This window comes from Alkalimonas delamerensis (assembly GCF_030717955.1).
GTDB classification, from domain to species: domain Bacteria; phylum Pseudomonadota; class Gammaproteobacteria; order Enterobacterales; family Alteromonadaceae; genus Alkalimonas; species Alkalimonas delamerensis.
The window spans coordinates 229558-287228 of sequence record NZ_JAUZVY010000002.1 but is presented as its reverse complement, the minus strand read 5'-3'; the positions used below and the strand labels follow the sequence as shown (position 1 = coordinate 287228).

The 57671-nt window shown below is 52.6% G+C and carries 45 protein-coding genes and 1 tRNA gene (2 of these 46 only partly in view); 15 read left to right on the top strand and 31 right to left on the bottom strand.

The genetic code is table 11. From position 1 onward, the window contains the following. Window positions 1-287, bottom strand: the 5' portion of a protein-coding gene (locus Q3O59_RS05805) for a YgiQ family radical SAM protein (protein WP_305945113.1). 1915 nt of this gene lie to the left of the window's left edge; the window shows 287 of its 2202 coding nt (coding positions 1-287); it begins with the start codon at window positions 285-287; the stop codon falls past the left edge of the window. Between the two features lie 203 nt (window positions 288-490). On the opposite strand from Q3O59_RS05805, the gene Q3O59_RS05800 reads away from it, so the two are divergent. Beyond that, entirely contained in the window at window positions 491-1045 is a 555-nt protein-coding gene (locus Q3O59_RS05800; RefSeq protein ID WP_305944675.1) for a hypothetical protein, read from the top strand. A gap of 6 nt (window positions 1046-1051) precedes the next feature. Here the strand turns inward: Q3O59_RS05800 and Q3O59_RS05795 are convergent, their stop codons facing one another. After that, window positions 1052-1324, bottom strand: a complete 273-nt coding sequence (locus tag Q3O59_RS05795; protein ID WP_305944674.1) for a DUF3081 family protein — start codon at window positions 1322-1324, stop codon at window positions 1052-1054. A 390-nt stretch (window positions 1325-1714) separates the two neighbouring features. Here Q3O59_RS05795 and Q3O59_RS05790 point away from each other — a divergent pair, with 390 nt between their 5' ends. After that, the gene (locus Q3O59_RS05790; RefSeq protein ID WP_305944673.1) at window positions 1715-2323 is read left to right on the top strand and encodes a hypothetical protein; all 609 of its coding nucleotides are present in this window, start codon (window positions 1715-1717) and stop codon (window positions 2321-2323) included. Between the two features lie 120 nt (window positions 2324-2443). Next, window positions 2444-4132, top strand: coding sequence for a M28 family metallopeptidase (locus Q3O59_RS05785; protein WP_305944672.1), 1689 nt, complete (start codon window positions 2444-2446; stop codon window positions 4130-4132). 132 nt (window positions 4133-4264) lie between these two features. On the opposite strand, the gene rplT is transcribed toward Q3O59_RS05785, so the two are convergent. From rplT to thrS, 4 genes are all read right to left on the bottom strand, one after another. After that, window positions 4265-4624, bottom strand: coding sequence for a 50S ribosomal protein L20 (gene rplT, locus Q3O59_RS05780; protein ID WP_091340064.1), 360 nt, complete (start codon window positions 4622-4624; stop codon window positions 4265-4267). A 16-nt stretch (window positions 4625-4640) separates the two neighbouring features. Beyond that, window positions 4641-4838 (bottom strand): 50S ribosomal protein L35, encoded by a 198-nt coding sequence (gene rpmI / locus Q3O59_RS05775; protein WP_091341054.1) that lies wholly within the window; start codon window positions 4836-4838, stop codon window positions 4641-4643. Between the two features lie 86 nt (window positions 4839-4924). Further along, window positions 4925-5482 carry a translation initiation factor IF-3 gene (gene infC / locus Q3O59_RS05770; protein WP_305944671.1) on the bottom strand — a complete coding sequence of 186 codons (558 nt, stop codon included), beginning with the start codon at window positions 5480-5482 and terminating at the stop codon, window positions 4925-4927. An 11-nt stretch (window positions 5483-5493) separates the two neighbouring features. Further along, window positions 5494-7407, bottom strand: coding sequence for a threonine--tRNA ligase (gene thrS / locus Q3O59_RS05765; RefSeq protein WP_305944670.1), 1914 nt, complete (start codon window positions 7405-7407; stop codon window positions 5494-5496). Between the two features lie 285 nt (window positions 7408-7692). On the opposite strand from thrS, the gene Q3O59_RS05760 reads away from it, so the two are divergent. From Q3O59_RS05760 to Q3O59_RS05750, 3 genes are read left to right on the top strand one after another with little or no spacing between them, the layout of a single operon-like run. Continuing rightward, entirely contained in the window at window positions 7693-8553 is an 861-nt protein-coding gene (locus Q3O59_RS05760; protein ID WP_305944669.1) for a fructosamine kinase family protein, read from the top strand. Window positions 8554-8607: 54 nt separating this feature from the next. Beyond that, complete coding sequence (locus tag Q3O59_RS05755; protein WP_305944668.1) at window positions 8608-9363, top strand: pteridine reductase; 756 nt, start codon at window positions 8608-8610, stop codon at window positions 9361-9363. A gap of 9 nt (window positions 9364-9372) precedes the next feature. After that, window positions 9373-9573, top strand: a complete 201-nt coding sequence (locus Q3O59_RS05750; RefSeq protein ID WP_228591749.1) for a CPXCG motif-containing cysteine-rich protein — start codon at window positions 9373-9375, stop codon at window positions 9571-9573. Here Q3O59_RS05750 and Q3O59_RS05745 read toward each other — a convergent pair. Beyond that, window positions 9567-10187, bottom strand: coding sequence for a riboflavin synthase subunit alpha (locus Q3O59_RS05745; RefSeq protein ID WP_305944667.1), 621 nt, complete (start codon window positions 10185-10187; stop codon window positions 9567-9569). The genes Q3O59_RS05750 and Q3O59_RS05745 overlap by 7 nt on opposite strands. 58 nt (window positions 10188-10245) lie before the next feature. Here Q3O59_RS05745 and Q3O59_RS05740 point away from each other — a divergent pair, with 58 nt between their 5' ends. The 3 genes from Q3O59_RS05740 to Q3O59_RS05730 all read left to right on the top strand — a co-directional run bounded on the left by Q3O59_RS05740 (window position 10246) and on the right by Q3O59_RS05730 (window position 13927). Beyond that, window positions 10246-11661: an MATE family efflux transporter gene (locus tag Q3O59_RS05740; protein WP_305944666.1), complete on the top strand. Its 1416-nt coding sequence runs from the start codon at window positions 10246-10248 to the stop codon at window positions 11659-11661. After that, window positions 11594-12607 carry a DUF3080 family protein gene (locus Q3O59_RS05735; protein ID WP_305944665.1) on the top strand — a complete coding sequence of 338 codons (1014 nt, stop codon included), beginning with the start codon at window positions 11594-11596 and terminating at the stop codon, window positions 12605-12607. Before Q3O59_RS05740 ends, Q3O59_RS05735 begins: the two co-directional genes overlap by 68 nt. Window positions 12608-12700: 93 nt before the next feature. Beyond that, complete coding sequence (locus Q3O59_RS05730) at window positions 12701-13927, top strand: FIST signal transduction protein (RefSeq protein ID WP_305944664.1); 1227 nt, start codon at window positions 12701-12703, stop codon at window positions 13925-13927. On the opposite strand, the gene Q3O59_RS05725 is transcribed toward Q3O59_RS05730, so the two are convergent. Next, entirely contained in the window at window positions 13924-16746 is a 2823-nt protein-coding gene (locus Q3O59_RS05725; RefSeq protein WP_305944663.1) for an alpha/beta hydrolase family protein, read from the bottom strand. The genes Q3O59_RS05730 and Q3O59_RS05725 overlap by 4 nt on opposite strands. A gap of 223 nt (window positions 16747-16969) precedes the next feature. On the opposite strand from Q3O59_RS05725, the gene Q3O59_RS05720 reads away from it, so the two are divergent. Further along, window positions 16970-17046 (top strand) — tRNA-Val (locus tag Q3O59_RS05720). Window positions 17047-17150: 104 nt separating this feature from the next. On the opposite strand, the gene Q3O59_RS05715 is transcribed toward Q3O59_RS05720, so the two are convergent. From Q3O59_RS05715 to Q3O59_RS05695, 5 genes are all read right to left on the bottom strand, one after another. Beyond that, complete coding sequence (locus tag Q3O59_RS05715) at window positions 17151-18308, bottom strand: Fic family protein (protein WP_305944662.1); 1158 nt, start codon at window positions 18306-18308, stop codon at window positions 17151-17153. 150 nt (window positions 18309-18458) lie between these two features. Next, entirely contained in the window at window positions 18459-19652 is a 1194-nt protein-coding gene (locus Q3O59_RS05710) for a CaiB/BaiF CoA transferase family protein (protein ID WP_305944661.1), read from the bottom strand. A 117-nt stretch (window positions 19653-19769) separates the two neighbouring features. Beyond that, the gene (locus tag Q3O59_RS05705) at window positions 19770-20954 is read right to left on the bottom strand and encodes an acyl-CoA dehydrogenase (protein ID WP_305944660.1); all 1185 of its coding nucleotides are present in this window, start codon (window positions 20952-20954) and stop codon (window positions 19770-19772) included. Between the two features lie 167 nt (window positions 20955-21121). Next, window positions 21122-21634 carry a DUF4124 domain-containing protein gene (locus tag Q3O59_RS05700; protein WP_305944659.1) on the bottom strand — a complete coding sequence of 171 codons (513 nt, stop codon included), beginning with the start codon at window positions 21632-21634 and terminating at the stop codon, window positions 21122-21124. Between the two features lie 122 nt (window positions 21635-21756). Then, window positions 21757-22455, bottom strand: a complete 699-nt coding sequence (locus tag Q3O59_RS05695; protein ID WP_305944658.1) for a PEP-CTERM sorting domain-containing protein — start codon at window positions 22453-22455, stop codon at window positions 21757-21759. Between the two features lie 291 nt (window positions 22456-22746). Between Q3O59_RS05695 and Q3O59_RS05690 the strand changes: the two genes are divergently transcribed. Together Q3O59_RS05690 and Q3O59_RS05685 are read left to right on the top strand one after the other, a co-directional pair. Continuing rightward, window positions 22747-25443, top strand: coding sequence for a cation-transporting P-type ATPase (locus tag Q3O59_RS05690; protein ID WP_305944657.1), 2697 nt, complete (start codon window positions 22747-22749; stop codon window positions 25441-25443). 79 nt (window positions 25444-25522) lie between these two features. After that, window positions 25523-25699 (top strand): DUF6435 family protein, encoded by a 177-nt coding sequence (locus tag Q3O59_RS05685; RefSeq protein WP_305944656.1) that lies wholly within the window; start codon window positions 25523-25525, stop codon window positions 25697-25699. Window positions 25700-25745: 46 nt separating this feature from the next. Here Q3O59_RS05685 and Q3O59_RS05680 read toward each other — a convergent pair whose 3' ends face one another. Then, window positions 25746-27530, bottom strand: a complete 1785-nt coding sequence (locus tag Q3O59_RS05680) for an ABC transporter transmembrane domain-containing protein (RefSeq protein WP_369812356.1) — start codon at window positions 27528-27530, stop codon at window positions 25746-25748. 98 nt (window positions 27531-27628) lie between these two features. Here Q3O59_RS05680 and Q3O59_RS05675 point away from each other — a divergent pair, with 98 nt between their 5' ends. Beyond that, on the top strand, window positions 27629-28333 hold the full coding sequence (locus Q3O59_RS05675) for a YebC/PmpR family DNA-binding transcriptional regulator (RefSeq protein WP_305944654.1): 705 nt from the start codon (window positions 27629-27631) through the stop codon (window positions 28331-28333). A 29-nt stretch (window positions 28334-28362) separates the two neighbouring features. Here Q3O59_RS05675 and Q3O59_RS05670 read toward each other — a convergent pair whose 3' ends face one another. The 3 genes from Q3O59_RS05670 to Q3O59_RS05660 are packed head-to-tail and all read right to left on the bottom strand — an operon-like array spanning window position 28363 to window position 31202. Beyond that, the gene (locus Q3O59_RS05670) at window positions 28363-29631 is read right to left on the bottom strand and encodes a glycosyltransferase (RefSeq protein ID WP_305944653.1); all 1269 of its coding nucleotides are present in this window, start codon (window positions 29629-29631) and stop codon (window positions 28363-28365) included. Beyond that, on the bottom strand, window positions 29628-30416 hold the full coding sequence (locus Q3O59_RS05665; RefSeq protein WP_305944652.1) for a substrate-binding periplasmic protein: 789 nt from the start codon (window positions 30414-30416) through the stop codon (window positions 29628-29630). The genes Q3O59_RS05670 and Q3O59_RS05665 overlap by 4 nt, the downstream gene beginning before the upstream one ends. A gap of 48 nt (window positions 30417-30464) precedes the next feature. Continuing rightward, window positions 30465-31202, bottom strand: a complete 738-nt coding sequence (locus tag Q3O59_RS05660) for a substrate-binding periplasmic protein (protein ID WP_305944651.1) — start codon at window positions 31200-31202, stop codon at window positions 30465-30467. A 152-nt stretch (window positions 31203-31354) separates the two neighbouring features. On the opposite strand from Q3O59_RS05660, the gene Q3O59_RS05655 reads away from it, so the two are divergent. Both Q3O59_RS05655 and Q3O59_RS05650 read left to right on the top strand, forming a co-directional pair. After that, entirely contained in the window at window positions 31355-31900 is a 546-nt protein-coding gene (locus tag Q3O59_RS05655) for a DUF2058 domain-containing protein (protein WP_305944650.1), read from the top strand. A 98-nt stretch (window positions 31901-31998) separates the two neighbouring features. After that, window positions 31999-36108 carry an EAL domain-containing protein gene (locus Q3O59_RS05650; RefSeq protein WP_305944649.1) on the top strand — a complete coding sequence of 1370 codons (4110 nt, stop codon included), beginning with the start codon at window positions 31999-32001 and terminating at the stop codon, window positions 36106-36108. A gap of 27 nt (window positions 36109-36135) precedes the next feature. On the opposite strand, the gene Q3O59_RS05645 is transcribed toward Q3O59_RS05650, so the two are convergent. The 14 genes from Q3O59_RS05645 to Q3O59_RS05580 form a co-directional block, all read right to left on the bottom strand. After that, a complete protein-coding gene (locus Q3O59_RS05645) occupies window positions 36136-37281 on the bottom strand; it encodes a response regulator (protein ID WP_305944648.1) in 1146 nt (381 codons plus the stop codon). Continuing rightward, entirely contained in the window at window positions 37282-38493 is a 1212-nt protein-coding gene (locus Q3O59_RS05640) for an EAL domain-containing response regulator (protein WP_305944647.1), read from the bottom strand. Further along, on the bottom strand, window positions 38490-41891 hold the full coding sequence (locus Q3O59_RS05635; RefSeq protein ID WP_305944646.1) for a hybrid sensor histidine kinase/response regulator: 3402 nt from the start codon (window positions 41889-41891) through the stop codon (window positions 38490-38492). The genes Q3O59_RS05640 and Q3O59_RS05635 overlap by 4 nt, the downstream gene beginning before the upstream one ends. A 299-nt stretch (window positions 41892-42190) precedes the next feature. Continuing rightward, a complete protein-coding gene (locus Q3O59_RS05630; protein WP_369812355.1) occupies window positions 42191-44569 on the bottom strand; it encodes an ATP-binding protein in 2379 nt (792 codons plus the stop codon). Window positions 44570-44619: 50 nt separating this feature from the next. After that, window positions 44620-46854: an ABC transporter substrate-binding protein gene (locus Q3O59_RS05625; protein ID WP_305944644.1), complete on the bottom strand. Its 2235-nt coding sequence runs from the start codon at window positions 46852-46854 to the stop codon at window positions 44620-44622. Then, on the bottom strand, window positions 46851-48119 hold the full coding sequence (locus tag Q3O59_RS05620; RefSeq protein ID WP_305945112.1) for a sensor histidine kinase: 1269 nt from the start codon (window positions 48117-48119) through the stop codon (window positions 46851-46853). Before Q3O59_RS05620 ends, Q3O59_RS05625 begins: the two co-directional genes overlap by 4 nt. Before the next feature lie 487 nt (window positions 48120-48606). Then, window positions 48607-50625, bottom strand: coding sequence for an ATP-binding protein (locus Q3O59_RS05615; protein ID WP_305944643.1), 2019 nt, complete (start codon window positions 50623-50625; stop codon window positions 48607-48609). A gap of 53 nt (window positions 50626-50678) precedes the next feature. After that, entirely contained in the window at window positions 50679-51725 is a 1047-nt protein-coding gene (locus tag Q3O59_RS05610; RefSeq protein ID WP_305944642.1) for a protein-glutamate methylesterase/protein-glutamine glutaminase, read from the bottom strand. Then, window positions 51715-52344, bottom strand: coding sequence for a chemoreceptor glutamine deamidase CheD (cheD, locus tag Q3O59_RS05605; RefSeq protein WP_305944641.1), 630 nt, complete (start codon window positions 52342-52344; stop codon window positions 51715-51717). Before cheD ends, Q3O59_RS05610 begins: the two co-directional genes overlap by 11 nt. Further along, on the bottom strand, window positions 52337-53173 hold the full coding sequence (locus Q3O59_RS05600; protein WP_305944640.1) for a CheR family methyltransferase: 837 nt from the start codon (window positions 53171-53173) through the stop codon (window positions 52337-52339). Before Q3O59_RS05600 ends, cheD begins: the two co-directional genes overlap by 8 nt. Continuing rightward, complete coding sequence (locus Q3O59_RS05595; RefSeq protein ID WP_369812354.1) at window positions 53173-55185, bottom strand: methyl-accepting chemotaxis protein; 2013 nt, start codon at window positions 55183-55185, stop codon at window positions 53173-53175. The genes Q3O59_RS05600 and Q3O59_RS05595 overlap by 1 nt, the downstream gene beginning before the upstream one ends. Before the next feature lie 31 nt (window positions 55186-55216). Further along, complete coding sequence (locus Q3O59_RS05590; RefSeq protein ID WP_305944639.1) at window positions 55217-55660, bottom strand: BLUF domain-containing protein; 444 nt, start codon at window positions 55658-55660, stop codon at window positions 55217-55219. 25 nt (window positions 55661-55685) lie between these two features. Next, on the bottom strand, window positions 55686-56177 hold the full coding sequence (locus Q3O59_RS05585; protein WP_305944638.1) for a chemotaxis protein CheW: 492 nt from the start codon (window positions 56175-56177) through the stop codon (window positions 55686-55688). Then, window positions 56174-57671: the 3' portion of a chemotaxis protein CheA gene (locus Q3O59_RS05580; RefSeq protein ID WP_305944637.1), read on the bottom strand. Its footprint extends 437 nt past the window's final position; 1498 of the gene's 1935 nt are visible here — the last part of the coding sequence; its start codon lies beyond the right edge, outside the window; its stop codon occupies window positions 56174-56176. Before Q3O59_RS05580 ends, Q3O59_RS05585 begins: the two co-directional genes overlap by 4 nt.

The following is a 57671-nucleotide window of genomic DNA, read 5'->3' as shown; positions in this document are numbered from 1 at the left end:
CCAAAAAACAGGTTTGGCTTGCCAAGGCGCATAAAATCGTCTTTGCTGTGCCAGTCTGGCTGGGCAATGATCCCCACCCGAAAGCCCTGCTGCTCCAGCATCCGACCGACCACCGCCATGCCAAAGCTGGGATGATCGACATAGGCATCGCCCACCACCAGAATAATATCGCAGCTGTCCCAGCCCAGTTGCTCCATCTCTTTGCGCGACATCGGCAAAAAAGGCGCGGTACCGTAACACTCCGCCCAATACTTCGGATAGGAAAACAGATCACGTTCAGGCGCCATCCGGGGAACGGGGGCGCGGGTACGAAGTAATTTTGCGGGCTGCGACATGAAAACGGCCTGATAAAAAACAAAGGCGGATTATACCGCTTTCCCCCGGTAAATTACAGCCTGCAGCATCCTGCTTCAGTGCTGCAGCTTGAAAATTTCTGCTCAAAAAGTATACTAAAGGTATTCTTTCGGCAAACAGCCACTGGAGGTTTCCTATGGCCACAGTAGAAAGTACCAATCCAGCCGCCTTCGAGGCCAGCCAACTGCTGTCCAACGCCCGGCAGCCCCGGCCCGAGACGACTGAGCAGCCGGAAACACAGACCACACCGGGTAACAATCAGCCGACGGCTACCACGCAGGATGTCTCTTCGGTGGACATCAGCCCACAGGCCCGGGCGGCTTTTGAACAAGACAATGCCGACTTTCAGCAAGCGCTGCAGGATTTTCGTGAGCAAAATAGTCAGCAGCAAGCCCAGTTGGTGGCCAACTTATTTGACGATGCATCCGGTCAGGGCAATCAATCCTTAACCGATGCGTTAGCCCGTTTAAACAGCCTGGCCGAGCGTTTGAATGATAACCGCCAGGCGCAACTGAGTGAGCCCGTTGAGCGTGCTGATGCCGCAGAGCCTGAAGCAGCTACAGCTCCCGAAAGTGAAGCGCCAGTAGCAACGACAGCCTCCGTGCAGCAAGAAGCCCTTGCGGCTGAGCCCGAGCCTGAAACTGTCAATGTGAGTCAGCGCAACCCGCAGGATGAAACGGGGCTGAATTAGAACCATCTAGTCGTAGTTCTTCTGTATCTTCTCAAGCTGCTGGATAAACTCATCCAGCAGCTTTTCGCTGTCGGCATTGCTGTGCCAGGTGTTGTGAAAACCCAGAGTCAGCTGCACCCGGCTGTTGTCAAAAAACAAATCATAGCCATCAAAGCCTGCGCACACCTGAACCCCATCAAGCAAGTAGCCCTCGCCCCATTCCGTGGTGGTTGCTTTGCCATGCTTTTCAATTTTGGCATAAACATCCATTAAAAATTTGCTGGTCAGTTTGTGCTCCATAGCATCCTCTTTGTCTGTTTGTGGCACCGCTTCATATACCTAAGTAACCTCAAGATGCAGGATTCAGCGGGAGATAAAAGCACTTTAGGCAAGGCGGCTATTTGAAGCTTTGGTGGTTCCAAAGCAAGAACAGCGAACGCGGCATAAAGTGCTTTTAGCCCCGCCCTGCGGGAGCCGCTGGGCGCTTCCACTGCGGTGTTACCCTGGCTAGCAAGGTGGTCGACATTGCGTCGCCAGGGTGCCTTGCATTGAAAGCGCCCAGCGACTCTGAAACTCGCATCTTGAGGTTACTTAGGTATAAATACGTCTTACCAGTGTAGTCGGATTTGAACCCTGGTGCTGTTCTGGGTATAGTGCCAGCGGACCCACAACTCAATGGACTCTCCATCGATGAAAAAAATAACGAAAACTTTCGCACTTTCCGCCGCGGCTTTGGCCGTGTCTTTTGCCAGTTCGGCCAACATCGTTGCCCCGGCTCCTCTGGTTTCCATCCCGACCCACGATGCATTTTTTGATCATTTGCGTGAACATTGTGGCAAAGCCTACGAAGGCAAGGTAACGGTCAATAACCCACCGGCTTCAGGTTTTGAAGGTCGGCTGGTGATGCACGTCCGGGTGTGTGAAGATCATCAGATTCAGATCCCTTTCCATGTCGGGGACAACCATTCGCGTACCTGGATCCTGACCAAGACAGGCTCAGGTATTAGTCTGAAACACGATCACCGCTTAGAAGATGGCAGCAATGATCCGATGACCATGTACGGCGGCCACACCGTCGATGCCGGCTTTGATCGGGTGCAGTCCTTCCCGGTTGACCAATACTCCATCGAAGAGTTTGTCAAAGATGGCATTCCGGCGTCCAACACCAACGTCTGGCAAATGTTTATTTACCCCGAGCAGTTTACCTACCGCTTGACGCGCGAAGGCCGCGAATTCCGGGTTGATTTTGATCTGACCAAGCCGGTTGACTTGCCGCCAACCCCTTGGGGCTATCAGTAAGTTTATCCACTGCAGCCAGCAACTCGATCGGAGTTGTTGGCACCTCTTTTCGCTTCAGGTTAGTATAGTCCCGCAGTACCATCCTACGATAATGATAACGATATCCACTGGAGTTAATTTATGAAACCATTGCATTGGTTTTCAGGAACCCTGGCAGCAAGCTGCCTTGCACTGACCGGTTGCAGCCAGCCGGAGCAGCACACCGCCGTTGAAACCGAAGCCGACAGCAGTCTGGCCTGGTATCAACGCGATACCGAGATGAATCCACGTTTGGCTGAGTACATCAAAACCTTGTCTTCGGACGAGTTTCAAGGCCGGGCACCGGCAACGGCCGGTGAAACCAAAACCGTCGCCTACCTGGAAGATCATTTCCGCCGTATTGGCTTAAAGCCAATCGATGGTGACAGCTACAAACAACCGGTGTCCCTGGTGCAGATCGATCCGGTTCAGGTATCGGGCATGGCCCTGAACGGCGCGTTGGAAACCACCCTGACCTACCGTGACGACGTCATGGCCTGGACCACCCGGGTAGTCGATGGCGTCGAGCTCAAAGACAGCGAGATGGTCTTTGTCGGCTATGGCATAGTGGCACCGGAATACGACTGGAACGACTACGAAGGTCTGGATGTGACCGGCAAAACCGTGGTGATGTTGGTCAATGATCCTGGCTACGCCACCCAGAACCCAGAGCTGTTTAACGGCAATGCCATGACCTACTATGGCCGCTGGACCTACAAGTTTGAAGAAGCCGCCCGCCAAGGTGCAGCCGCTGCCCTGATTATCCACGAAACCGAGCCGGCCAGCTATGGCTGGGGAGTTGTGGCACATGGTTCCCCAATCAAGTTTGACTTGATCAGTGACAACAAAAACATGGACCGCTCTAAAATTGAAGGCTGGATCACGGCCGAAACCGCCGGTCGCTTGTTTGCAGCCAACGACACCGACATTGAAACCTTGCGGGCTCAAGCCTTGTCAGGTGCCTTCAAACCGGTTCCGCTGAACACCACCGCCTCTGTCTCGGTGAAGAATAACCTGCGTGAGCTGGTGTCCAGCAACGTCATTGGCTACATCGAAGGCAGCATGTACCCGGATGAAACCATCATCTACATGGCGCACTGGGATCACCTGGGCATGGATTTCTCCAACCCCAGCAACCCGGTCTTTAATGGCGCTCAGGACAATGCCAGCGGCACCGGTGCCGTGATGGCACTGGCCGAGTACTTTGTGCAGCAGCCGCAGCCAGAGCGCAGCATTGCCTTTATTCTGGTCACAGCCGAAGAGCGTGGTTTGCTGGGCTCGGCCTGGTACGCCGAACATCCGGTGTTTCCGCTGGAGAAAACCGTGGCCGCCATCAATATGGATGTGATGAATGTCTATGGACCGATGGAAGACATGGTGATAGTGGGGCTGGGTAATACGGATGTGGAAGAAATTCTGGTGAAGTACACCAAGCAGCAAGGCCGTTATGCCGTGGCAGAGCCAAACCCGGAAGCCGGCATTGCCTACCGCTCCGATCACTTCAGTCTGTCCAAGAAAGGTGTGCCAATTCTGTACGCCAGTGGTGGCAATGATCACTACCAGCATGGTGCCGAATGGGGTGCAGCCCAGCGCGCTGAATTTAACCGTTGCTGCTACCACAAAGTCACCGACCAGTGGCGCGACGACTTTGATCTGCGCGGTACCCAGCAAGACATGTTCTTGTATTTCCGTGTCGGCAACGAGCTGGCCAACAGCCGTCATTGGCCAAACTGGTACCCTGGCAACGAGTTCCGAGCCATCCGTGATGCCAGTGCCGATGCTCGTCAGTAAACCATCGGCTAGCTAACCAGGGCAGCTTCGGCTGCCCTTTTTTATCCCTACCACAGCCCTTTTTATCTGCGGCGAATAGCAAGCAGGCATAAAAAAAGCACCCGAAGGTGCTTTTTTTATGAAGATAGCAACTTAGGCTGCCAGACCTTCTTTCGCTTTGTTGACCAGAGCGGTGAAAGCCGCCTTGTCGTACACAGCGATGTCCGCCAGGATCTTACGGTCGATTTCTACTGAGGCTTTTTTCAGGCCTGCAATGAAACGGCTGTAAGACAGACCATTCTGACGGGAAGCCGCGTTGATACGGGCAATCCACAGTTGACGGAATTGACGCTTACGCTGACGACGGTCACGGTAGGCGTATTGGCCTGCCTTAATTACCGCCTGGAAAGCAACACGATAAACACGACTGCGGGCACCGTAGTAACCTTTCGCCTGGTTTAACACCTTCTTATGACGCGCGCGCGCCGTTACACCACGTTTTACTCTTGGCATGTCAAGCTCCTATTCGTTATGCGTATGGCATGCAGCGGTCAAGACCGGCAATATCAACTTTAGCAACCAGGGTTTTAGGACCCAGTTGACGCTTACGCTTAGAGCTTTTCTTCGTCAGGATGTGGCGAAGGTGTGATTGCTTGCGTTTAAAGCTACCAGAAGCTGTTTTTTTGAAACGCTTCGCGGCACCTTTGTTGGTTTTCATCTTTGGCATAGTATAAAACTCGCATTGTAGTTAACAACGAATAATAAGGCGTCAGCCACTGACTAAAAGCCAGCGGCATGCGCTTGAAAGCCTTATTACTTCTTAATTGGGGCCAGCATCATGGTCATTTGGCGACCTTCCACCCGATGGGGGAAAGATTCGCACACGGCAATGTCTTCCAGATCGGCTTTAATCCGATTCAGCATCTCAATGCCAATTTCCTGATGCGCCATTTCACGACCGCGATAACGCAGTGTGACTTTGGCTTTGTCACCCTCTTCAATAAAGCGACGCAGGTTGCGTAGTTTGACCTGGTAATCGCCTTCATCAGTTCCAGGCCGGAATTTTACTTCCTTAATCTGGATCTGCTTTTGCTTTTTCTTCTGCTCTTTCAGAGCCTTACTTTTTTCAAACAGGAACTTACCATAATCCATCAGCTTACAGACCGGAGGTTCCGCATTTGGGCTAACTTCAACCAGATCGACTCCGGCGTCCTCAGCCATACTCAGAGCTTCCGCAGTTGGGATAACACCCAGCTGCTCTCCTTCGACACCGACCAAACGTACTTCACGTACGTTGATCTCTTCATTTAGGCGGTTTGCCCGTGGTGCTGCCTGATTCTTTTTTCCGACTTTAATGGTTCGTTCCTCCAAGAAAAGAATAATTAAGACTTGGCTGCCACTTCCGCCTGCAGCTTGGCTACAAAGCTGTCGATGGACATTTTACCCAGGTCTTCCCCTTTGCGGGTGCGCACTGCTACATCACCGGCTTCCATTTCTTTATCGCCGACAACCAGCAGGTACGGGATCCGCTTTAAGGTATGCTCGCGGATTTTAAAGCCTATTTTCTCATTTCTCAAGTCACTTATCACTCGAATGCCCTGAGATTTGAAAGTTTTCACCAATTTTTGCACATATTCGGCCTGATGGTCGGTAATATTCATCACCACCACCTGAGTTGGCGCCAGCCAGGCCGGGAACAAACCGGCGTACTCTTCGATCAAAATACCGATAAAACGCTCCAGCGAGCCTAAAATAGCGCGGTGAATCATCACCGGTGGTTTGCGCTCGCCATCTTCAGCCACGTATTGCGCGCCCAGACGGGCTGGCATCGAGAAATCGAGCTGAATGGTACCACACTGCCAGGCCCGGCCAATGGAGTCGTACAAGGTAAATTCAATCTTGGGACCATAGAAGGCCCCTTCGCCCGGCTGGTACTGAAACTCCAGCTCATTGCGCTGCAAGGCCTCGGCCAGTGCTTGCTCGGATTTATCCCAGCTTTCATCGCTGCCAATGCGCTTTTCGGGACGGGTCGACAACTTAATGTCAATGTTGTCGCTAAAGCCAAAGTCTTTGTAGACGTCGTACACCATTTTGATGCAGCTGGTCACTTCGTCCAGAATTTGCTCTTCGGTACAGAACACATGGGCATCATCCTGAGTAAAGGAGCGCACCCGCATCAGGCCATGCAAAGCGCCCGATGGCTCATTGCGGTGCACAATGCCAAACTCGGCCATGCGGTATGGCAGGTCGCGGTAGCTTTTTAAGCCCTGATTAAAAATCTGCACATGGCCCGGGCAGTTCATCGGCTTCACCGCATAAGTGCGCTTTTCCGACTCGGTGGCAAAGATGTTGTCGTGGTATTTGTCCCAGTGGCCAGATTTCTCCCACATCGACACATCCATGATCATCGGCGCCCGAACTTCCTCGTAATCGTACTCGACCAGTTTGTCGCGCATGTAACTTTCGATGGCTTTGTAGATTTTCCAGCCATCGTCGTGCCAGAACACCATACCCGGCGCTTCTTCCTGCCAATGGAACAGATTCAGTGCCTTGCCAATTTTGCGGTGATCGCGTTTCTCCGCTTCTTCCAATTGTTTCAGGTAGGCGGCCAGCTGCTTTTTATCGGCCCAGGCAGTGCCATAAATCCGTTGCAGCATCTTGTTGTTGGAGTCGCCACGCCAGTAGGCACCGGCCACTTTCATAATTTTAAAGTGCTGACAGAACTTCATGTTCGGCACGTGCGGACCACGGCACATGTCGAGGTATTCTTCGTGATGGTACAGGCCAGGCTGGTCGTCTTTGCTGACGTTTTCCTGCAAAATCTGCAGCTTGTAATTCTCGCCTCGGGCTTTAAAGGCATCGAAGGCTTCTTGCCAGCTGACTTTTTTCTTGATGACGTCGTATTCGGTTTTCGCCAGCTCCAGCATACGCTGCTCCAGCCGCTGCAAATCGTCCTGGCTGAGCGAGTGCTCCATATCCACGTCGTAGTAAAACCCTTTGTCGATCACAGGACCGATGGCCATTTTGACATTGGGCCAGAGTTGCTTGATGGCATGCCCCAGCAAATGCGCACAGGAATGGCGGATAATCTCCAGACCTTCCTCGTTTTTGGCGGTGATGATTTGCAGCTCTGCATCCTGCTCAATCGGATCGCAGGCATCAACCAACTGACCATTGACACGACCAGCGATGGTGGCTTTCGCCAAACCAGGGCCAATGTCTTTGGCGACATCCATCACAGAAACTGAGTGCTCGAAGACGCGCTGACTGCCGTCAGGCAAAGTAATTACAGGCATGACTTGTCCTTTTCCAGTGGTGGCCCATACCAAGGGTCACATATGAGTATAAAAAGTGTTTACCCGGCAACCGATAGGTGCCAGGGCTGAGACGGTATGCCTTGCAGACCAGTGGATGACCCCTACAAAGAGCCATTTGGTACACAACGCGGAATACCCTGTGCGTCAGCGCCGCTATCATAGCATTCAGCAGCACAAGCCACCATAGAAACTGCCCTTGCAGCAGGAATTTTCTGCCAGATACGCCATACTCAATGTCTTACCGGTAAAATTGGAGCAGCAGCAATGTGGCAAGCCATTGCAGAGCATATCAACAGTGAGCTGGACAGTGACTTTAAAGTTGTCTCTAAACAACAACTGAGCGGAGGCGATATCAACCTTGCCTACCACATCTTTGATGATCAGCACGACTTTTTTATCAAGTTGAATGAAAAAGAAGAGCTGGAACAATTCATTGCTGAAGCCATGAGCCTGCAAACCATCGAGCATCGCCACGCGATTCGGGTTCCCAAGGTCATATGCTACGGCCAAACGCTGGACAAAGCCTTTTTGGTGCTGGAGTACATTCCACTGATAGAAGAGCACGATGCCGGCTGGGACGCCTTAGGGCAAGCCATGGCCCGAATGCATGCAGACAGTGGTCAGGCCATGTATGGCTTTGACTGGGACACCTGCGTTGGCCGTACCAGTCAGCCAAATAAGTGGCATGGCAACTGGAGCAGTTTTTTCTCGGAGCAACGCTTTGGTTGGTTGCTGCAATTGCTGCAAGAGCAAGGCTTTGGTTTTGGGAAAATTGATGCGCTGGTGGAGCAATGCCGGCAACGGCTGAATCATCACCAGCCTACTCCCAGCCTGGTGCATGGCGACTTTTGGCGCGGTAATGTGGGTTTTACCGCCGATGAACCGGTGGTGTTTGACCCGGCCAGTTACTATGGCGATCGCGAAGTCGACATTGCCTTCAGCGAGTTGTTTGGCCGCTTTCCAGAGCACTTTTATCACCAGTACCAGCAAGCAGCGCCGTTGGATGCCAACTACCAGGAGCGCAAGCCTTTGTACAATCTGTACCATGTGCTGAATCACGCCTACCTGTTCCGTGGCAGTTACCTGGTGCAGGCGCAAGACATGGTGAAACAGCTGTTTTATTGATCCAAAGCCGCTTGCTGCTGGTAAGATAGCTTCTTTTCCTGTGGCGAATGAACTATGACTACCTCATCCTCCCGTCCGGTCGCTTTGGTCACCGGCAGTGCCAAGCGGCTGGGCCGCGCCATCATTGAACGGCTGCATCAACAACAATACCGGGTCATCATCCATTACCAGCACTCCGCCGAAGAAGCGCAGGCCCTGGCAGCACAACTGAATCAGCAACGCCCCGAGAGTGCCGCTTTGGTGCAAGGCGATCTGAGCTGCAACCACAGCCTGACGCAGGTTGCCACCGCCGCACAGCAGGCGTTCAACCGGCTGGATGTCCTGGTAAACAACGCATCGGCGTTTTACCCAACCCCAGTTGGTAAGGCCAGCTTCGAACAATGGGAGCAGTTGATGGGCTCCAATGCCAAGGCGCCTTTTTTCTTAAGCCAGGCACTGGCCCCGATGTTGTCACAGCAACAGGGCTGCATCATCAACATGGTGGATATTCACGCCGAGCGCCCCTTGCTGGAGCACCCGATCTACTGCATGGCCAAAGCAGCACTTTTGATGCTGACAAAGTCGCTGGCACGCGAATTAGCGCCTACAATTAGGGTGAACGGGATAGCACCAGGTGCCATTCTCTGGCCCAGTCCGGATATTGACGAGGCGGACAAGCAAATGATCCTGCAGCAAATCCCGCTGGAAACCTTGGGTACTCCGGACGATATCGCCGATACCGCTCTGTTTCTCATCCAGTCTGGCTATGTGAATGGACAGATTATTGCAGTGGATGGCGGCCGAAGTCTGGGAGGAGCAAAAAAAGCTTAAGGAGCCGCTATGTCGCTCAAACGTCAAACCATTGAATGCCCTTTTTGCGGTCACCACCTGCATATCAGCTTTGAAGTGACCGATGACGATCAGGATTACACCGAGGATTGCAGCAATTGCTGCAATCCAATTCATTTACGGGTGCATAAAGACGACTTGCATCACAGTGTGCAACTCTTTGTCGATGCCGATGACGAGCAGTATTACTGAGCGAAACGCTGTGCCAGCACCCGCTCAACGGTTTTGACGATGGTCAGGGTTTGCTGATCCAGCTCAATGTTCAGCCGATCACCGACCATCCGCTGACCAAGGGTGGTGATGCTCAATGTTTCCGGGATCAAATGCAGCTCAAAGCCATCGGCATGCACAGCCCCAACTGTCAGGCTGGCGCCATCGACGGTAATAAAGCCTTTTTCCAAAATGTAAGGCAGCTGGGCGCTATCCAGTGTCAGCCGCATCCGGCAGTTGTCGGCACTTTGTGTCAGCTCAGCAAGTGTCGCTGTGCATTGCACATGGCCGGAGACTAGATGGCCCCCCAGCTCATCACCAAATTTCAATGAGCGCTCAAAGTTCACCTGGCTGCCAACCTCAAGCTCGCCCAGATTGGTCCTTGCCAGGGTTTCATCAATCACATCAAACTCCACCCGACCGGCAGTGACATCGAAGGCGGTGACCGTTAAACAAACACCATTGATGGCAATACTGGCCCCCAGTGCGACTGATTGCAGATGCGACGGTGGCACAGACAGCATCAGGTGCCGGAAGTTTTCACCCTTGGTAATGGCGCTGATTTCTGCTTTGGTCTGAACAATTCCTGTAAACATAACCCCTCTGTTGTGCTAAAGTAACGGCCCGTTTTTGCTGGGCTACGCCTTGGTCACTATGCTACCTTTTTCCCGCTTTGAAGCCAGAACAATTTTAAAGTTATCCGGCCCCATCGTGCTGGCACAGCTCACCCAGACGCTGATGTATTTTGTCGATACCGTGATGGCCGGCCGGGTGAGTGCCACCGACATGGCGGCCATTGCGGTCGCATCCGGTCTCTGGCTGCCGGTGATGCTCACCCTGCAAGGCTTGCTGCTGGCACTGACGCCCATCATTGCCCAGTATTTTGGCAGCAAAAAAACCGAGCCGGTGTCGCATTATACGCTGCAAGGCCTCTATTTGGGTCTGGCATTGGCCGCCAGTTTGTTCCTGGTGATGCAGTTTGCCGATCATTTGCTCGACTTGCTCAGTATGGAGCAAGAGCTGCGGGACAAAACCAGCCTCTACCTCACCTTTGTCAGCTACGGCCTCTTTCCGGCGGCCGGCTACATGGTAATGCGCAACCTGTTTGAAGGCATTGGCAACACCAAGGCCAGCATGTGGATCAGCTTTGTTGGTATTCTGGTGAACATTCCCGCCAACTACATCTTTATCTATGGCAAGCTTGGGATGCCGGCTTACGGTGGTGCCGGCTGTGGCATTGCCACCAGTTTGGTCATGCTGGCAATGTTTCTGGCGATGCTGGTCTATGGTTGGTTTAGTCGCAGCACCGCCCCTTACCGTTTTTGGCCGAAGAAACTGACGCCGGATTTTGCCGCCATTTGGCAGGTGATCCGCATCGGCACCCCCATTGCTTTGTCCATTTTCTTTGAAGTCACCTTGTTTGCCTGCATTCCACTGCTGATCGTGCATCTTGGCCCGGTGGTGGTGGCCGGTCATCAGGTCGCCCACAATTACAGCGCCATTGTCTTTATGATCCCACTTTCGCTTGGCATGGCCGCCACCATCCGGGTCGGCCACCTGGTCGGTGAGCGCAATTTGCAAGCGCTGCGCACCGCCATCAGTACGGTGCTGATTGTCGCCTTTATCATGGCGGTCTGTATTGCCGCCTTTACCTACCTGATGCGCTACCAGGTGCCGCAAATCTACAGCAAAGATGCCGAAGTGCTGGCGCTGGCAGCTGGCATTATGGCATTGGCAGCCTTGTATCAGCTGTCCGATGCCATCCAGGTGGTCTCGGCCTGTGCTTTGCGCGGTATGAAAATCACCCAGCCGGTGCTCTACATCACCTTAATCGCCTATTGGCCGATCGGCTTTGGCTTTGGCGCCGTATTGGCTTTAACCGATTGGCTGGTGCCGGCCATGGGTGTGAAAGGTTTCTGGATAGGCATTATTCTGGGTTTAACGGTAGCAGCCGTCTTGCTCTTCTGGTTGTTGCAGCATTCATTACGGAGGTTTGAACGGGATGGCTTACCGCTGGTTCCTACTGAGCAGCCTGCTGTGGACCCTGCTGGCCTGCAGTCCGGCCAATGAGCGTCAGCTGGACAATTACCAAAGCCGACTGGAGCGGGTTGCCGGCATCCAACCAGGGCAGGTAACCCCTGCCGCTGTGGATCCTTTGCCATCGGCCCGCAGCTTGCTGCATCCCCTACCCGACTTACGGCTGGACTTACTGGATGCCTGGGCCAGCCGTCAATGCGGACTGGATGCGCTGATCGCAGAGCGCAACTCCAGCCTGGGCCGGGTTCAAAGCCACAGTCTGCGCCTGAACTACGAGCTGCGTTTATTGCAGCAATTGGAACAATGCCAACAAAACAGCAGCCTGGCGCCGGCCTTGCAGCAACAACTGGCCGATATTCAGAGTAGCAAGCAAGACACCATCGAGCTGTCCTTTTTTAATATGCTGCATGCCGACCAAACCTTGCGTCAGCAGTGGCATGGCCAGCGCCAGCTGCTACCACTGCAGGGGCAGCAAGCCTTGCTGGAAACCCAGCACGCACTGCAACAACTCAATGCACTGCGCACCGCCATCGACCAGCAAGATTGGCAACAGGCAGCCGCCATCGACATCGAAGCAGCGCTGGGCGTTTTGCACCGTTATCAAACCCTGGCCAGCCTGCAATACAGCCAGCGTTACCTGGTTGGCTGGCTCGATGCTTTAAACAGTTCGCTGCTGCCGATACCGGCAGACTCCTTTTGTCCAAACCAACGCCCCAGCGACACACTGAGCATCCTGAGCACGGTGTTTTTAAAATTTTTTGCCGAAGAGCTGCAACCCTATTTCAATCAACACCAACGGCATATGCAGGCACTCTGGCCGGAGCTGGTCCAGTTGTATGCCGAAAGCCCATTGTTACCGCTGCTGGAGCAGCGCTATCAAGATACAGCCAACACACTGCAGCAGCAGATCCTGGCTCATGTTGGCTGGTGGCAACAGCTGAATGCCGAATGCCCGGCTGGGCTGACATCGCGCCATTGATGTACGGATTTGACATGACAAATTTATGTTATACTAACAAATCATTGCGCCAAGTACCGGCATGGAGCCGGCTAAAACAGAACGAGGGAATGCATGCAGATAGGCATTGGCTTTAGTCGTCAGTCATCGTCCTTGCAGGCCGGCCAGGAGGCTGCCAGCCTGGCCAGCCAACTTCAACCCAAAAGTCCGCAGCTGGTGTTGGCATTTTGCAATCATGCCCTCAACCCGCAGGATGTCTACCTGGGTATCCGAGCCGTGGTTGGTGCCGAGATCCCCATTATTGGTGGTTCTGCCATTGGTGTCATCGGCAACGACTGTCTGATTACCGAAGGTCCCGCTGTTGTGGTTGCCTCTTTGTCTTCTCACCACATTCGCTGTCATCACGGCCATGCCAATGGGCTTTTTAAAGATCCCCTCCAAACAGGCAGACAACTGGGCGAGCAACTGGCTCAAGTCCCTCTACCACCACAATTGATGTTGCTGCTCTATGACTCCATTCGTTACCCGGCAGGTAAATTTGCACCGGCGGTGTTAAATCCATCCAATCTGCTGTTGCAAGGTCTGGCAGAAAGCACGCTGAAGGTCCCGATGCTTGCCGGGGCCGGTTTGCTGGGCGATCACCGCTTTCAAAGCAGCTGGCAATTTACCGGCTTTGATGTGGCCCGTCATCATGCAGTTGCGCTGTTGTTATCCGGCCCCGTTGCCAGTGTTCAGGCCGTGATGCACGGTTGCACACCTTTGACGACCAAACGCTATCGCATCAGCAGCATTCATGGGCAATTTCTTTACCAACTGGATGGCCGCCCCGCGCTGCAGGTGATTGATGAGGCCTTAGGAGGCCGCCAATGGCGGGCACAAGCCCCTATTCGTGAGCTTTGTCTGGGGCGACGACTGCAAACTGACGACAAGCTGCAACCGCAGTACCTGAATCGACTGATCAGCGGCATACTGCCAGAGCAGGACGGTCTGGTGTTGTTTGAGGATGATTTGGCCGAGGGCGATGAAGTCCTGTTGATGCGACGGGCACCAGAGCTGGCACTGCAAGCTGCCGCCGAGCAAACTGCAGCTTTGCTGGCCGGGATCAATCAAAGTGGCCAGCAGCCGCTGCTGGCACTTTACATCAACTGTGGTGGCCGCGCGGTACCGAATGAGCAAGCCGAAACCCGGGAGATCCAGCGTCGACTCAATCAGGCGAACATTCCCTTGCTGGGCTTTTATTCCGGGGTTGAGCTTGCCCCAATACAGGGGCAAACCCGAGGTTTGGACTGGAGTGGTGTTTTGACCATACTTTGCCGCTCCAAACCTTGCCTCAGCGCTTAGTCATACGACTGATAGGGCATACCCTGCAGCCACCATTCTGGTGCCGGCTTCCCTTTAAGGTAATGATCAAAAAACTCCAACATTTTAATGCTGTAATCCAGTTTGTTGGCAAAACGCTGCAAATGATGCCCTTCTTCTTCGTAATGCAGCATCACCACATCCTTTTGCAAGCGGCGCATCGCTAAATACAGCTCAATGCCCTGCTCCCAGGGTACAGCACCATCTTTATCGCCAAACTGGATTAGCAACGGCGTGTTGATACGATCAGCAAAGAACACCGGCGAGTTTTTGATGTACGGCGCCCTATCTTCAAACATCGACACACCCAGTCGACTCTGGCCGGTTTCGTACTGGAACAAACGTGCCAGACCAGTCTGCCAGCGAATGCCACTGTAGGCACTGGTCATGTTGGATACCGGAGCACCGGCCACGGCAGCGGCAAAACGGTCGGTTTCGGTCACCACAAAGGCGGTTTGATAGCCCGACCAGCTGTGGCCGTGCAAACCAATGGCATTGGGATCGGCAATGCCAAGTTCAATTAAGCGATCAATGCCCGGCAGCAAGGACTCGGTGGCACTTGGCCCGGGCGCGCCTTCCCGAAAACGCACGTCCGGTAAAAACACCACATAATCCTGCCCCAGATAAAACGGGAAATTCGGCCGGTGATTGACCTTCATCTGATTAAAGTGATGCAGGCGCTGGGAAAATTGCTCGTAGTAGTAGACCAGCACCGGGTATCGGCAATTGGCATCAAAGCCATCCGGCGTGATCACCACGCCCTGCAAACGCTCACCATCTTCAGTAAACCAGTCAATCAGGTGGCTGTCACCCCAGACAAACTGTGATTTTTGTGGGTTGAGATCGGTCAGCTGTCGCCGCTTGGAAAAATCAGCAGTGGCATACCAGATATTGGGGAACTGCCGAAAGCTTTGCTCGGTGAACAAGTAACCGCCCAGCTCAGGCAGGGCCTCTACCAGGTCAAAGCGTTTGGTATCCGCCAGCAGTTGCTGCAGGTGTTGATTTCTCAGGCTTAACTGATAAAAACCATAGCTTTTGTTTTCTTCATCAAAGCGGCTTAGCAGCAGATCCGCATCAGGCTCGATGGCAAGGGCTTTGGGATCGGTGCGTTCAATACGAAAGCGCTGCCGGTTCTCCCGGCCGATACGGGTCAGATTGGTACTGCTGCCATCAAGCGACAACTGCCAGATATCAAAACGATCGTATACCAGCACCGCCGACTCATCGGCCAACCAGCCGGCTACGCCATAACTGGCCGCAGGCTCCGGCCGGTCATGCAGCTCGTTTACCCAGGAAACGCCCGCGTTGGTACCAAGCATCCGCCGCTCGCCGCTCAGGCTATCAAACAACTGCCAGTTGCCCCCTTGCTGATAGACCGCATAACGGCCCGTTGGCGATAAATGCGCCCGCTCAACACTGCGGTTGCGGGCAAACACTTGCTGACGTGCTCCGGTGCGTAAATTGACATGCCAGACATCATGAAAGCGGCCATCCCAGGTCAGGTCCTGCAAATAAGGCCGGCCATTGCTGATCAGTGCCGCTTCGCTGTGCTCGCTGATAGAGAGGTGGTCTTCCACATCCTCCCCCAGCAGCACCAGCTGTTCGGCCTGCAACCAGAATACCGCAGGCGCCGTGCGCCGCTGCGCTTGCTGGTATTCGGCTTTTTGCTGTGGGTTAATGCGATCATCCTGGCCATGCCAGACCTGCAGGCGGCGATCACTTAATAAGCGCTCTGTATCAAAGAGTTCGGCTTCGGTTTGCGGCGGCTCGGTGTCTGGTGCTGCGGGTGCTGGCTCGGGTCGAAAGCCGACAAAGACCCGCTCACCATCCTCGGAAAAACGCGGAGCTTGCTGCGCGCTGAGCTGCCAGCCTGGATGCTCAAACTCGTGCGGCGCGGCTTGGTTCTGCTCAGACGGCCAGTGCCAAAGCTGCTGCGCGACTTCTTCATTCTTTTCAACACGCTCACCGGCAAAAAACACCAGCTGCTGGCCGTCGGCACTAAAGGTCAGCTGTTGATACCGGGCAGCTGAAGGCGGTGCCAGCTCGAATCGGCGGTCAAAAGCTGCGTCCCACAGCATCACTTGCTGCAGGGTAAGACTGTCATCGTCTTGATCGGTAAACTCCAGCACATAGGCGACCAGAGTGCCCTGTTCGGCCACCGCAAACTCGCTGACCTGACCCAGCTCAACCGTCTTGCCCTGCTCCATCCGGCCGGTGTTCGTCAGCTGCACCGCACTAAGCAACTGGGTTTTGTCGTTGCTATCCGCCTTACGGGCCAGCAGCAACGCCTGGTGGCCATCGCCGGTAAAGGCAAAGCGGTCGATAGCGGCAAACAGCTGCTGCTCACCGGTAGCGGTATTGAGCAACACCGCATCATGCGCCAACGCATCACGGGCGGCTTTGTCGGTGGCTTGCTCGCGCACCAGCAAGGGAGAACGCTGACGAAACAAAGCAAAACTGCCATCGGCACTTAGCTGACCGCGATCGGCATAGGGCACTGAAAATTGCTGCCCGGTCATCAGGTGCACCAGATAACCAGTGCTGTCGCCATAATCCGGCTCAGCGGTATAGACCATCGCCTGCTGATTGGCACTGACGCTGCGCTCTTTGATTTCCCGAAACTGCATCACATCCGCAAAGCTCAGTGGCTTAAGCGCATCGGTCGACACGGTGCTGGATGGAATTTCCACCGCCATTGGAACAGGTGCGGGAGCCACCGGAGGTTGGCTGCAAGCCAAAGTCCCGATGGCCAGGGCCAGACAAAGCGCCAAACGGCTGCTGTTTTTTGGGTTTTTCATCATGGTTGTTCTTTGATAACAGACAGGGCCTCACCTTAGCATAGCGCCTCTTCGCCTTGCAGCAAAACCCCATCAAGCCGCGGCCAGACAAGATAAACGGCAGCAATGGTGATAAAACAGACCGCTGTGGATAAAAATACGGCAAACACCACCCACGGCTAAAAAAACACTTGCCAATCCCCACAGCGCCCACTAAGATAGCGCCCGTTGTCAGCGACAACAGTCTGCGTCCTTAGCTCAGTTGGTTAGAGCACCACCTTGACATGGTGGGGGTCGGTGGTTCGAATCCACTAGGACGCACCAAATTCTCAAACAAAAGCGCCGCTCAGCTTGTAAAGCTTTAGCGGCGTTTTTGTTTTTAAGCTTTTGATTAAAAATATTACAGAACAATGTGGTTTTTGGTCAGGTTAATCCTGATTCAAAATTTCAATATAAGCACGGTAAGCAAATACCCGGTTACGTTTTTGGCCGGTGAGCTCTTGCACCCAGGCTAATTCGGGTTGCAGTAGTTTATCCATCACCTTACCTACCGTAGCGGCTGTCAGGCCACTTTGTTTCACTAAGGTGTTGATGTTGGCAATGGGGTATTCAAATAACACATCCAGCACCTGCTGAGCGGATGATGCTATGCGGCCAAAGCTGGCCAATGCAGCCCGATGCTTACTACGTAAACTATTAAGCTGCTGCGCCATTTGTACAGCCTGGGTTGCACTAGCAGCTACCGCATCGGCAAAAAACAGTAGCCAGCTTTCCCAATCGCCAGTCGTCCGAACCAATTGTAAGCGGTCGTAGTAGGTTTGCCGGTGTTTTTTAAAAAATACCGACAGATACAACAGCGGTTGGCTTAATACCTTAGCCTCCACCAAAATCAGCGGAATAAGTAGCCGGCCCAGCCGGCCATTGCCGTCCATAAAGGGGTGGATGGTTTCAAACTGCACATGGGCCAGCGCTGCTTTAATTAACGGGTCGGTTTCTTGTGGCACATCATTTAAAAAGCGCTCTAAATCAGCCCAGCACTGCGCCAGCTCATGCGCCGGCGTGGGTACAAAGGTGGCTTCATCGGCCCGGTAACCGCCAATCCAGACCTGATTTTTACGAAATTCACCCGGGCCTTTGCTAATGCCCCGCCCCGAGGTCATCAGTGCCCGATGTAATTCCGTTAGCAACCGAAAGGTAATGGGGTGCCCTTCGTTAATACGGCTAACTCCCAACTCTAAGGCGCTAACATAGCAAGACACTTCCTGCACATCGTCCATCGGCACGCCTGGCATGCCTTCCATTTCATACAGCATTAAATCACTGAGTGACGATTGGGTGCCTTCAATCTGGGAAGACATCACGGCCTCTTTACGTACATAGCTGTATAAAAACAAACGGGCGTCTGGCAGCAAGGTACTGATGGCATCCAATCTACCTAGCGCCAGCATGGCCTGATTTATTCGCCCTTGCAGCTTGGTATCAAGCAGCAGCGCTGGCTCTGGTGGTAGGGGTGCTGGCACAAACGCCTGGCAGCTTACCCCGCCGGCAATACTGGCTACATAATGCCCTGTGCTTCCACGCTGCATAATCTGTCCTGAAGTTGAAATAAAGCCAGCATCTAATTTAACTTAAAATCCAACTTAAATTAAGTCCTGCTTTTAATTTAAGTTGTTTGGTGATGCTTAACCCTGCTGCAACCAAATTCGCTCTGACAAAATGAATGACACCTAAAAGTGTCACTCATTTTCCGGTTGGTAATTGCTGAGGGTAAACAACACCTGCTCCGTATGTTCACCCAACTCAGGAGGCGCCTGGTCGAAAGACAAGGGTGTGGCAGAGAACTTCACCGGATTGGCTACCATTGGTACGGTGTAGCCTCTGGGGTGACGGGCCTGCACCTGCAGGCCTCGAGATTGCACCTGGGGATCGGCAAACACCTGATCCAACCGGTTAATCGGCCCGCACGGCACATGCTGCGAAGATAAGGCAGTCACCCAGTAAGTCACATCCTGTTGCAGCAGACAGCCGGCCAGCAGGGGGATCAGTGCATCGCGATGCTGTACCCGCAAGCTATTGCTGATAAAGCGACTATCTTCTGCCAGCTCCGGGCAGCCCAGCACCTGGCAGCAGCTGCGAAACTGGCGATCGTTGCCTACCGCCAGCATGATAAAACCATCCCGGCATTGCATGGCCTGGTAAGGCACTATGTTCGGATGAGCCGTGCCAAGCCGTTGTGGCACTTCACCAGTTACCAGGAAATTCGAGGCTTGATTGGCCAGCCAGGCCACCTGGGTATCCAGTAAGGCTAAGTCAATGTGTTGGCCCTGGCCGGTTTGATGGACATGATGCAGCGCCGCTAAAATAGCCGAAACAGCGTACATGCCGGTCATCAGATCGGCTGCGGCCACTCCCACTTTTTGCGGCCCTCCCCCTGAGGCATCATCCGGCTCACCGGTCAGGCTCATTAAGCCCCCCATGGCTTGGATCATGGCGTCGTAGCCCGCCTGATTGGCATAAGGGCCGGTTTGGCCAAAGCCGGTGATGGAGCAATAAATCAGCCGGGGATTGAGCGCTGAAAGGCTTGAATAATCCAACCCATACTTGGCCAGGCCACCCACTTTGTAGTTTTCGACCAGCACATCGGCCCGGGCAGCCAGCTGACGTATTTGCTGCTGGCCTTGCTCCGTAGTGATATCAATACAGACTGAGCGCTTGCCCCTGTTGGCACACAGAAAATAGGCCGACTGGCCGGTATTCTGCCCTGCTTCATTATGCAAAAACGGCGGTCCCCAGCGCCGGGTATCGTCCCCTTCACCAGGCTTTTCAATCTTCCAGACCTCGGCGCCATAATCGGCCAGCACTTGCGTTGCCCAGGGTCCAGCCAATATGCGACTTAAATCCAGTACCTTAATGCCCGCTAATGGTGACATTGATGCTCCTCATTACATTGACTCAGCCAGCAAAGCAATCAAAGGATACCGGAAACCACTGACTTATCACAAAAGCTATGCTCGGGCTGCTGTCTTTGCTGCGATCTGCGATCTATCTTAGAAAAAAGCCTGCAGACCAGTCTGAGCGCGCCCCAGGATCAGTCCATGCACATCGTAGGTGCCTTCGTAGGTATTGACGGTTTCCAGATTGATCATATGACGAATAACATGGAACTCATCGGCAATGCCATTACCACCGTGCATGTCGCGCGCCATGCGGGCAATGTCCAGCGACTTACCGCAGTTGTTGCGTTTGACCAGCGAAATCATGGTTGGATCCCAGCTGCCGCTGTCGATAATACGGCCCACCCGCAATGAGCCTTGCAGACCCAGGGTAATTTCCGTTTGCATATTGGCCAGCTTGGTCTGGTACAGCTGGGTTTGTGCCAGTGGCCGGTTAAACTGCTTGCGATCCAGCCCATACTGCCGGGCAGCGTGCCAGCAAAACTCAGCCGCACCCAGTGCGCCCCAGGAAATGCCGTAACGCGCCATATTCAGGCAGCTGAACGGGCCTTTTAAACCGCGTACGTCCGGGAACATGTTCTCTTCGGGCACAAACACATTGTCCATCACGATTTCGCCGGTAATGGACGAGCGCAGCGACAACTTGCCTTCAATTTTAGGCGCCGATAAACCGGCCATGCCTTTTTCCAGCACAAAGCCGCAAATGGCATTGTCTTCAGCTTCGTTCTTAGCCCAGACCACAAAAACATCGGCAATGGGTGAGTTGGTGATCCACATCTTGCTGCCGGTCAGGCGATAACCGCCCTCCACCTTTTTGGCGCGGGTTTTCATGCTGGCCGGATCAGAGCCTGAATCGGGTTCGGTTAAACCAAAGCAGCCAATCCACTCACCGGTTGCCAGCTTGGGCAGGTACTTTTCTTTTTGCGCCGTGCTGCCAAAGGTGTAGATCGGGTGCATCACCAAGGACGACTGCACACTCATGGCACTGCGATAACCGCTATCGACCCGCTCGACTTCACGCGCCACCAGGCCATAACTGACGTAATTCACCCCGGAGCAACCGTACTCTTTGATGGTTGCGCCCAACAGCCCAACTTCACCAAACTTGCGCATAATGGCCGGGTCAAAGTGCTCCTGCCGGTTGGCCTGCAAAATACCGGGCATCAACTCTTGCTGGCAAAAGTCATGCGCCATAGCGCGGATCATCCGCTCGTCTTCGTTCAGCTGATCATTCAGCAGCAAAATATCATCCCAATTGGCTAAAATGGCTTGGCTCACCGGACACCTCATTCAAATTAATGCACAATGACTGCGACTTGTTTTGTTGAATCATACGGGATTAACAGTATCAACAGACTGATTATTGTCAATTCAGCTGGAAAAACGCCTGGCATAAAAAAAGCGCCACTCAATAAGTGACGCTTGTTTGGAGATAGCACTGCCCTTTATGGAGCGTCCAGTTGCCGCAGCTGCACTGTTACCTGTTCAGCTTGTTGCTGCAGCTTCGTCATTTCCTGACGGTAGTGGTTCAATGCGTCACGCATTTCCTCCGCAGGTCCAATTAAAAAGGTGCGGCCAGCCACATCGGCTGGTGACTCAATAGTTTCGCCGGTAATTTCAGACAACTTAGCATTGCGCTCTTGCTCCAGACGGCGCAAGCGATTGTTAAGCTGCTGCAACTGACGCTCCAGACTTTGCTTACGGACATTCAGACTGATCTGCTGCAAACTTTCGGTTGCGTTGACGCTTTGTGCTGAATCGCGGGCTGGCCTCACAGCCTGACTGGCTGGTGTCCGGCTGCTATCGTATTGGGAAAGCTTTTCGGCGTTGTCTGCACACGGGGTCTGACTGAAGATAGTAACCCCATCCAACACACAACGATAGACGCTGGCATCGGCTTCGACGCTGAATAAAAGAGCGCTGAGCAAAAGCAAATTAAACTGGGAGAAAGCTTTCATTTGAATACCATTAGAGTAAAACAAGGACTTCTTGCGAAGGTTAAATCAATTTTAATGACTTGGAAAGTGTTTTGGCAGGAACGATTGAAAACCGGGGCATCCGCCCCGGCTTTATCATGCTGTTAGCTCGACTTGCGGCGACGCAACAGCAACAAAGCACCAAGGCCAAATAAGCCAAGGGTAGCAGGAGCCGGCACCGATGTTGGCGTATCCAGTGGCACACCCGAAAACACCAACTGATTCTGTGAGTTGGCATTGGTTAGCACGTAAAGGCTGAACTGACTTTCAATGCTGTCCAGACTTTGCAACCAACCAGAGGCTAAATCTAACACGGCACCATTGGTGCTGGTGGTAAAGCTGCCCTGAGTCAGATCCCAGCTTGGGGCAGTCTCGTGCACAATCTCCCACAAAGCCAATTGGAAAGCCGCATTGTTGCTGCTGGCAGTACCCACTTCAGTATGGTAGGCCGTGAACAAACGCTCAATCGCCTGAGATTGAGTAGCAGAAAATACCTGCGAGGTTTCTACCAGCTCGTAACTTTGCCAACCAGACAGCACCCCCTGGGTAAACTCTACGCAAAATGCATCGACGGACATACCAATGACATCAAAAGGCAAGATCGACAGATCCGTATTTGCATGCAAATTAAACTGCATCAAGCCAGCTTGGACAGAAGAGTTAACACTATTGTGGCTAACCTGCACCGTCTGACCAGACAGACCGTTGTAGTTGGCTTCGATCATCAAGCTGGCGCTTGCGTGGTGACTAAATGCAGAGGCGGCCACAAGTGCTGCTGCGGAAAAAGTACAACGAAGATTCATCTGGATCGCTCCTTGTCAGATGGTAAAAGTTACCTATCCATGGTTGAGAGTTCATTAGGCAATGAGGTGGGCTCTGGCGGCAGAACAACAAACAACACTGCAAAATATTTGCGTAGCAAGGACTGCTTTTACAAACGGGGGAGATTGTACAAGAATCAAACAAAATAATGCAACGATAATTTTCCTTGTTTTAAATTATTAAAAGCGACTTCTCCTTTATTCCTTCGCATTGCACTTTGGATACAGAGCCGTCACACTAAGAGAGTTCCGACTGATTTTTCAGGAGCATGTATGTACAACAAGACACCATCCCGTTTACCTGAGCAATCAGGCCATTCTCCAGCTCATGCATTAGAAGCCAAAGAGTTGCTTACACGCCACCAAAGCGCTACCAAGGGGCTAAGCAAGGCTGAAGCAGCCAAACGGCTCACCGAACATGGTAGCAATGCGTTGCCCGAGCCGCCAAAGCCTGGCATCTTGCAGCGTTTTTTTAAGCATTTCCACGATACGCTGATTTACATCCTGATTGCCGCTGCGGTTATCACTGCGCTGCTTGGGCATTGGCTGGATACCTGGGTGATTCTGGCGGTGGTGCTGATTAACGCCAGCATCGGTTTTGTGCAGGAAGGCAAAGCCGAAAAAGCTCTGGCTGGCATTCGCAAGATGCTGTCGTTGCATGCCACAGTGAAACGGGATGGCCAGTGGCAAGAGGTCGATGCCGATCAATTGGTGCCGGGCGATATCGTCCGGCTGCGCTCCGGCGATAAAGTGCCGGCTGATCTGCGCTTGATTGAGTGCACCCAGCTGCGGGTTGAAGAGTCGGCGTTGACCGGCGAGTCGGTTCCCAGTGCAAAACACACCGAACCGGTTGCCGCCGATGCCGGTGTCGGCGACCGTTTTTGCATGGCCTTTTCCGGCACCCTGGTCACCGCAGGACGCGGCATCGGAGTAGTCACCGCCACTGGTGCCAACACCGAAATTGGCCGCATCAATGCCATGTTGGCCACAGTGGAAGCCATTGCCACGCCCCTGACCCGCCAAATGGCCCAGTTCAGCAAGTGGCTGTCGGTGGTGATCGTGGCGATGGCACTGCTGATGCTGCTCATCGGCTACCTGCTGCATGATTTTGCCACCGCCGAGTTATTCCTGGCGGCGATAGGCTTTGCTGTGGCGGCGATACCGGAAGGCCTGCCGGCCATTTTAACCATTACGCTGGCACTTGGCGTGCAGCAGATGGCAAGACGTAATGCCATCACCCGCCGGCTGAATGCGGTGGAAACCTTAGGCTCGGTGACGGTGATCTGCTCGGATAAGACCGGTACTTTAACCCGCAATGAAATGACCGCCAGCCAGGTAGTCACCCGGGCTGGTCATTATCAGGTCAGCGGCCTCGGCTACCAGCCGGATGGCAGCTTCAGCCGGGACGAACAAAGCATCGAAGCGCTGAAGCAGCCGGATTTGGCGGCTCTGCTGGAAGTGGTGGCCGTTGCCAATGACAGCCAACTGACCCAACAGCAGGAGCACTGGGGGGTGCAAGGCGAGCCAACCGAAGGCGCTTTGCTGTGCCTGGCCGAAAAAGCCGGTTTTGAGCGCGAGCACTACCAGCGGCTGGCGGTGATCCCCTTTGAGTCGGAAAACAAGTTTATGGCCAGCCTGGAGCAGCGACCGGATACTAGCCGGCAAATTTTACTAAAAGGCGCACCGGATCGCTTGCTGGAGCGCTGCACAGCTCAGCTCGGTGCCAATGGGGAAACCGAAGCGCTGGATACCGCCTTCTGGCAACAGCAATTGGATGCCCTCAGCAGCCAGGGGCTTCGGGTGCTGGCTGCCGCCAACAAAAGCACCGAACACAGCGAGCTCGGGCTGGATGAACTGACTGAGATGACGCTGATTGGCCTGATAGGCATCATCGATCCACCGAGGCCCGAGGCCATTGAAGCCATCGCTCAGTGCCATCAGGCTGGCATTGGGGTCAAAATGATCACCGGCGATCACGCCGGCACCGCCGAAGCCATCGGCAAAGCCATGCAGCTCTCAGCCGATGGCGCTTTGTGTGTGGTCACTGGTGCTGAAATTGAAGCCGCCAGCGATGAGGAGCTAAAAGCCATTGCCGGGCGCAGCAACATCTTTGCCCGTACCAGCCCGGAGCACAAGCTTCGGTTGGTCAAAGCACTGCAAGCCAATGGCGAGGTGGTAGCCATGACCGGCGATGGCGTCAACGATGCGCCGGCGCTTAAACGGGCTGATGTGGGCATCGCCATGGGCATCAAGGGCACCGAGGCTACCAAAGAAGCGGCCGATATCGTACTGGCCGATGACAACTTCAACACCATCGCCCAAGCTGTGGCCGAGGGGCGCACCATCTACGACAATTTGCGCAAAGCCATTCTGTTTATTTTACCCACCAATGGCGCTCAAGGGCTGGTGATGCTGGCGGCGGTGCTGTTTGGCCTGACCTTGCCGCTAACGCCGGTGCAGATCCTCTGGGTCAATATGGTGGTGGCGGTGACTCTGGCGTTGGCGCTGGCGTTTGAGCCAGCCGAGCCGGGCGTGATGAAACGGCCGCCGCGCGATCCCAAAGCGGCCATTTTAAGCCGGATGTTTTTATGGCGCATTGCCATGGTCTCGCTGCTAATAGGCGGTGTGTCGATGCTGATGTTTCAGCTGGCCATCCATAGCGGTGAAGAGCTTGCCGTCGCCCGCACCCTGGCAGTCAATACCCTGGTGCTGGCACAGGCCTTTTATTTGCTGAACAGCCGTTACCTGAGTGAATGCAGCTTAAAACCCAGCCTGCTGTTTGCCAACAAAGCCGCCTGGCTGGCTCTTGGGATCTTACTGCTGCTGCAACTGGGCTTTGTCTACCTGCCGCTGATGCAGCTGTGGTTTGGCACCAGTGCCCTGTCGCTGCAACATTGGTTGCTTCCAGCCGGGCTTGGTGTAGCCATTTTGCTGATTATTGAACTGGAGAAGCGCTGGCTGTGGCGTTAAGCGCTTTTTTCAACGGAAAACTGAACAAAGCCGGTGTTCTGCCCGTAAAGCTAGCATCCAACAAAAAACGGAGAACACCATGTTTGGTTTTTTAAAACAAGATCCAGTGAAAAAGCTACGCAAGCAATACGACGCCAAGCTGGAGCAAGCCATGTTGGCACAACGCAAAGGCGATATGCGGCTCTTTGCTGATTTAACCGCTGAAAGTGAAGCGCTGTGGCAACAAATTGAGCAGTTGCAACAGCAACAATCATAGGGCTTCTTGACCTTTGCTGTACCTAAACAGCAAAGGCCAACACGCCCTAATCTGCACTGCCGGGATTAAGCAGCTGCAGCTCAGCCAGCTCTTTGTACAGCGGGCAACTTGCCATCAGCTCACTGTGACTGCCGCTGGCAATGACCTGGCCTTTGTCCAGCACCACGATGCGATCCACATGCAGCACCGTTGATAAACGATGCGCAATGATCAGGGTGGTTTTACCCTGCATCAGGTGCTGCAGCGCTTCTTTCACCGCATGCTCACTGACCGCATCCAGTGCGCTGGTTGCTTCGTCCAACAGCAATACCGGCCGATCCGCCAGAATAGCCCGGGCGATGGCCAGCCGTTGTTTCTGCCCACCGGATAGACGCACCCCGCGCTCGCCCAACTGGCTGTGATAGCCTTCAGGCAATTCCTGAATAAAGGCATCCGCCCGGGCCGCTTTGCAGGCGGCCATCACTTCGGCTTCGCTTGCCTCTGGCCGGCCATAACGCACATTTTCCAGCACCGAATCGGCAAAAATCACCGCATCCTGGGGTACCAGTGCAAATTGGGCCCGTAAGCTGGCCAGATCAAGCTCGGCAATATCAATGTTATCGAGCAGAATGCGACCTTGCTGCGGCTGATAAAAGCGTTGCAGCAACTGAAACAAAGTGCTCTTGCCGGCGCCGCTAGGCCCGACCAATGCAATGCGCTCACCTGCTGCAATGCTAAGATCAAGTCCGCTCAGTGCAACGCTATTGCCAGCCTGCGGGTAGGAAAAACTGAGTTGTTGCAACTCCAAACGTCCCTGCACCGGCTGAGGCAATGCCTGAGGCTGTGCGACCGTCTCAATGTGCACCGGTACCTCGGACAATTCAATCAATCGTTCGGTTGCACCAGCTGCACGCTGCACCTCACCAATCACTTCGCTGATGGTCGCAGTCGCGCCCGCCACCAAGACCGCATAAAACAGGAATGCCGTGAGCTGGCCGGCTGACATCCGGCCCTGCAACACATCCAGCGCCCCTGCCCAGCCAATCAAGGTGATGGCACTGACGCTCAACAGCATCACCAGCCCAATCAACAAAGCACGGTAAAAAATGCGCTTTTTGGCTGCTTGGATCACCTGCTCAATTTTGCCGGCAAACAGCTGCTGATCCAGCCGTTCATGGCCATAGGACTGAACGGTGTGAATTTCGTGCAGACTCTCATCGACATGAGCACCAATATCGGCCAGCCGATCCTGGCTGGCCCGCGATAAGCGCCGCACTTTGCGACCCAGTACAATGATAGGCACCAACACCAAAGGCACCGCCAACAGCACCAAAGCCGTCAATTTAAAGCTGGTGAGCAGCATCATCAGCAAGCCGCCGATGGCGGTCACGCCTGAGCGCAGCGCCATGGACAAACTGGAGCCCACCACCGATTGCAACAAGGTGGTATCGGCAGTAAAGCGGGAAATCACTTCACCGGTGCGGGTTTCGCTGTAAAAAGCCGGCGAGAGTTTCAGCAAATGCCGGTACACCCGATTGCGGATATCAGCACTGACCCGCTCGCCCAGCCAGGTCATCAGATAAAAGCGGCAAAACACCGCGCTGGCGCTGATGGCGCTGATCAGCAGCACCCAGCCGACCAGCTGATTCAACCGCCCGGCGTTGCCGGCGACAAAGCCTTCGTCCACCAGCAGCCGCACGCCCTGCCCCAGCGCCAACCAGGCCAAAGACCCCACCAGCAGAAAAAACACCGCCGCCGCTACCTGCCAGCGGTAAGGTTTTAAAAAAGCCAGCAGCCAGGGCAATACAGCCTTATTTGAGGCAGTGGCGTTAGCCATGGAGGAATGTGACATCGTTGGTCCTTGCATGATTGGATGAGCGTCTGACTTGCGCGAACAGGCTTGCTTTGGCTAGACTAAGCCACTTTTTTAGCTTTCGTACAGGACTATTTATGGGCGCGCAGTGGAAAACCAAACACAAAATGGATGCAGCGGCATCCAAAGGACGTATTTTTACCAAGCTGGCCAAAGAAATCATGGTGGCTGCACGCAACGGCGCCGATCCGGATATGAACAGCAAGCTGCGCTCGGCCATTGATGCCGCCAAAAAGGCCTCCATGCCCAAAGACACCTTGGAGCGCGCCATCAAAAAAGGCGCTGGCTTGCTGGATGGCCCGGTCAACTACGAGTCCGTCACCTACGAAGGCTTTGCCCCGCATCAGGTACCGGTCATCGTGGAGTGTTTAACCGACAACAAAAACCGCTCGGCCCAGAGCATGCGTTTGCTGTTTCGCAAGGGCCAGTTGGCCACTTCAGGCGCCGTGTCCTGGGATTTTAAGCATCTTGGGCAAATTGAAGCCACCCCAAGCAGCGATGATGCCGATATGGAGCTGGCCGCCATTGAAGCCGGTGCGCAGGATTTTGAAGCCGGTGAAGGCAATGAGGCGGTGTTTTTAACCGAGCCGACCGACTTGGATGCGGTGAGCAAAGCCCTGCCTGAATTTGGCTACGAAGTCCAATCCGCCAAGCTGGTGTACCGCGCCAACAATCCGGTTGAATTAAGCGGCGATGCACTGGCCGAGGTGGAAGCTTTTTTGGATGCCATCGACAACGATGACGATGTGCAAAATGTCTATGCGGGGTTGGCTGCCGACTGATTGAGCCAAATTCAAAGGTAAAAGGGGTGCTAAGTGGCACCCTTTTTTACTATCTGCAACTGCTGCAACCGGGTTTTGGCTTCAATCCACTGCCCCATAAATTTGGTGCTGCGATGAGCATGATGCCGCAGCATCTGGCCGGTAAAGTTGCGCTCGCGAAACTTAACAAGGTGCTCACGCCGCTGCTCCAACTCTGCCCAGACCCGAGCTTGCTCAGTGGCCGCATCAAAACGCTGCTCTAAGCAAGCAAAACCTTGCTGCTGTGCCTGCTGCCACAGGTCTTCATTTTGATACAGCGCTACCGCCGCATCCACCAGAGCAGCCTCGTCATTGGCAATGCAGCCAGGCCAGGGCAAATCACCGTGCATGCCCTCAGCCCCTATGGCAGTGGTGACACTGGGGGTGCCTTGTTGCATCGCATCAAGCAGTTTGCCTTTTAAACCGGCGCCAAAAGCCAAAGGGGCCAGACAAACCCGGGCCTGCTGCATCACCAGCGCCGCATCTTCGGCCCAGCCTTTGATGTGAAAGCCACCTTTGGGCTGATGCAAGGCTGCTGCCTTGGGCGGCGGGTAAGCGCCATAGATATGCAGCTCGGCGCCTGGCAATCGCGCCCGGATGGCAGGCCATAGCGTGCGCAGCCACAGCACCGACTGCCAGTTGGGCGCATGGCGAAAATTACCGATGGCAATAAAGTGCTGCCGCTTTGAAAAGCCCGGGCTGCTAAGATTTGGCGCTTCGGCAAAAAACGGGCAATAGCACAGCAGTTCGGCCGGCAGCTGGTAATGCTCCGTCAATAGCTGTTGTTCGGCCTCAGAAATCACCAGGCTCAGATCGCTGCGGTAAATAGCCGCCACTTCGCGCTTGGCAAGTTCAGTATTCAACTGCTGAGGAGCAAGCGTTAGCACATCGCCCTGCCCCGCTTTAAAGGCTGTTTGCCTGGCATCACGCAGCGCATGCAGGTCTTCCATATCCAGAATACGCATTGCTTCTGGGCACGCCTGCTCAACCCGCCAGCCAAATTGCTCTTCCAGCATAAAGCGATCGAACAGCACCGCTGTTGGCTGCATGTGCGCTACCCAGTCATCAAAACTCTGGTCATTGAGTTCGATGCTGTGCTCTGTCACCTGCCAGCGGCTTAAATCAACCCGGTGCGGGCTTTTTTCCGCCGCACTGGCAAAGATCACCTGCCAGCCCTGCTGCCGGTACATCCGAATTAAACTCAGCATCCGGCTGCCTGCCGCCGAGGAGTTGGGCTCTGGCCAGACATAGCCAATCACAATAAGAAGAGGTTTTTTCATTGCAAATCTTGTGATGTGTTTTGCACAAAAGGCAAGGTTTCGATGAGACCAAAGGTTGCTTTTAGCTCAGCAAGCTCTTGTTGGTGCTGCTGTAAAAATTGATCAAAACAGCGAATCAGTTCAGGCCGGGTGGCTGATGATAAATGATATTGCCCCAGTGTATAGGGCAGCCTTTCAGCGACCACGGCACCCTTAACCGCTTCCGTTTGCTTTAATTGGTAACGAGCCACGTTGTATTCAAGATCAACAGCATCAACCCGGCCACTTAACAGCAAACGAAGTGCCGTATTCGCATCGGGCACCTCAATAATTCGGAACGGGTAGCGCCCCCGGATGCCAAACCAGGCTACAGGCGTAAAGCCATGAATAATCGCTAAACTCCGAACCTGCGATGTTTCCAGTTCGGGCGTAGAAGCTCTGCTCCAGGCAACGCCAACGGCCGTGGCGACGGGCAAACTAAAAGCACGGTCAGGCGCAACGCCTTGGTATTGCACCCAACGTGGGTGATCTGGGTACACCGCATCAACCATGCGATCGATTTCATGATACAGACGTTTAACTGGTAATGCTTTAAATGTCAGCTCAATACCTGCAAATTCAGCAAATCGTTCAAACACTTGATTGCCATAGCCGGCAACACCTTCGTCACTAAAATTGTAATGAGGAAAGAAATCAAGTGCCTCAGTCCCGACCCGGTAATGCTGCTCAGGCAATTGGCACTGCCCGGCAGGCTGAGCGATAGGCGCCACCAGGAAAAGGCCTGCAATTAACAACCGAAGGCACATAAAGGCTCCAAGGCAGCTATCATCAACAAGAGTATCGCACTGAGCGCTCTAATCGTCACGACAGGAGTCTCCCACCAGGCTGGTCAGAGCTTGCTCAATCTGTTGCATCAAAGCATGACTGTCCGGCAGATCGGCACGCAGCAAAAAATAAACAGGGATTTCGCTGAGCACACTGTGGCGAACATCGGCTGCCTCATCCGCGCTCAGCGCCAGCGTCGCAGTTTCTTTGTAATTCAGTAAATAATCGCCCCGATTCAGTTGCAAGGCTTCGATGCCCAATTGGTGCTGTCCAACTTCGACCATTTCCCGCACCACACCATAGCCGGGTTTGAGCATGGGTCTTAGTCCACCATAACTGAAACCACTCATCAAAATGACCCGGCTACCGAACAAATCGCTGATTTGCTTTACTTTGGGCCGTTCACCCAGCCAAAAAGCACTAAGCGTCATGCTGCTTATCGGGCAACGACTAGTCAGGTACTGATCCCGATCCTCCAGCACCGAGGTCATCACCAGTGCAATATCTAATTTGCTGGTATTGAGTTTATGAATCATCCGCCTGTTGGGGTACTGCTGATATTCGTAATGCCGGCCTACTTGCACCATCACCTGCTTGAGCAACGTCGCCAGGCGTCCGGCAGCCTGCCCTTGCTCATCCAGATAATAAAATGGCGGAAAGTGCACAAAGCCCCAATGCAGCGGCTCTTGCTCGGCAGCCTGACTCTGCACTGGCCACAAGCAGTACAGCACAACCGCTAACAGCCAACCTGATAGGTATCGCTTCAATTTGACAGCCTCAAAAACCGGATAATCCCTTACTAATTCGCAGTGTAGCGGAAAAACAGAGCCAGACAAAACCAGCCAGCAACAACAAGATTGAGTGGCGGTAAGGATATCCGTACAATGCAGACATACTGTAGCAGCAATGAGACAACACAATGGGAAAATCTTTGGCAGAGCAGTTGCTGGGCGCCGGCCTGGTCAACGACAAAAAATTAAAGCAGCTCAAGCGCGAGAAGCATTTGGAGCGCAAGCAAGACCCTAAAGGCAAAGCCAAACCCAATGCCGAGCAGCAGGCCCGGTTGGATCAACAGCGGGCAGAAGCCGCCGAGCGTGATCGAGAGCTGAACCGTCAGCGCAAAGCCGAACAAGATGCCAAAGCCATGCGCGCCCAGGCCCTGCAAATGCTGCAACACAACAAACAACCGGTGGATGGCGAGATTCGCTTTAACTTTACCGATCCGCGCAACAACAAAATCAAATTTTTGTTTGTCAGCGACAAAGTGCAACAGCATTTAAGCTCGGCCAAGCTGGCTATTTGCGCCTACGATGAAGACTACTATGTGGTACCGCGTCATGTGGCGGAAAAAGTGGCAGAGCGTTTTGCTGAATCCTTGATCTATCTGGCCGATAACAGCGAGCAGCAACCGGATGAAGAGGATCCCTACAAAGACTTCCCGATCCCGGATGATTTGATGTGGTAACTCAGACAGTACTTGCAAGTTCCGCTTCTTTAGCCCACAGTAAGGCTATGCCTTGCCAATGCAACATGGATGGGCTTAAACATCGGAATAGACACTGAATGAATCTGCTCTCAGGCCGTCGTTGGTGCCTGCTTTTTCTATTGATCGCCCCGCTGCTGCTAAAGGCCGAATTGCAGCAAGCCTTTCGGTTATCACCCGACAACGGTTTAAGCCAAGGGCATGTCAATCGACTGCTGCTGGATTCGCGGCACCAGCTCTGGCTGGCGACCGATGGCGGCATGGATCGCTTTGACGGCTTTCGCAGCCGCCCTCTCCCCGCCGAGCTGCTCACCGCCAACACCGTCATCTACGATGCCATGCTGGCTGGCCCCGACAGACTGCTGCTGGCAACCGCCAGCGATGGTTTACTGGAAATCGGGCTGAACAGCCAAAGCCGCCGTCTGCTGCATCAGGCCTCCCCGGAGCTGGCCGACTACCAGGCCGAAATGATTTATTTGATTCGACCAGACCCCATGGGTACAGAGCTCTTTGCCGACTCAACCCGGGTTTTAACCCTCAGCGATGGCGTGCAAGATGTACAATTTACCTTGCCAAGCAAGGATATTCATCAGCACTTTATTCGTGATGTTTTGGCGTTCGAGCACTACCTGCTGGTTGCCAGCTCACAGGGGCTGTGGTTGCATGACCGCCATGCCGGTCAAAGCTGGCAACTGGACTACCTGCCATTTGCCAACAGCGATCAACAAAACAGCAAGGCCCTGGCGGCGGATGACAGTACACTGTATATCGGCACCGTCGAAGGCCTCTATGCGATAGCCAGAGCCGAGCTAAGCAGCCTGGAGCCGGCAGCGCAACGACAGGCAGTCGACAGCAGGGTGTTGTTGACCACAGAAAACATCTGGCGCATTAAAGTCGAGGATGACGTACTGCTGCTTGGCACCAACCTTGGTCTGCTTTCACTGAGTAAAGACGGCAATCAGGTGCAATCCCTGTTTCGCCCCAGTCGCACCCGCTTTGCCTACTACGATGACAGCGTGGTTGACTTCCTGCGCGATCAGCATGGCAATTTCTGGCTCGCCACCCGCGGTGATGGCGCCTACTACTGGCAGCCAGAGCAGCAACACTTTACCAATGTGGTCAATACCGCCACCCAACAGCCGCTGAGCCATGCGCTGGTTTACAGCATCGTCAGCGACGATGAAGCCATCTGGGTGGGCACCCAGAATGGCCTGAACCGGCTGGATTTAACCACCCTGTCTGACCAGGCCTTTTTTGTCGATCCCGACCCTAAAATTGTCGACTCTGCCGCCAGCTTTTACAGCCTGGCGCCCGCGCCAGATGGCGATGGCCTCTGGCTGTTAAACCTGGAGCAAGTCCAGCTGTTTAGCCGCTCGAAGCAACAAGTCACTGAGCTGCCAGCAGCCACCACCGCCGCTTTGTCTGCGACTCCCTACAGCATGGCCATCAGCAGCAGCGGCTACCTCTACCTGCACAATGAGGCTGGTTTCTTCCGGATCAGTCCCAATCTCTCGCTGCAGCCGCTGCCCAAAGCTGAGCAGCATTTCCAAAGCGATTGGGCCAGCCACTGGGTCGGAGAACACCCCACCCAGCCCGGTGTAATGTTGTTTTATGATCAGTTTACCCTCTGGGCCTACAGCGACAATGCTTCGCCAAAAGCCCTGTACCAACTGCCACAAGGCATGCAGCAAAGCAGCGCTTATGTCGAAGGTGTCCAGGTGGTCGGCGATAGTTTATGGTTGCTGTTGCATGGTATTGGTTTGGTCGAGTTGGCACTGGATACACTGGAAGTCCGGCAAGAGCTCTTCAGTCTGGCCCAGTTGCCAACCAACATCCTGTACCGCCTGCAGCGCGATGACCACGGCATGCTGTGGATGAGCAGTCACAGTGGCTTGTGGCGTTTTAATCCCCGTACCGGCAATTTCCGCCAGTTTACCACCCAGCAAGGCCTGGCCAACAATGAGTTTAATGGCTTAAGCGGCACCCGCTTGCAAGATGGCCGCCTGGTGTTTGGCTCGGTGCAAGGCCTGACGCTGTTTCAACCAAGCGATTTTATTGACACCGAAGCAAAACCGCCGCAATTGTTGTTTTCCGAGCTCTCGCTGGTGTCCCGCTCCTTGCCGCCTTTGTTGCAGCCGAAATCAAGCAAAGACCTTGAGCTACGCCACGATGACTACGGCCTTTCGGTGCATGTATCGACCTTCAGTTACCGTCAACAAGCCGATACCCGTTATCGTTTTGAACTAGAGGGGCCGGATCGCCTGCCTGTCCTCGAAAGCCGGGAGCCCTATTTGCTGCTGCCACAACTACGGCCCGGTCAGTACCGGTTGAGCGTTCAGGCCTTTGATCCCCTTACCGAGCGTTACAGTGAGCCGGCCCTGCTTCGATTGCATGTCCAGTATTCAGCCTGGCAAAGCCCGCTGGCCAGGGCCAGCTATGGCTTATTGCTGCTGCTGGCTGGACTGCTTTGGTTGTCCTGGCGTCACCAACAAAAGCGACGCTTGCTGCAACAAAACCAAGAGCTGCAATTGTCCAAAGAGCGTTTACAGCTGGCCTTGTCCATTGCCGACAGCGATGTCTGGAGCTGGCATGGCCAGCATCAGCAACTGCTTCACCCAGAGCGTCTGCAGCTGCTGGGGCTATCGGAGCAAACTGTTCTGAGCTTCGAGCAGTACGCCAGTCGTATTCATCCGGATGATCAAACCGACTACCTGCATGGCTGGCAAGAACTTTGCGATGGCTACAACGATCACTTTCAGCAAGTGTATCGGGTACGGGATAGCAGCAACAAATGGCACTGGTTTAAAGACATTGGTCGGGTGACGCAACGCCTGGACGGTAAGGTGCACGAGGTGTCTGGCATTTACACCAACATCACCGCCCAGAAACTGACCGAGCAGGAGCTGGAGCAGTTGGTCCACTTTGACAGCCTGACACAACTGCCGAACCGCAACTATCTGTTGCAACAACTCGATGAGGTGTTGCAAGGCCCAGGCTCCCCCCTTGTCAGCGTGCTGTTTATCGACCTGGATCGCTTTAAGCACATCAACGACAGCCTGGGACACGAGCAAGGCAATACCCTGTTGCAAGTAGTAGCGGCCCGCTTGCACAGCCAGTTAGCTCAAGGGGAGTTACTGGCCCACTTAGGCAGCGATGAGTTTGTCTATGTGCTGTTAACGGCAGACCCCAGGGTGTTGGCAGAAAAATCCGAACGGCTGCATAGCCTGCTGGCAAAACCTGTGATGCTGGGGCAACAGCAAATCAGCATCAGTTGCTCCATTGGCATTGCCAGTTATCCAGAGCATGCAACGGACAGCTACGAGCTGCTAAAGCATGCCGATGTTGCCATGGCCTATGCCAAACGCCATGGCGAACTGGATCATGCGATTTTTACCCCGCAAATGCCGGAGCGAACCCGGCTGAAGATGCAGCTGGAGTATCAGCTAAAACAAGCCATACTGCAGCAGCAATTGCAAAATTACTACCAACCCATTGTCGATAGCCTGCAAAAGCGCACGCTAGGGGTAGAACTGCTGCTACGCTGGCAGCAGGATGGCAAGATGATCCCGCCGGACCAGTTTATCCCAATGGCTGAAGAGCTGGATCTGATGGCTGAGCTGACCTGGAGCTCGCTGCAAAAAGCCCTGCATGACTTGCAGCAGTGGCACCAGCAGGGTTTTCCGCTGTATTTATCGGTTAACCTGGCTGCCAGTCAACTCAGTTCAAACCTGTTTGCGGATCGACTGGCAGAACTCATTGCAGCCAAAGCGGTCGACCCGTTTTATCTGAGGCTTGAAATCACCGAGTCTTCACTGATGAAAAACCGGCAACAGGCCATTAAAAACATGCACCGGTTAAAGGCCATGGGGGTTCAGCTTTATTTGGATGATTTTGGCACTGGTTACTCGTCGCTGACCTATCTCAAAGACTTCCCGATTGACTTGATTAAAATTGATCGCAGCTTTGTCTTCGACCTGACGCACGACAGCCGCAATGCCATTTTGAATACCATCATTGCGCTGGCGCAGAATATGGCCTTGCCCTGCATTGCCGAGGGCGTAGAAACCCAGTATCAGCTGAACTACCTGCAACAACAAGGTTGCCATTTAATTCAGGGCTATTGGTACTCGCCGCCCCTGCCCAAAAAACGTCTTGAGCAGTATTTGCGGAATGAGAAGGCAGAAAACTAGCGCTGCCAAGTCATGGACTGGCCAGCATCAGTCAGCCACCAACTTTTGCAGCAAGTTGTCCATAACCACTTTTCGTTGCGCCTCATTGGCCATGGAGGTTTCAAACAACTGCGTTGCAGCCGTGACAGCCTGATTCACTATGTTCAATAAACTCTGCTCTTCGGCTTCAATTAAGTTGAACTCGCACAACTCAGCCGACAGGTTGGTTTCCATATCGGCGATAATGCGTTCGAAGTTGGCAGAAAACTCGGTGTTTTCATGCTCTATTTCAAGGACAAGCTTTGCCAGCACTTTGGTGATTGAGCTGATTTTTTGTTGTTTGGCCTGCTCTGCCAGAGCAACCAACATACTGTTAATTCGTGCATCGACACCATTAAGCAATAAACAAATCTGATCTTTTAAAGTGCCGTAGCGTTCTTCATCATCAATCGGCATATTGCGAATTAATACGGTAAAGCGATCATAACTAAAAAACGAAAAACGCTTCCATGAGTACAGCCGCCCTTTAGCACGCGCGGCGGTCATGGATTCGAGCTCAAGCGATGACTTAGACTCATCATCCCGAAAATACAGCGGCTCATGATTGCACAATAATACCACGCTGGATTCCAGTTCAAACTCACGTACGGCGTCAAACATCAGCCGAGCTAGGTCGGCGAAGTCCGAGGCTTGTTGGATCACTTCGTGAAAGCGTAAGATCGCACCCAACTCAGATGAGTTTTTCATCGCATCAAAGGCCATTTTCATGGCGACAGACGCTTGCTCGGACGCGTCAAATTGCTCACGTTTTTGCTGAATCAGCTTGGGGATTTTAAGTTGCAGCTCATGCAAACGCACCGGTTTGACCAGGTAGTCATCGGCCCCGGCCTCATAAGCATGCAAGATGTCCTCATCGGCCATTAAGCCAGAGGTAAATAACACCGGCACCTGCTCGGAAAGCCATTCATCTTTTAACAACCGACAAATGTCATAGCCATTTTTACCCGGCAGATTAATATCCAACATCACCAGGTCGACGGGCTCCACACAGGCTTGTTTTATCGCATCCACCCCGCCTTCAGGAAAGGAGGCAAAATGATGGACCCTGAAGCCCGCCTTCTGCAGGCTATGCACAACTAAGTTCGCAACCTCGGTCTCATCTTCAAAGTACACGATGGTGTGTAAGCAATCCATTTACATCCCCCTGTTTTGTTTGCAAAGCCAAAGCTCAGCCTCTTTGGCAGGCACCGGGCGGCTCCAAAAATAGCCTTGTCCGATGCAACACCCCATAGCAAGCAATGCCTGACGAGTTGCCTCGTCTTCCACACCCTCGGCAATGACTTCCAACCCCAACCGTTTACCCAAAAAAAGGCAGGTTTCGACAATGGCCTTGCTCTCATCATTGGAAGTCATGTCCAACACAAAACTTTTATCAATTTTCAGCTCGCTAAATGGAATACGATGCAGTTGTGCCAAAGAAGAGTAGCCGGTACCAAAGTCATCAATACTAAGCACAAAGCCTTTCATTTTTAAGCGCACAAGGATATCCAGAGCCTGAGCCACTTCATTCATCAAGGCGGTTTCGGTCACTTCCAAATGCAGCTGTTGCGGTTGCAGACCATAGAGCTCCACCTGCTTTTGCAACCACTCAGGAAAATCAAGCGCCGCTAGGTTGATCATCGATACATTGATGCTGATTACCACCGAATGGCCTAACTGTTGCCACTGTTGAAGCTGAGTTAGCCCCAGCAAAATGACCTTCTTAGTTAATTGCTGCATCAGTCCCACGGACTGCTCTGCGATCGGAATGAATCGAACCGGCATAATCAACCCGTAATCCGGATGCTGCCAACGCAACAGCGCTTCAAAACCGACCAATTGCTGCGTATCCAGCTGCACTTTGGGTTGAAAAAACAACTGCAAACCGTTGTCGTCGATGGCTTGGAAAATCGCCGCTTCATCTGGCTGCCAGTTGCTTGTCACGGCATGGTTGGGCTTTACTTGATTTGCGATTAGCTGCTGGATAAGATCGGACAAGGCGGTTAATTGAAACGGCTTTTGCAGGCTCACCACCCGGCTTAAGCTTTGTACTTTAGAGAGCTCCAATGCAGATCGCAGGACGCCTTTATCTTCACCACTCATCAAGACAACTGCGCCTTGATAATGGTGCAATGTCAACTGGCGCATCACCGCTACCCCATCCGGATCCGGCATGTACAAATCTAAGAGGATGGCATCAAACGCCAGAAAGTCATGATCCAAAAAAGCCTGAGAAGCGTGAAAGACGCTGACAAGATAGCCCTGCTTTAACAAAAACTTCGTCAATAAATTCGCAAACTCGATGTTGTCGTCAATCACAGCGATCCGAAGCTGTCCATTGGCAAGCAGTTGCTCCTCATCATTCATGCCGTTAACACCTCACTTATACGTGACAATAAAACCGAGAAAGATACTGGTTTTTTAAGTCGCTGCTCGTACCAAGTCTTGCTTTGTTCATTGGTGATCGAGGATTCACTGGTAAAGCCGCTCATGAGCTGAACTTTTATATCAGGGTAGTTTGCTTTTAATGTTTGTGCCAATTCAAAGCCATTCATTCCCGGCATCATAATGTCCGATAGCAACAAATCACATGGGTGTTGTTCTGCCAGTTTCAAAGCAGCTTCAGCCGAGGATGCCTGCAACACCTTAAACCCAGAGGATTCCAGCAGCATGGCATGCATTTCAAGCAGTTCTGGCTCATCATCAACCAACAAGATGCAGTAGTCGGCAGCCGGTTCATGGCTTACACTGGACGCTTTGCTGTTGCCAAGCGCAGCCGCGTCCTCGCCTGCCAAATGTTCATTGTCTTTTATACTTACTTTTTCAACAATGACCGCATCGCTTACGGAGTGATGCTCGCAAGGAAAGTAGAGAGTAAAGCAAGTGCCCACATCAGGCTCCGATGCCACATCGATCCGACCATGACAGCGCTGCACCATGCCATAGGTTTGTGCCAATCCAAGGCCAGTACCGGCATGGCCTTTGGTGGTAAAAAAAGGCTCGAATATTTTTTTAAGGACATCTTTTGGCATGCCACAGCCGTTATCCTTAAATGAGATGGAAATAAAAGCATCCTCTTTTCTCCCAAGCTCTTTGGCAAGGACAGGACTGTTGAAACAGGCGGTGGTGATGGATAAAACCGCATCTTCACTGCCGGCCATAGCATGATTGGCATTGACCGCCAGGTTAATGAGTGAATTATCAAAAGCAGGCTGCTCCACATTGATGCAGGCCCCGCTTGCGTTTAATGCCAGGGTTAAGGTCACATCTTTGTTTAGCGCCTTTTGCATGAGAGGTGCGAGCTTTTCCAAATGTTGATCAAGACGAAGATGGCTTAAACTACGCTGTTTGGTCGATGAAAAATCCAGTAACTGCGCAATAATGGCAGAAGCACGATCGCTGGCATCCACAATAGGGCGAGCCAACTCCGCTACAGCGTCCGCTTCTTGCTGCAACATTTCGGCATAACCACGGATAATGCCCAAAATATTATTAAAATCATGCGCCAAGCTGCTGGTTAGTTGGCCAACGGCACTGAGTTTTTCGCTGTGCATCAACTGTGTTTGTTGTTGCTTGAACTGCGTCAGATCATGGCAGCACCCGACAAAGTGTTTTTCGTCTCCATAATCAATCTCCGAGATGGATAAGGCAATGGGTATCAGGTGGCCATCTTTGTGCCTTGCTTCTACTTCACGGCCTATGCCAATAATACTGGCCTGGCCTGTTTTTGCGAAGCTTGCCAGATAACCATCATGCAAACGCGCGGTCTGCTCAGGCATCAACATGGAAATGTTATTGCCCAGCAACTCCTCAGGGCTGTAACCAAACATTTTGGTTGTGGCCGGATTCACACTCACCACAGTGCCTTGGGCATCAATGGTCACAACGGCATCATTCAGGCTGTTTAAAGTAGCCGATAACTCCCCCTGAAATTTCTGCGCCTGCAACATAACCGCTTGCTGCTCCGAAACATCATGGATATAACCATGCCAAAGTACGGCACCATTCTCCAGTCGGGTGGGTGTCGCTAACCCCTGGACCCAGAGCTGTTGTGTACCCAGCAGCACGCGGTAACGGCATTGCCAGGTCTCCAGGGTACTGGCCGAATGCTCTATGCTCTGCACAACCCGTTCAATATCATCCGGATGCAATACAGCAAATGCCAGGCTGGCATCAAGACGCACTTGCTCTGGCGTTACGCCATAAATTTGTTGTATCCCTAGGGTACTAAAAGGAAAACAGCTGCTGCCGTCAGGATTGCGTTGAAACTGATACAGCATACCCGGTAGGTGTTTCGTTAGCTGCTCAAATCGCATTTGAGCTTGCTCCAATTGCTGCTCTTGCAATTTTCGGTCGGTAATATCCAACAAGGCTCCGATACAACCTGGGATATCCCCCTCAATAAAATGCCGCACATCCTTAAACCAACGGTACTCATTTTTGTCAGCTACTTTTAGCCGGTACTCCAATAAGGTCTGCTTGGGTGAAGAAAACTCGCTTTCCAACCCTGCCCAGTCCTCTGGATGAACCAGGCTTTGCCATTCAATAGTTCCATCGGATAGCTTATCTGCAGGGAATCCCAAAATAGCATTGGCATTCGGACTGATGTAGCTGAGCACCGGCTTAGGCAAAAACATGCGCTGATAAATCACCACCGGACTTGATTGCAATAAAAATTGCATCTGCGCATCCATGTCTATCATGGCCTGCTCTATTTGAGCTCGTTCGGTCACATCTTTGATAAAAAAGGTAGCCTGCGAAACGCCATCCAATTGTTGCGAGGCAAGGGTTGCCGTAATGCTGAGCACTTTTAGCTCGGCATTCGCTGCTTCAAAGTGGTAACGATGGTCTTTCAACGTTTGCTGCTGCGTAAAAAGCCATCGGAATGGGCTTAGTTCTTTGCTAAGAGTAGGATCGTCAGGCCAGTGTTCAGCAGGCAAGCTAACTGTTGTGCTCGCCGCCTCAATAGACAACCACAGTGCAGCCTGATGATTGCAATAAAGAACCTGGCCTGCTTCATTCAGCAGCAAAATACCCACATTTGCGGCCTGAACCATGCCTTCAAGCAGTTGTTTACGACTCTCAAGCAACTCTCTTAATCGATTGCGTTCCGTGATATCGGAGAAGGTAAACAAATACCAGCCAGCAGAAAAACGGTTGCAGCTAACTGAATACAACAGCTCTTTGCTGCGACAAGCCAGTTGCAATATGTTGGTTTGCTTGTTATGGGTCGCTTCGGTGAGCGTGATCAGTTCATGAAAAAAGCTCGTATTATTTTTACCAAACACCGTGTCTAAGGTGCCTCCTTGCTTGGCAATGGTATCGCGGACTGACGCCGGAACCTGTTCAGCCATGCTAATAATAACGCCTTCCGGATCAGACATCATGTAAATATCATCGAGAAAGGGGATAATGGCTTCCGGGAACTGGTACTCTTCAAGAGGTTCGATAGCTTCTGGTAAGCTCCCTAGCTGAATTTCATCTGCCAGATTATCTGCCAGCCAGGCGATAAATGCTTTTTCATCGAGTAAAAGCGACTTTTTCCGCTCCCCTATCACGCCAAAAGCACCCATGATGAGGCCATCAGAGCGTTTAAGGGCAGAACAGACAAAAAAACACACCTTTTGCTCGCTTGCCTGTTGAAACAGAGCACGATAGGGTGGTTTGGTCAGATCATTTGTAAAAAGGACACTGCTGCCACCGGCAAGCAGATGCAACAAAGTGCCGGGCTGCTTAAACTGATAATGATGCGGTGAGGTGTCCAAAAAAATGTCACCCTGCGCATTGGTCAAAAGAATAAAGATCCCATGTTTGGGAAATAACTGTGTTAACAGCTGATAATACTTTTCGACAAGCACTCTCCCGTTGATAACAGGAAAGCTGTTGGCAAAACGGTCTGAAGAAAAAGTATAAACCGTCATACGCGCCCCCTAAACCTTTAACTGAATTGCTGACAGTGCTGCAAAAACAAGCAGTCATCGATATTCGCAGCCGCTACCGTTTGCCTTGCCATACTGCTATCGGATAACAACTGCCTATCATGTTTTGGCATGGTATTAACCTTTTATGAGTCTCTTTTTGAACGTAATGGCAATTCAAACCAAAACGTGGCCCCCTGCCCTTCAGCAGATTCAAAGCCTATGCAGCCATCCATTTGTGCCATAAGCTCACGACAGATCGCCAGACCCAATCCTGTACCCTCATGCTGACGTGCGTCGGAACTATCGGCCTGACTAAAACGCTCAAACAGTCGTGATTTGAAAGCCTCTGGCACACCCGGGCCGCTATCGGTTACCGACACCCTTACTTTATTCGCTATTTGTTGCCCTTTTAGCTGCACCTTGCTGTCTGCCGGTGAAAACTTAATCGCATTCGACAACAAATTGGCCAGCACTTGCTGCAAACGTTGTCCGTCAACCCGAACGAATAACTCCTCAGCCGGCAGTTCAAGTTCAATATCAATGTGCTGTTCAACACTATAAGTTTGGTGACTATCGACGGCTTGCTGCAACAATGGCTGCAATGGCTGAATTTGCAAATCGAACTCCAGTTTGCCCTGGGTCAGTTTCTCCAGATCCAATAAATCATTAATCAAAAACCGCAACCGCTGGCTATTGTGTCTGGCCAGCCCGATCAGTTTTTCCGCAGGCTTATTCAAGGCCCCCAATTTGCCTGAAGCCACCATGTCTAAGGCCCCGCATATGGCGGTCAGCGGAGTACGTAACTCATGGCTTACGGTAGACACAAACTGGGATTTTTGTTTTTCAACCGCCAAACGTAGTGAGATATCCCGCACCGAACCAACATAATGGCGCACGCCATGCTCGAACATTTCGGTAATTTGCAGCTCCATATCAAATACACTGCCATCTTTTCGCTGGCCTTGTAACTGGCGACCTACGCCAATAATTTGAGCTGGGGCTCCAGCCTGATAGCATTGCATGTAGCTGTCATGTGCCTCACGATGTGGGCTTGGCATCAAAATACTGACATTGTGGCCCAGCATTTCTTCAGCACTGTAACCGAAAAGCTGAACTGCAGCCGGGTTGACCGATTCAATCATCCCGCGCTCATTAATCGTTATAATTCCATCCATGATGGTGTTTAGTATATTTTGCAGCCTTTCGGCTGTGTGCTGAAGCGCTTGCGTCTGAGCTTGCACCTGCCCCTTTAAATCGGTTTCCGCTTGTTTTAATTCTTTAAAGCTACAAGCTAGCACCGCACTTATGTGCAAAAGCGTGTTAATCAGGCTGTCATATTCTTTAATATTCGACGGTTGCAGCAACGCTTCGTGGCCATCAGCAATCTTGCGCTCCAGCTGCTTGCTATCCATTTCTAATTGGCGCAAAGGGCGGCTGATCGCAATACTAAGCCCATGCGACAGTGCAACAGCCCCCAGGAAAATCAGCGTCAACATCATTAATAGCTCTAAGCGTTGAGACTGCAGCGTACGAACCAAAGATTCTGCAGGCAAAAACGCCTGCACCGCCGCCAACGGATCATGCCCTTCAAGCGGCAGTTGTATTCGATAGATGCCTTGCCTCCATCGCTGCATCACCGATCTGGCACTGGATGGCAGCCATATGTCTAAACCGTCTAGGGCAGGTTTAAACTGGCCTTCAGTCAGTTGGCTTAATGCCGCCCTCCGGGAAGCAACAACATCCCCACTCGAATTGACAATAGCAAGACTTATCGCATCATCGACAGGCAGCGCTGCAAGGTAGTTTGCTATCTTTGCAAAGACTCCCGCAGCATCCGTTGCATCGAGATCTGGCTGCATTGCACCTTCGGCTTTACCTTGCCGTTCATCAGCCAACTTGACGTTCAAATGTGTGACGAACTGGCCTGCCCGCTCGTTCAGGCGTTGGTAAACAAAGGTTTCTTGTGTGAATTGTTGGCTGTAACTCTCGTAGATAATCGGCACTGTGCCAGCAAGCAGACTCAGCAATAAACTAGAATGAAATAACAACGCAGGCAGCTCCGCCTTTCCGGTAAAAGCCATCACTTTTTTGTTGGCAAGCTTAGCCAGTAACAGCAACAACCCAGCCATTAAAGTGTTAAAGCAGCCATTAAGCATTTGTTTGAGTGCGATTAAGCCAGTCGCTTCCGAGTTCATGCCAAGCAGACCGTAATAAAATAGCAAAACCAATGGCATGCCTAACACCAACCAGTAAAGCAAATTTGCCAACACCAGGTTGCGCCAGCCACGCTGATACAGCAGTGCCATGGCCAGTGCTTCCACGCTGAAAATCACCAGCGCATAGGGGTGTCCCCATAACACCAGGGTGTACAGCCCACCGGCAAACGCGACCAGTACTGCCGGTACTGTCCCTAACAACACCACCGCCAGCATGACCGCAATAGAACCAAAGATAAAATCCACACCAAAAAACAACGGCAGGCTCAGGTAATTCCCCAGTACCGAGAGTACCGCAAGCAGCAAGGTGGCCAGCACTTTGTTGCGACGGCTGAGCGCTGGTCGGTTTGAATGATTCATGGTATGTCCTTATCGGTGAGCAACGGCAGTTCAAACCAGAAGGTGGCCCCTGCACCTTCGGTGGAGTCAAAACCAATGCTTCCGCCCATTCGTTCTATCAATTCACGGCTGATGGCCAGGCCCAGGCCGGTGCCGCCTTGCTGGCGGGTGTCGGAGCTATCGGCCTGGGCAAACTTTTGAAAAATCCGGTCATGAAACTTCGCAGGGATGCCCGGGCCTTGATCCTGCACACTCACCTGCCCCCTGGCCCCGTCGGATCCTACGGCCACTATAACCTTGCCACCCTGGGGCGAAAACTTCATCGCGTTCGACAGCAGATTGGCCAATACCTGCATCAGCCGTTGGCTGTCTACCCGCACCATCGCCTGCTCATCTGCCTTCTCAAGCACCAGCGAAACCTGCCGCTTGACACCATAGGGGCGGTATTGATCCAGCGCCTGTCGCACAATAGGCAGCAACTGCTGCGACTGCATGTCGAAATGCATCTGACCGGCAGCTATTTTCTCCATATCCAGCAGATCGTTGATTAAATGGTTCAGACGCTCGCTGTTCTTGTGAGCGACGCCTATCATCTGCTGTGCCTTCTCACTTAGTTGCCCGAGCTTACCGGCAGACAAGATCCCCAACACCCCATGGATTGACGTCAGCGGCGTGCGCAGTTCGTGACTGACAGTGGCAATAAATTCATCTTTGATTCGCTCCACCCGCTTGCGCTCGGTGATATCGGTGTAAACAACCAGCCAAACCTCCCCCTGAACCGGATGCGTGAAGGTCGTGCAAGAGACCATGCAATAGAGCTCTGCACCATTAAGCTGCTGCAGTCGCAGCTCCCCTTCCCAGGCACCATGGCGCAGGATGCTGGCGGCGACATCCTCCAACCGACTGGCGTTGGCGTTGGCGTTGCTATCCAATGGGCTGAGCTGCTGCCACGGTCTGTTGAGCAGTTCACCAGACTTGTATCCGAACATTTTCTCAGCGCCAGCATTGGCGTAGATAACGGTTTGACTGCCTGAATCGATGAGCAAAACCCCTCCGTACATCTGCTCCAGCATGCGCGCCTGCAGACGAATGTCGTCTTCCAGTGTGGCATGACTTTTGATTTTCTGGTGACGATAGCGCTCTGGGATCACCGGTGGCTGCTCTTTGAATGCCTGCACGATGTCAAAAACCCCTTCACGGTTGCATCGCGTCAGATAACAGTTGACCGAGGCATGCTGAGTCTCCGGCTCCATCACCACCTTGCCCTGAGGAGCCGTCACACGAACAGTCTTGAGTGCACCAACCAGTGCTTCAGGGGAAGTACTGCCGGCAGCATTGGCTGCGGTGGCAAAAGCTTTCACGCAGACATAAGCGCCTTCACTGAAGTTGGTGAGGGTGCCATTGCCGTGCGGCCAGATACCATCGACATCGGGCATTTGCGCCAAGCGCTCTAAGATAGCCCGGTTGGCATCACTAGCCACGCTCATGAAATAGCTGTTGCTGGAGTAAAACCCCTCCCGCACCTCGGGTGGTAGCTTACTCGCCAGCATCTCGTCGTAGTGCCCCATCACCACGGCGATTTTTGACTTGAAGCCGCGCTCAGAAAAGCGCGTGAGCAAGTTGATCTGGTCCGCACCAGCGAAATAAGGCACAAAGACGTCTGGCGCTGCGGCTTCAATGCTATCAAGCAAGCGTTCAATCGCCTCTGCGCTCACACCAAGATCCAGGTATTCTTCACCAAGCACTGTACCGCCGGACTTCGCCAGGGCCTCTTTGGCAGCCGCAATCGAGCCGCGTGGCCATTCGTAGTTGTTACCGGCAAAAAACATCCGCGGCCCGTATTGCTGGTGCATATAAGGGATCATCCGGTCGATTTGCTGATTCGGCAGCGCGGCAAAGTGAAAGAAATAGGGGCTCTGGATGCTTCCTTCATGAAAGGAGAAATTAAGCATCGGTACCCTGTTCGGTTCGGCAACGCGATAGGCAACAGCGATGCGGGAATTGGACAACAAGTTGCCAATGATGGCAACGCAAGCATGCTGCCCGACCAGTTTTTCAGCGGCTGCAACCGCGCTTTCCGGCAGGCTGCCGTCATCTTCGACCACAAGCTCCAATGGCCGGCCAAGCACACCGCCCTGTTCGTTCACTTCATCGCAAGCCATCTGCGCTGCGCGAACAATTTCAATGCCGTACAGGCTGACCAGGCCGGTCAGTGGCGGCATCAAGCCCAGTTTTACGCTATCCACCTTCATTGCTCGCCCCCTGTAAAACCTTGCTTGCCCCATTCACCCCCAGCCAACGGCAGTTCGAACCAGAAGGTGGCTCCCTCGCCTTCGGTGGAGGCAAAACCAATGCTTCCGTCCATTCGTTTTATCAATTCGCGGCTGATGGCAAGGCCCAGCCCAGTGCCCCCTTGCTGGCGGGTGTCGGAGCTATCGGCCTGGGCAAATTTCTGAAAAATCCGGTCATGAAACTTCGCAGGGATGCCCGGGCCTTGGTCCTGCACACTCACCCGCACTCCGCCATCCTGTCTGTGTGCCATGATCACAACCTCGCCACCTTTGGGGGAAAACTTGGCGGCGTTGGATAGCAGGTTGGCCAATACCTGCTGCAAGCGATCAGCGTCTACTGCAACCCGATAGCCGTGATCAATTTCGTCCAGCACCAAACGTACTTCATACCTGTCAGCATAGCCCTGGTTATCGCGTACGGCCTGTGCCAGCAGCGGAAACAGTGGCTGCTGCTGTATCTCAAAACGCATCTGGCCCGCCGCCAGTTTTTCCATATCGAGCAGATCGTTAATTAAGTAGGTTAGACGTTCACTGTTTTTACAGGCAATAGATACCATTTGCTGTGTTTTTTCATGCAACTGGCCAAATGTACCAGCAGATAGAATTTTCAAGACGCCATGAATCGCGGTTAAGGGGGTGCGCAACTCATGGCTCACGGTCGAAACAAATTCATCCTTGACTCGCTCCATCCGTTTGCGCTCGGTGATATCTCGCGCAGTCACCAGATACTCGCTGGTACCTGCCTGTTCGACTTCAGTGATAGTTAGCTCAACCGGAAATCGACTGCCGTCGCTCCTGATACCGTCGGTTACTCGCCAGTTGACAGGCGAAGACAGAGGGCTTGCGTTGCTCCCAGAAATAGCAAAGGGTCTCAGCGTAGGATCTTTCATTGACTTAATAAGATCAGGCAGCAACCAGCTGATACTTTTCCCTATTAGTTGCTGATGAGAATAGCAAAAGCTCCGTAACGCTGAAGGGTTAGCGTATTTAATTATTCCGATCAAGTCTGTAGCGATGATGCTGTCTTCAATACTATCAAGCAGCACTTGTGTATGTTTTGCTTGCGCTTCGATTTGCTTACTCTTGCGATGTAGAAGAGAAATAATCACGTAAGTGGCATAAGCAACAACGCAACTATAAACCAACACAGTCCATATGCCGGTAGCCCATACCAGTGGATCCGCCGCGTAAGTTGAAAAATCGGGTTTAAAGCTTAATAACCCCATCACCCAGCCGCTACCCAGCAACACCAAAGCGATAGCCAGCCCCCCCCAAATGGCCAACATCCAGCCTAAAGGTAAAAACAAGGCGCTCATCAGGGCGATAAAAACGAAGACAACCTTAGCGTCTGCTGCCGGCCCCAGCCCAACATAGCCGGCAACAGCACCCAGATATAGTAAACCTATCAACAACAGGCAGCGCGTGCGGTATGAAAGCATCTGGCGCAGAAAGACCACACTCCATAAGCCAACCACTATCAGCAGGTGCAACCACATAAAAGAATGCCAGCCGATAGTGACGGCACGCAGGGTGGCAATGCCAATACCAATCGTCGACGACCAGGCAAGCAATAAAGTAATCACATGGAGCATCCTTACCTGCAGCCTGGCAAAGTCCTGTTTCTCTGGGATCACTCGCGGATTGAGCCGCTCCAGTTGTTTTGATATCCAGGCAATGATGATTGTAGCCTCCACTCATTTGCTTGTTGCACCATCAAGTCGGTGATGCACTCAACGGCAGTTCGAACCAGAAGGTCGTTCCCTTGCTCTCGATAGAGTCAAAACCAATGCTTCCGCCCATCTGCTCAACCAATTCACGGCTGATGGCAAGGCCCAAGCCAGTACCGCCTTTTTGGCGTGTATTTGAGGCGTCCGCCTGGGCGAAGCGCTGGAAAATACGATCGTGAAACGCCGCAGGAATGCCTGGGCCATGATCCTGCACACTCACCCGAACCACGCCATCCTTGCGGTGTGCGGTGATCAGCACTTCGGCCCCTTTGGGAGAAAACTTGGCGGCATTGGATAACAAGTTGGCCAGGACCTGCTGCAAGCGGTTTGCATCGACTGCGACCTGATAGCCGTGATCAGCCGCGTCCAGCACAAGACGCACGCCATACCGGACGGCATAGCCCTGATTATCGCGCACAGCCAGCGCCAGCAAGGGGAGCAGGGGCTGCTGCTGTATATCGAGGGACATCTTACCCGCGGCTAATTTTTCCATATCGAGCAGATCGTTGATCAATACTCCCAAACGCTCGCTGTTTTCGTAGGCGATCCCAATCATCCGCTCAGCCTTCTCACTCAACTGGCCCAGCTTACCAGCAGACAAAATAGCCAATACCCCATGAATGGAAGTCAGTGGGGTGCGCAGTTCGTGGCTGACGGTCGCAACAAAGTCGCTCTTTAGTTGCTCAACCCGCAACTGCTCGGTAATGTCGCGGATGGAAAACACATATTGAGTCCCTGATTCTTCTGTATTCGGCACCACAGCGCCATTGATGGAAAGCGTACGAAAGTTGCCATTGGGCCAAACAATATTGTGGCGATAATCAATCACAGATTCTTTGCCGGCTTTTAATTGAGAAAAAGGCAGTTGCTCGGGTGAAATGGGCAAACCTTGCAGATCCGTGATATGCCAGATAGGATCACTGTAACCAATGGAGCCATCTTCAAGCTGTTGTTCTTCAAGCCCCAAAATAGCCGCAGCACCACGATTGACTTTGATCAGCCTGCCATCGTCGCTTAACACCGTAATGGCGGTGATATTGCTTTGAAATATGTTTTCAAGAAAGTTTTTCTGTTGCCGCAACTGCTGCTTGAGTGTGACTTCCTCTGTGACATCGGATTCAATGGCGAGGAAGCCTTCTATCGTCCCAGAGCTATCAAGTAACGGATTGCATTGAATACGGATCCAATAGGGTGTGCCCTCTTTGGTGTAGTTGATCAAATCGGCATCAAAGCCTGCTCCGCCTGCCAATGCCAGGCTGATCTGCTTCACCGTATTGGGGTCCGTATCAGGCCCTTGCAGCACCGCACCGGGTTTTCGCCCCTGCAGTTCAGCCAATGAATACCCAGTGATACGGGTAAACCCATCGTTCACCCATGCCACGTAACCATCACGATCGGTGATAACCACCCCATTGGTGGTTTGGCTTAACACCTGCAACAGACGGGCCAGCAGCTGCTGAACAGTTAGTTTTTGCTGTGGATCCTCACTGCTGTCCAGCGCTCGTCGTAAATATTCCTCAAGCAGGGTGTTTAGCTCACGCTCCACACAATCAGCCAGGTCGCGCAAAGCGTGCTGCGCTTCCTGATCCAGAACCCGCGGCCGGCGGTCAATCACACAGAGTGTACCAATGCGATAACCGCTGGCAGTTCTGAGCGGCGCACCGGCATAAAAGCGGATATGCGGTGCGCCGGTGACCAAGGGGTTGTCGGCAAAGCGATCATCCTTGCTGGCATCGGGCACTACAAAAACATCTGGCTGCAAAATGGCATGGCCACAAAAGGAGATGTCGCGCCCGGTTTCACAGGCATCCAGCCCCTGGCGCGATTTAAACCACTGCCGATCGGCATCAACCAGGGTGATCAGCGCAATAGGGACATCGAACAGCCGCCTGGCCAGCCGGGTCAGCCGGTCGAAGCGCTCTTCAGCCTCGGTATCGAGCACGGCCAATTGCTGCAGTGCCTGCAAGCGTTGTGTTTCGTTATCCGGTAATGGCGGTTTTTGCATAACGAACCCCCAAGATGACTTATGGCATCCCGCTTAGCACGCACAAGATACCACTAAATTCGGTACTCTTTCCCCATGAGGTTCAGCACTTCAATCAGGCGCTGACTCACTTCATCCAACGGCACCACTTTCTTTACGCAACCGGTTTTAATGGCTTCTTGTGGCATGCCAAAAATCAGGGACGTGGCTTCGTCCTGCGCCATGGTAAAACCGCCCTGCTCCGCAATGCAGCGAATACCGACAGCACCGTCCTTGCCCATGCCGGTAAGAATAACCGCGAGCGCATTGGCACCGACCGCATCAGCCACCGATTGAAACATCACATCCACAGAAGGTTTATGGCCCGACACCCGAGGGCCATCCGTTAGTTCAATGCGATAATCGGCACCACTGCGAACCACCGTTAAATGTTGATCGCCCGGCGCTAAATAAGCATGCCCCGGTACGATGCGTTCGCCTCCTTGCGCCTCCAATACCCTGATCCGGCACATGCCATCAAGCCGCCTGGCAAAGCTGCTGGTAAAACCTGCGGGCATATGCTGGGTGATCACTATACCCGGGCTATCCACCGGCATTTCAGTGAGCACCGCCTTAATGGCTTCGGTACCGCCGGTCGAGGCGCCAATGGCAATGATCTTTTCGGTGGTTTTAAAACGCAGGTTGGCCGTTTTTTTGGGCTGGCAGTTTTTGGTTCTTGATAATTTGGCTACTGAGGCCGCTTTAATTTTTGCCACAATATCCTGCCGGTATTGTTCAATACCACGGGCAATATCCAGTTTTGGTTTGGCCAAGTAATCCACTGCACCTAATTCCAAAGCGCGCAAGGTCACATCCGCGCCTTGCTCCGTTAAACTGGAAATCATCACCACTGCAGTGGGCCGAGCTTTCATCAGTTTCTCAAGGAACGTCAGGCCATCTACTTTTGGCATTTCAACGTCCAGTGTAATGACATCAGGCCGGTGAAGGTTGACCAGGTCGCGGGCAGCATAAGCGTCACTGGCTGCCCCCACCAGGATAAACTCCGGCTCACTGCGAATGATTTCACTCAGCAAACTGCGGATTAAAGCAGAGTCGTCCACCACCAATACCTTAATCATCAAACAGCTCCACATCCTGATCCACATTGTGGCTTGGCTTTCTTTTTAGCTGCATCCGATACGCACTCTCACGATCCATAATGGTGCTGTTGTGCAGCGATTTTATCTTGCGCACCAGCACTTGGCCGGTATCCGGAAAAAAATAGACTTTGCGGGGATAAATATCGAGTAAGTCATGCCCTACCACAGGGATGTGCTCAAGCTTCAGATAATCCAAGACAAACTCGGCATTGCGCTCACCCACATTGATGGCGGTAAAACCTTTGAGCACATTGCCCCCACCAAACACTTTTGCTTCGAGCCGATCCCGACGCGCGCCTAATTTAATCAGGTGGTTAATCAGGATCTCCATGGCGTAGGCGCCGTAGCGAGCCGACTCCGATAACAGGTTGTCCTGACCACTGCCATCGTTGGGCAGTAAAAAATGGTTCATGCCAGCAATACCGGACACACGATCACGAATGCAGGCAGAGACACAAGAGCCCAAAACGGTCACAATCAGCGTGTCCGAGGTGGTGGCAAAGTACTCTCCCGGTAAAATTTTGACCGCATCCCGCTCAAAGTGACGGTCGTAGTAGCGATTGGGAGCCACATGAATATTATCGGTGTCAAATTCAGCCAAGCACACCTCCCGCTGGACGATAGGTCGTTTGCCCTATGGCTTTGACCAGATGGGTAGCCTGAGCAAAGTTTTCCGAATGACCCGCGATGTACAAACCACTGGGTGTCAGCAAACGAACCATGCGCTCCAACAACTTTAACTGGGTTGGTTTGTCAAAATAAATCATGACATTGCGGCAGAAAATAAGATCGAAGGGACCCCGAATATGCCACTTCGCATCCAACAAGTTCAGTTGACGAAACTGCACCATTTTTTGCAGCTCCGGTACTACTTTGACGAACCCGGTTTGAGAGCCCTTCCCTCGGAAAAAAAATTGTTTGCATCGCCGTTCATCTAAACCCTGCAATCGGTCTGCCCGGTAAATTCCGGCCTGCGCTTTTTGCAACACCTGACTGTCAATATCGGTCGCGATGATTTGCACTGGCGCATCAAAGCGACCAAAGGTTTCGGCCACCACCATAGCGATGGAATATGGCTCTTCCCCCGTACTGCTGGCCGCACACCAAATGTTTATTTGCCCTGGGTGTTTTTTAAGGTACGTACTTAACACCTCAAAGTGATGCGGCTCGCGGAAAAACGATGTCAAGTTGGTGGTCAGCGCATTAATAAATTGCTCAGTCTCTTCTGGGTGTTTATCCAGATAGGTTAAATAGGCTGCAAAGCCTGACAGTCGCAAAGCACGAATTCGTCGAACCAAACGACTGTAGACCATGGAGTCTTTGCTGTCAGCAAGGCGAATACCGGTGAGCAAATGGAGCTGCTTACGCACCGCATCAAAGTCAGCCTTGCTGTAAGCAAATTCACGCTCCACCGCCCCTTGGGGTTGCATCAAAAGCTCTCCCACTCGTCCTCATCCGGTTTAGCCGGCTTCACCATCTTGCTTCGTGATGGAGCCAGTTGCGTTTTGGTTTTTGCTTTTTGAGGTGACGCCAAGGCAGCTCTTCCAACCCGCGGCTGATCGTCCTCATCCAGTCTAAATCGCGCTACATTACGCGCTAATTGCTCAGCCTGCGACAGCAGACTTTCAGCGGCAGCAGCGGCTTGCTCAACTAATGCTGCATTTTGCTGAGTCATTTCATCCATTTGCGAGACGGCTTTACCCACTTCATCCAAACCGGCTGATTGCTCTGCCGATGCGGCAGCAATTTCCGCCATAATGTCATTGACCCGCTTAATAGAGGTGACGATTTCTTTCATGGTATCGCCCGATTTGCCAACCAACTGGTTGCCGTCATTAACTTTACTGACCGAGTCAGAAATCAAGGCTTTGATATCTTTGGCCGCATTGGCAGAACGCTGCGCAAGAGTGCGCACCTCAGACGCCACCACCGCAAAACCACGACCCTGCTCACCAGCTCGTGCGGCTTCTACCGCCGCATTCAATGCCAGAATGTTGGTTTGAAAAGCGATGCCGTCAATCACACCAATAATGTCGGAGATTTTCTGCGCTGACTCATTGATGGAGGCCATGGTTTTCACCACCTGTTCAATCAATGACCCGCCTTCTACCGCAACATCCGAAGCTTTTGCAGCCAGCGTATTGGCCTGGCTGGCATTGTCGGCATTTTGCCGTACCGTACTGGTCAGCTCTTCCATGCTGGAGGCTGTTTCTTCCAGGCTGGATGCCTGCTGCTCGGTACGGCTGGATAAGTCGGTATTGCCCTGAGAAATTTCACTGGAAGCCGTATTAATGGTTTCTGCAGCTTCTCGAATTTCCGACAGCATGCTGGCCAGGTTATCGGCCGTCTCATTGCAACCGTCTTTTAACTCACCAAAGCTGCCCTGATAATCCTCTGTTACCCTGGCCGTTAAATCGCCTTTGGCAATGGCTGCCAGCACCCGGTTGATGTCTTGCAAGGCCACTTCGCTGGTTGAAGTAAGCGCATTCAATCCTTTTGCGATCACTTTCAAAAAACCTGTTTGGCTACTTTCATCAATTCGTTCAGAGAAGTTGCCCTGTGCAGCAGCCTTTACAACGCGTTCAATGTCTTGCTCGGCGGCCACCTCATCGGTTCTATCCTGCCACTCAACAACGGTGCCGATGCGTTGCCCTTCATCATTTTTAATAGGGCTGGCCGTTAATTTGAAAGTGCGGCTGGCAATTTGAATGGTGGTTGAATAAGTTGAGGTCAGGCGCTCTATCATGCCTTGTTGATGTGCCGGGTTTTTATGGAAGATATCCATGTTCTTGTGAAGTAAGTTATTTGCAGAAAAGTCTGGAAAATTCTTCCGAATTTCAGACTCCGCATTCCTGAGCATGGCTAACACCGCTTTGTTTAAAAATATAATGTTATTCTCTGCATCGGCTATCATGGTGCAGGTTTCCACATTATCGAGTGCATCGCGGATCCGTAAGTTTTCGTTATGAATCACCCGCTCTTCACTTCGGCGGGCAAGCTCTTCGGTCATGTCTTTCCACTCCACAACCGTCCCAACCCGTTGTTTGTTTTCATCAAACACTGGGGTTGCAATCAAATCAAAAATCAACCCAGCAATCTTTAGTTTGGTATTGTAGGGCGACTGAAGCTGGCCAATAATGCCGCGCTGATGCGCAGGTGCTTTATGAAACACATCCACATTGGTACCGACCAACTGATCAACGCGAAAGTTTGGCAACTGTTTGCGGATGTTGTCCTCGTTGACTTTCAGCATTCGCTCCAGTGAATGATTTACATAGATGATGTTTAGGTCCACATCGGCCATCATCACGTTGGCCTGACAGACATCCAGCGCTGATTTTAAAGCAACAGCCATGGTGTTTTGACTGTCTTGCTTTTGGCTGGTTTCGGCTTCATGAGCATTTCTTTCAGAGCCAAAAAATTTTTTTATCAATGCATTCATGGCATCGTTTCCCTATTCATTGTAAACCGGTTTAGCGTGGTAGGACTTGAGATTCCATCAGCTTGCTGCGAACGGCAAAGTTAAAGATGGCTTCCTTGCCCGGGGATGCTTCGGCATTAAACTCCGAGTAAATCCATTTGGAAGGGTCTTTTGTGCCGTGTTGTTTCAGTAGATCCTTGTCCGCGTATTTAAACGCCATGCCCCAATCAGGGAACAACTTTTGGTTTACCGCCATTTCAATGGTGGTGGTGACATTGGTATGGCGCGGATCGCGCTTGATTTTTTCATACAACGCCAACACAGCTGGTCTTTCGCCTTCCAGCAATTGAATAAACTTGCCGCCGGCATAGACCAAGCAACCTGTTATGCCGTGTTGACTGTTGTGTTGGTTGGCAACTTTTAACAACTCGATGAGATCTTGCTCGGTGAACTCTCTGGTGGCGGTGCTGTAGTACACAATTTGGTATTGCAACATAACTGCTTCCTCATAATGGTGCGGGTTATTCGTCGTTTGACTCAAATAAACCCAACTCTTTGCTGGAGATCAACGCATCAATGTTCAGTAAAATAATCATCTGCTCATTAATCGGAGCCAGACCATGCAAATACTGGCTGTCAAAAGCCACCCCAAACTCTGGTGGCGGCTTCACTTCATCTGCCTTGATGTTAATCACGTCAGACACGGCATCCACCACGATGCCAACAATGCGCTCGCCAATATGCAACATAATGACAATGGTAAACTCATCGTAGGTGGCCTCCCCGACAGCAAATTTCAGGCGTAAATCCACAATGGGGACAATGTCACCACGTAAGTTCAGCACGCCTTTGATAAAAGGAGGGGCGTTGGCAATTTTGGTCACCGGCTCGTACCCGCGAATTTCTTTTACCCGCATGATGTCCAGGCCATAATGTTCGTCACCCAAAGTAAAGGTTAGAAACTCCAGCGACTCTGCTTCAGATGACTGCGGTTCTTTGTTGGTTGCATTCATACCAGGTCCTTTATCTCAATTACTTCATTGACGCGCGTTGCAAGGGACTCGACATCCAGAATCAGGGCAACACTGCCATCGCCCATAATGGTGGCGCCGGCGATGCCTGCTACTCTGCGGTAATGTTGCTCCAGACTTTTAATGACCACTTGCTGCTGGCCAATTAAATCATCCACCTGCAAGGCAAAGCGGGTTTTACTGGTTTCTATCAGCACCAGTATCGCTTGTTCTGAAGCTTGCTGAGCGCCCTCAATCGCCATCACCTGATGCAAGCGCACTATCGGCCAGTAGGCATCGCGCAGCTCCAGCATTTGTTGATTGCCAATATTTTTAAGCTGCGATGTTTCAGGCTGAACAGACTCGATAATGTTGACCAAAGGCACAATAAAGAGTTGGTCGGCCACCGACACCGACATGCCATCTAAAATAGCCAGTGTCAGCGGCAAGCGGATTTGAAAGGTGGAGCCCACGCCGGTTTCGGATTGAATGTCGATGCGGCCGCCCATGGCTTCAATGTTGCGTTTGACCACATCCATGCCCACGCCCCGACCGGATACGTCGGTCACTTCAGCGGCGGTGGAAAAACCGGGCGCCATAATCAGTTGCCAGACCTCGGCATCGCTGGGGTTATCGGACAACACAATGCCTTTTTCCTGAGCTTTGGCGAGGATTTTTTCACGGTTTAAGCCGCCTCCATCGTCTACCACACTGATCAAGATGTTGCCGCCTTTTTGCTCGGCGCGCAGAGTTAAGCTCCCAACAGCATCTTTACCACGCTCTTTGCGTAAAGCAGGGATTTCAATGCCATGATCCAGGCTATTGCGCACCAGATGCGTTAATGGGTCCACCAGCCGCTCTATCAGCCCTTTGTCGATTTCGGTTTGGCCACCTTCAATGATCAGCTCGACCTGCTTGTTTAACTTGGACGACAAATCACGCACTACCCGGGGAAAACGATTAAACACAAAGGACATTGGCAGCATGCGAATGGACATAATGCTTTCTTGCAACTCGCGGGTGTTGCGCTCCAGCTCGGCTAAAGCACTTTGCAAACGTTCAGCTACTGGCCCATCCACTTCGGCGCCCAACAAGTTAAGCATGGATTGGGTAATCACCAATTCACCCGCTAAATTTACCAAAGTATCCACCTTGCTGATGTCGACCCGAATGCTGCTGCTCTCTGCATTTTCAGTGCGAGCATTTGCCGCAGCCACAGATGGCGTTGAAGCCGACTTGGTTGTGCTTTTTGGTGGCGACTCAACCTTAACCTTTGGTGTTCCAGTGTCGACTTTTACAGAGGAGGCAGTGGCTAACGGCTGCGCATCAGGTTGAGGCTCAAAAAAACCGAAACCATCTTGGCTGTCTGATGGCGATAGCTCCGCTTTTGCTGCTGGTTGTGGCTCGCCGTCAAAAAAACCAAAGCCATCATCGGCATCGGCACTTTGCACCGGTTCCGTTTTGAAAAAGCCAAACCCTTGTTCTTGCTCCTGGTGC

Coding starts and splice junctions, on each gene's coding strand:
- Q3O59_RS05800 (WP_305944675.1), top strand. CDS start 491: ATGGCCACAGTAGAAAGTACCAATCCAGCCGCCTTCGAGGCCAGCCAA.
- Q3O59_RS05795 (WP_305944674.1), bottom strand. CDS start 1,324: ATGGAGCACAAACTGACCAGCAAATTTTTAATGGATGTTTATGCCAAA.
- Q3O59_RS05790 (WP_305944673.1), top strand. CDS start 1,715: ATGAAAAAAATAACGAAAACTTTCGCACTTTCCGCCGCGGCTTTGGCC.
- Q3O59_RS05785 (WP_305944672.1), top strand. CDS start 2,444: ATGAAACCATTGCATTGGTTTTCAGGAACCCTGGCAGCAAGCTGCCTT.
- rplT (WP_091340064.1), bottom strand. CDS start 4,624: ATGCCAAGAGTAAAACGTGGTGTAACGGCGCGCGCGCGTCATAAGAAG.
- rpmI (WP_091341054.1), bottom strand. CDS start 4,838: ATGCCAAAGATGAAAACCAACAAAGGTGCCGCGAAGCGTTTCAAAAAA.
- thrS (WP_305944670.1), bottom strand. CDS start 7,407: ATGCCTGTAATTACTTTGCCTGACGGCAGTCAGCGCGTCTTCGAGCAC.
- Q3O59_RS05760 (WP_305944669.1), top strand. CDS start 7,693: ATGTGGCAAGCCATTGCAGAGCATATCAACAGTGAGCTGGACAGTGAC.
- Q3O59_RS05755 (WP_305944668.1), top strand. CDS start 8,608: ATGACTACCTCATCCTCCCGTCCGGTCGCTTTGGTCACCGGCAGTGCC.
- Q3O59_RS05750 (WP_228591749.1), top strand. CDS start 9,373: ATGTCGCTCAAACGTCAAACCATTGAATGCCCTTTTTGCGGTCACCAC.
- Q3O59_RS05745 (WP_305944667.1), bottom strand. CDS start 10,187: ATGTTTACAGGAATTGTTCAGACCAAAGCAGAAATCAGCGCCATTACC.
- Q3O59_RS05740 (WP_305944666.1), top strand. CDS start 10,246: ATGCTACCTTTTTCCCGCTTTGAAGCCAGAACAATTTTAAAGTTATCC.
- Q3O59_RS05735 (WP_305944665.1), top strand. CDS start 11,594: ATGGCTTACCGCTGGTTCCTACTGAGCAGCCTGCTGTGGACCCTGCTG.
- Q3O59_RS05730 (WP_305944664.1), top strand. CDS start 12,701: ATGCAGATAGGCATTGGCTTTAGTCGTCAGTCATCGTCCTTGCAGGCC.
- Q3O59_RS05725 (WP_305944663.1), bottom strand. CDS start 16,746: ATGATGAAAAACCCAAAAAACAGCAGCCGTTTGGCGCTTTGTCTGGCC.
- Q3O59_RS05715 (WP_305944662.1), bottom strand. CDS start 18,308: ATGCAGCGTGGAAGCACAGGGCATTATGTAGCCAGTATTGCCGGCGGG.
- Q3O59_RS05710 (WP_305944661.1), bottom strand. CDS start 19,652: ATGTCACCATTAGCGGGCATTAAGGTACTGGATTTAAGTCGCATATTG.
- Q3O59_RS05700 (WP_305944659.1), bottom strand. CDS start 21,634: ATGAAAGCTTTCTCCCAGTTTAATTTGCTTTTGCTCAGCGCTCTTTTA.
- Q3O59_RS05695 (WP_305944658.1), bottom strand. CDS start 22,455: ATGAATCTTCGTTGTACTTTTTCCGCAGCAGCACTTGTGGCCGCCTCT.
- Q3O59_RS05690 (WP_305944657.1), top strand. CDS start 22,747: ATGTACAACAAGACACCATCCCGTTTACCTGAGCAATCAGGCCATTCT.
- Q3O59_RS05685 (WP_305944656.1), top strand. CDS start 25,523: ATGTTTGGTTTTTTAAAACAAGATCCAGTGAAAAAGCTACGCAAGCAA.
- Q3O59_RS05680 (WP_369812356.1), bottom strand. CDS start 27,530: ATGTCACATTCCTCCATGGCTAACGCCACTGCCTCAAATAAGGCTGTA.
- Q3O59_RS05675 (WP_305944654.1), top strand. CDS start 27,629: ATGGGCGCGCAGTGGAAAACCAAACACAAAATGGATGCAGCGGCATCC.
- Q3O59_RS05670 (WP_305944653.1), bottom strand. CDS start 29,631: ATGAAAAAACCTCTTCTTATTGTGATTGGCTATGTCTGGCCAGAGCCC.
- Q3O59_RS05665 (WP_305944652.1), bottom strand. CDS start 30,416: ATGTGCCTTCGGTTGTTAATTGCAGGCCTTTTCCTGGTGGCGCCTATC.
- Q3O59_RS05655 (WP_305944650.1), top strand. CDS start 31,355: ATGGGAAAATCTTTGGCAGAGCAGTTGCTGGGCGCCGGCCTGGTCAAC.
- Q3O59_RS05650 (WP_305944649.1), top strand. CDS start 31,999: ATGAATCTGCTCTCAGGCCGTCGTTGGTGCCTGCTTTTTCTATTGATC.
- Q3O59_RS05645 (WP_305944648.1), bottom strand. CDS start 37,281: ATGGATTGCTTACACACCATCGTGTACTTTGAAGATGAGACCGAGGTT.
- Q3O59_RS05640 (WP_305944647.1), bottom strand. CDS start 38,493: ATGAATGATGAGGAGCAACTGCTTGCCAATGGACAGCTTCGGATCGCT.
- Q3O59_RS05625 (WP_305944644.1), bottom strand. CDS start 46,854: ATGAAGGTGGATAGCGTAAAACTGGGCTTGATGCCGCCACTGACCGGC.
- Q3O59_RS05620 (WP_305945112.1), bottom strand. CDS start 48,119: ATGGGGTTATTAAGCTTTAAACCCGATTTTTCAACTTACGCGGCGGAT.
- Q3O59_RS05615 (WP_305944643.1), bottom strand. CDS start 50,625: ATGCAAAAACCGCCATTACCGGATAACGAAACACAACGCTTGCAGGCA.
- Q3O59_RS05600 (WP_305944640.1), bottom strand. CDS start 53,173: ATGCAACCCCAAGGGGCGGTGGAGCGTGAATTTGCTTACAGCAAGGCT.
- Q3O59_RS05595 (WP_369812354.1), bottom strand. CDS start 55,185: ATGAATGCATTGATAAAAAAATTTTTTGGCTCTGAAAGAAATGCTCAT.
- Q3O59_RS05590 (WP_305944639.1), bottom strand. CDS start 55,660: ATGTTGCAATACCAAATTGTGTACTACAGCACCGCCACCAGAGAGTTC.
- Q3O59_RS05585 (WP_305944638.1), bottom strand. CDS start 56,177: ATGAATGCAACCAACAAAGAACCGCAGTCATCTGAAGCAGAGTCGCTG.